The following is a 57,671-nucleotide window of genomic DNA, read 5'->3' as shown; positions in this document are numbered from 1 at the left end:
GGTACAAAAGCCGAAAAAACCTGTGGAAATAGGCTTTTTGCCGTTGACAAAGATTTCTGAAAGCCGCATCGTAAACGGCGGTAGGGTTCTTTGAACCCGCATGAACAAAGGGTTTCGCGCACATCGGGCCTCAGGCCAGAAGAGACGCAAAAAGCCTTCCATGCTGGTCGATAAGCCCGGAACGCCAGCGGTAAAGCTGCTCCAGAGGAACAGGGGAAAGCGCGATAGGCGCGACTCGGGGCGGCGAACATACGCATCACCAGGAGGATTTACATGGCATCAGGTATGACCAAGACAGCACTTGTCCGGCACATGGCCGAGAAGCTCGCACTCACCAACAAACAGTCTGCGGCTTTTCTTGATTTGCTCGCAGAAACCGCAGTGAAGGAAACGAAGAAGAACGGCGTATTCGTCATTCCCGGACTCGGCCGTTTGGTGAAGGCAGAGCGCAAGGCTCGCTTGGGCCGCAATCCGCAGACCGGCGAAACGATCAAGATCAAGGCGAAGACCGTCGTCAAGTTCCGCGTCGCCAAGGCAGCTAAGGACGTCATCGCGCCGCCGAAGAAGTAGTGATATCTGCAATACCCGCGTCCGCTGCATGGCGGACCGGGGGCTGGTAGCAGCATGCAAGGGAGAGGCGAAGGCAAGCGCCTCTCCCTCTCTTTTGCACTCTACCGCGGTTTCCGCATCGCTCGCACAATCAGCGAGAGTCCGAAACAGACAAGCACACAGCGGGTCAGCAACTGTGCGTTATAGCGCCACGCGAGAATCGCAAAGCACGCAGTAAAGCTCAACGCGAAGAACTCGGCAGGGAGCGCCTGCATCCATCGCGGTTGCGCGCCCATGGGAGACACGCCCCCAACCAGCGTGGGGAGAAGCCGGGGGACGCGCGTGCAGTAGGAGAGGTAGCTCTCTCCCAGCTTTTCGCCCAGGTGGAATTCCTCCCTGGCGATCAGACGCAGAAAGAAGATCGACAGCCCCACGAGCACAAAGATTGCTCCTGCAACCGGCATCAACAGAAGGATCGGGATCGACAGGAGCCACGATCCCAGATATAGCGGATTGCGAATATGACGATAAGGGCCTGACGCGACAATCCTGCGGGAGCGCATGTCGCCGTCCGTCATTGTGGTTGCGCCCAGATGCGCCGTGCCCCACACCCGCAGCGCGGTTCCAATGATTCCGCAACAAAGCGCCATCGCAGTTACAAAGATCGTTGCAGAACTGAGACCAAGAGCATGAGTGCTTGCCAGCAGCGACGAAAGAACGAGCCACGTTGTTTGACTGGTTGCCGAGCCAACGGGAACGTTCCAGAAGGCCCCAAAGCCGAGTGTGTACAGGATTGCGATGATCACCACACGATGGCGGAATTCGAACGGCGTTGCTCTGCTCCACCAGGCTTCCCGGTTGGCTCTTAAGTCGGCGCTCTGGCTGCTGCCCACAGGCGTAGTCTTCACTTCAGGCGCTCCTCGCTTCGATGTGTGGAGCAGTGAGTGGACGCGGTCTCCATGATAAGTAACAGTAGTTGTGACAAATAGGGAGCAGGATACCGGCGCATCTGCAAATCGAATCGACTCCTGTACAAGTGGGGAAAGTGTAGCAGAGGAGGGTGGGGGTGGGTGGCCACCTGCTGTCAGCCCGGCCAGCAGGTGGTCCCGGGCTCTACCGTCCGGTAATTGCTTCCATCAGGGCATCGAAGTCTTCCAGCCGCGCATACTCGATCACGACCCGGCCCCGGCCATTTTTATCTTCAATGCGGACCTTCAGCCCCAGCGAACGCTGCAGTTTGTCCTGCGCCTCTTTCACGTTAGGGTCCAGCGGCGGATCGTGCTTCCCCTCGCCATCCTTCTTCTTTTCCGGGTTCAGGAGTCCCTGCACATAGCTCTCTGTTTGCCGGACGGACATGGAGAGTGCCGTCACCTTCTTGGCCGCCTTCAGGATTGCTTCCGGCGACTCAAGCGCCAGCAGCGTGCGCGCATGCCCAAAGCTCAACTCGGCCTTCTCCACCTGCACCTGCACTTCGATGGGCAGCTTGAGCAGGCGCAGGAAGTTCGAGACCGATGCCCGGTCCTTGCCTGTGCGCTGGGCCATCTGCTCCTGCGTCATCTTGAAGTCGCGGCTTAGGCGGTCATAGGCACGAGCCTGCTCGATCGGGTTCAGATCCGCGCGTTGCAGGTTCTCGACAATGGTCATCTCCATCGCCTGCTCGTCGGAGACCTGCCGCAGTATGGCGGGAATCACACTCTTCCCTGCCTTCTGCGACGCCAGCCAGCGCCGTTCGCCGGCAATCAACTGGAATCGGCCGTTGGGCAGGGGGCGCACCACAACCGGCTGGACCACTCCTGTAGCGGCAATCGACGCAGCCAGTTCGGCAAGCTGCTGCTCGTCGAAGTGGCTGCGGGTCTGGAAGGGGTTCTTATCAATCAGCTCGACGGCAATTTCACGCGGCTTGCCGCTCTCCTGCGCGGGTGCTGGCGGGGGAGGCGCTACGGGCGCGGGAGTTGGGGGGGTTGCGCGGGGCAGGAGCGACTCCAGTCCTTTACCCAATGCGCGACGTTTCGAATGGTCAATGGTGGTACTCATTCCGGGTAGTTTCCTTCTCGTAGTTCTATCGTGTGTTTTCGTCCAGCGAAGCGATCCTGCCGAGTGCGTCTTAGGCGTAGGGCCAGAAACGAACCCTTACTTCCTGAGCCTTCCCATTCTCCTGCTTCGGGTTTTTCGGGCTCTTGATGCCATTGCGCGTCAGGATCTCTAGTGCCAGCGTGCGGTAACTCTCCGCTCCCCGGGAGCGGGGATCGTAGATTGCTACCGGCTTTCCGTGACTGGGGGCCTCTGCCAGGCGTACGTTTCGGGGAATCACGGTGTTGAACAGCTTCTCTCCAAAGAAGCCTCGAAGATTCTCCGTCACCTGTTGCGCCAGATTCGTCCTGTCGTCATACATCGTGAGGAGGACGCCCTCAATGCCGAGCGTAGGGTTGAAGGCCGAGCGAACCCGCTCCAGTGTACTAACCAGTTCGCTGATGCCCTCCAGCGCGAAATACTCTGCCTGCATGGGCACCAGCAGGCGATCCGCAGCCACTAAGGCGTTTAGAGTCAATAAGTCGAGGGCCGGAGGGCAATCCATGATGATGAAGTCATACTGATCCCGGATTGGAGCGAGGGCGTTTCGCAGGCGCTCTGACCGGTTCTCCGCCTGTACCAGTTCGACGTTTGCGCCAATCAGGTTCTTGCTGCCCGGGACGATCTTGAGCGTGTCGATCTCGGTGGGGAGGATGATGTCGGTCATTAACGAGTCGCCCACCAGCACGTCATACATTGAGGCCCGCTGCTCGTCGCGGCCAAAGCCAAGTCCTCCGGTTGTATTCGCCTGAGGATCGCAATCCAGCAGAAGACACTTCAATCCTTCAAGTGCAAGGGCAGCGGAGAGGTTGATCGCGGTCGTGGTTTTTCCCACGCCGCCTTTTTGATTTACGATTGCCAACACTTTTGCCATGAGCCAAAAGAGTAATCGGCGGCGGGCGGTTCCGCAATGGAAGCAGGCTGTGCAGAACGCGGCCCGATCTGTGGAGAACTTTTGGCGGGGGCAAAGGCGCGAACGGAACTGCCTGTCCCCACTACCTTTAGGACCCGGCCCGGAATTACTTCCGAAGGACCGGAATTGGGTTGTCGGTGGAAAACTTTCGAGATTTTGCTACTGAGATTGAATCGTTTGGCGGCGATTGTTCCACGTGGAACGAAGTGTAGTTGTTCCACGTGGAACAAGCAGAAGTCCTTTTCTTGTGTTCCACGTGGAACGATCGCGAGCGGGAAGCTACCGCCGCAACCGCGCCATCAACAAAACATTTTGCTCGGAATAGGGCAGCGGAATGGCTTCGCTCCAATCCAGCGCTGGATATTGGTCAGGGAAATGGCTGGATTCGCTAGCCATCAGAGCCAGCAGTCCCTTGGGGGAGAGCCGCTCAATCGCCAGGGGAATCGCCTCCTCCATCTTATCGACGGCACGCATGGCCACCGCCTGGAAGCGTAGGCGGAGAGTCTCTACCCGTCCGCTATAGATCTCGGTGCCCAGGCCGAGCACCCGAACCGCCTCCCGCAGGAAAGCCGACTTCTTTGTCTGGGACTCGGCCAGTGTGACGGAGATCTCCGGACGGCAAAGGGCTATCGGAAGTCCGGGAAAACCCGCACCCGAACCAAAATCCAGCAGGGAAGAGATCCCAGCGGGGAGATGGCGGGCGCAGAAGATGCACTCCACAAAATGGCGGCGAAGAATGCCTTCCTCCGAGCGGATAGCAGTGAGGTTCAGCCTGGAGTTCCACTTCATCAGCAAGCGCTGGTATGCGGCAAATTTCTCGCTCAGAGCCGGGGAGAGGGGCTCCATTCCGGCGGAAGAGAGCAGCTGGTTCAGGATTACTTCTGGCAAGAGGCCACCGGAACAACCGATTCCTGTATGGGTTGCAGCTTCCAATCGGAGGCTGCGTCCACAAAGGACTGGAAGATTGCCCGCGAAAGGGCGTTTGTGCCGAAGGTGCGCTCCGGATGCCATTGCACGCCGAGCACGAACTGGGAGCCGGGCGCCAATTCGAGCGCTTCAATCACCCCGTCTTCCGGAGAAAGAGCCACAACCTGCATCCCGTCTCCGGGAATGTCTACCGATTGATGATGGCTGGAGTTGACCCACGTCTTCTCGCCATTCTGGTGCGCGTCCCCTCCAATACTTGCGATATGCGATCCGGGAGTGAGCGCGATCGGGTGGGCGTTCTCTACCTTGGACTGTTTATGCAGTCCACTCTGGATATGCTGCCGCAAGGTTCCGTTGCGCCAGACGTTCAGCGCCTGCAGCCCATAGCAGATCCCGAGAATCGGCTTGCGGAGATTAAAGGCATCCTGCAACAGTAGTTCGTCGACCGCCTCCCGGTCTGGATCGGAGGGCGATGTCTCCGCCTCGGTGGGCTGGCTGTATTTCTGGGGGTTCACGTCTGCCGGGCTTCCGGGAAGCAGGATGCCGCTGCATCCGCTGATCAGTCTGGCCACGTTTGCCTGACTCTCTCCCAGAGGAATGGGGACGGCGATACCACCACAGGACTGGATTGCGTGCGCGTATTGCGGCCAGCTCCGCTGATTGTATTCAGCGGCCGACGAGGTGGGTTGAGGAAGCGCTATGCGGGGAGATTTCATCGAGTCGGCTCAAGTGGAGTTGGCTGCGTCGCTGCTGCGGGTAGCTCTGCCGGCGCGGCAACGGGTTTCGGCATGCCGCCATGCTTGTAGTACAGGCGGCAAACCTCCTCGCGGAGGCGCTTGTTCAGCGCGTCGAGTTCGCGAGTCGTGTGTCCCTCGGTGGCGATGGGTTCCCCCACAACCAGTTTCACCGGGCGGGGATGGAACTGCGTGGTGTGTATCGGCAGGAGCCCGTAGACATCGACGAGAGCCATCGGCACCAGAGGAACCTGCGCCCGCAGCGCCAGGTAAGCGGCGCCACTGAGAAAAGCCTGAGGATGGCCGGTCATCGTTCGTCCACCTTCTGGAAATACAACCAGGGGCATTCCGCTCTTCAATGCACGAACTCCTGCGCTCAAGCTGGTGATCGAGGAGCGCTGTGTCGTGCTATCCACCGGAATCTGACCAGACCGGTTCAGATGCCAGCCGATAAAGGGAACCTTCCAGAGCTGCTGCTTGGCGAGGATTCGAAACTGGAACGGAAGCGAGCTGAAGAGAACCGGGGTATCCATGTACGACGTGTGGTTGCAGGCATAGACCGCAACCGACGCGCGGCGAAGATTCTCCTCACCGATCACCGTCACCGGGGAAAGGCTGACGCCCATCGTCGTTTTTGCCCAGATGCGGGCAATTCGATGTTGCAGCCGCCCCTCGCGGTCCAGAAAGGAGGAGGCGATGGACAGGCTACCAAAGCCGATCGTCGCCAGGCCAAAAAGTGGAGCCTGCACGGCGTTCGAAAGGATTCGGTAACGGCGTGGGAGCGGCGAGGGGCGACGAATCATGCGCTTGTCCTTGCGGGAGAGGCTTCCGCGTCGAGTGAGGGAATCAGGTCGCGAATCTTGCCGACCAGGTAAATCGAGCCGCTGACCACGATATGGCCATTCGGTGATGTCTGCCGCAAAGCTGCATCCAGCGCCGCGTGGGCATCGGTCGCAGTTTCAAAAGGGACACCGGTGGCTGACGCGGCGAGCTCCATTTCGGCCAGCGTGGCCGCGCGGGGAGAGTCCACTTGCGTCAGGATCACGCGGTCAAAGAGGGGAAAGAGAATCTGCGCCATCTCCGCCACGGCCTTGTCTCGAAGACAGCCAAAGACGAGGGTTCGATCCATGTTGCCGGGTTCGTCCTCTTCCAGCGAGGAAAGCGCCGAGCGCAAGGCCCAGGTTCCGGCAGCATTGTGAGCCACATCGACAAGAATCTCCGCCCGCAGGCTATTACCGGCAAAGCGCTCGAGGCGTCCGGGCCAGCGCGTGGTGCGAATGCCAGCCTCAATTGCCGGTAAATCTATTTTGTAACCGTTACTGTTACGAATCTCTACCATCGTCGCAATCGCGAGCGCCAGGTTGCGCTGCTGGTGCACTCCCGCGAGCGGCGAATCGACTTCCAGCACGCCGTTCAGGGCCTCGCTGATCGGAACCTCGATAGGGTACCGGTTGCGCGCGGTGCTGATCTGCCGCGCCGGAATATACCGGGCCGCGTTTACCGCCCGCACATTCAACGCCGTCGCGTCTTCCCCGATTGCCTGGTTCGCCTCCGGATGCTGCGGCAGCGTCACCAGTACCCCGTTTCGCCGCATGATTCCAGCCTTCTCGTGCGCAATCGCCGTGATGGTCGATCCCAGCCATTCCGTATGATCGAGCGAGATATCGGTGATAACGCTGACAATTGGCTCGACGATATTGGTCGCGTCCAGGCGTCCGCCCATGCCCACTTCCAGCACCGCCAGGTCGACGTGCTCCTCGGCATAGGTCAAAAAGGCGATTGCTGTCATCCGCTCGAAGAAGCTGGGCAGATCCTTGAGCTTGCCCTGGCTGACCAGTGCCGTGGCCGCCTCGTCTACGCGGTAGTAGCGCTCCGCAAATTTTGCGTCCGGGATGGGCTCGCCGTCGATCTGGATGCGCTCATTGACGCGGGATAGATGTGGCGAGGTATACAGCCCGGTGCGGTATCCCGCAGCCTTCAGAATGCTGGCCATCGTGGCGCAGGTCGATCCTTTGCCGTTGGTGCCGGCCACCAAAATGGAAGGGAAGCGAAGCTGAGGCTCGCCGAGCGCACTCATCAGCACGTGCATGTCTTCAAGCCGAAACTTGTGGCGCGTCGCACCGGGAGCCGTGTGAAGCTCGCCACTCAGCGCAAATAGATGATCGACCGCCGCTGCGTATGACATAGCACTATTCTAGCCGTCCACGAATTTCTATGGGGAAAGGCTTCCCGCCCTTCAAATGGCGGATTTCTTATGTCTGAAACAACCCATAGACGCCGCAGGCGAAGATCCCCAGTCCGAATGCGATGTAGATCCAGGGCTTCTGCCGGGGTCTTTCGCGGGCGGCGTCTTCTGCCGGCTCGTCGCTCCACCATGCCCTTCTGCGCAGCCCGTTTACCACGATTGCCAAACCGCCAACGATCGAAGCTGCGTTCAGAAAGGTCATCGATATAAGGGGCTCAGTTTAGATCGTCGTAGAGGTCTCAATTGGCTGCGCAACCTTGTCCGGCTGCAGAAACTCCAATGCGCGGATGAGGTAGTTCCTCATATCCTTGCGCTTTACCACCGCATCCAGCATCCCGTGCTCCATCAGGAACTCTGACCGCTGGAAACCCTCGGGAAGCTTCTGGCGAATCGTCTGCTCAATCACGCGCGGGCCGGCAAAGCCAATCAGAGCACCGGGTTCCGCGATATTCAGGTCGCCCAGCATCGCGAAGCTTGCGGTGACACCACCTGTCGTGGGATCGGCCATCACCGAGATGTATGGAATACGGGCGTCGTCCATTTGCCCCAGTCCGGAGGAGATCTTGGCCAGTTGCATCAGGCTCGCCACTCCCTCCATCATGCGCGCCCCGCCCGACGAGGCAACGATGATCAGCGGATCGCGAGTGGCAAGCGAGCGGTCAATTGCGCGGGCAATCGTCTCGCCCACGACGGCGCCCATGCTGCCTCCAATAAAGGCATACTCCATCACGCTCAGCACCACCTTGTGCGGGCCCATGGTGCCGATGGCGTTCACGATGGCGTCGTTGAGCCCGGTGGCCTTGCGCGCCTTTTCCAGCCGCTCCGCATAGGGCTTCACGTCGACAAACTTCAGAGGATCTGTCGATCGCAGCTCCAGATCGACCAGTTCGTAGCCGGGATCGAGCAGGAGATCGATGCGCTGGCGGGCTCCGATGCGAAAGTGCTGCTCGCATTTGGGGCACACCATCTGGTTTGCCTCCAGGTCCGCCTTCCAGATGATCTGGCGGCATCGATCGCACTTGATCCAGAGGCCCTCGGTTTTGACCCGCTTCTCGCCCGAGGCATCCACGGAGTTGCCGAACGACGCCTCTCCCGAGCCTTCTACTTCTGCTTCCTGCCGCTTAAACCAGGACATTCTCTCCCTTTCGTAGCCTGTGCCAGCGCTCAGTATTCAATGCCGCGCTGAGCAAGAATCCCGCTCTCGTACGCGTGCTTTACCTGGCGCATCTCGGTTACCGTATCCGCAATCTCCACCAGGGAGGGATGCGCGTTCCGCCCCGTCAGGATAACGTGTACCATCTCCGGCCGTTGTTTTAAGGTCTCTACGACCTTGGCCGGATCCAGCATGCCGTAGCCGATGGCATAGTTGATCTCGTCCAGCACCACCATGTCCCACTCGCCGGAAAGAATCGCGCGCCGGGCCTCTTCCCAAGCCTGCTCCACCAGGCGAACATCCTCAGGATCGGTCTCTGCGCCGCCAATCTTCACGAAGCCGCGTCCCATCTGCTTCAGGACGAAGTTGTCGCCAAAGGCCTTCACTGCCTCCAACTCGCCGTAATGCCACGAGCCCTTGAGGAATTGCAGCATCAGGACACGCATTCCGTTTCCCACCGCGCGCAGGGCTGTCCCCATGGCGGCGGTTGTCTTGCCCTTGCCCGGCCCGGTGTTGATCAGGATCAGGCCCTTCCTTGACTCTGCCGGCGCTCCCGCCATCTCTTTAGCCCTTCCGCCGGGGATCGCCCGGCTAGTGCCCGCTGTGGTACGGATGCCCCGCGAGAATTGTAAATGCACGATAGAGTTGTTCGGCCAGTACGACGCGAACGAGTTCATGCGGAAGGGTCATCACCCCCAGAGAAAGCAGCGCATCCGCCTTCGCCCGCGCCTCCTGCGTCCAACCGTCCGCCGGTCCGATAGCAAGCACCAGCGTCTGGATCCCGGAATCCCGCTGCCGGCCAAGCCACTCGGCAAACTGCTCCGAGGAATTTTGCCGCCCTCGGCTGTCGAGCAACGCAAGAAAGGGAGGGGTTCTGGACCGCTGCCGCTCCACCCACTCGAAAAAAGCCTGCTCATTGCGGAACGCCGCCGCTTCAACCTTCGTATACGGAACCAACCGCTCTAGATAGATCCTGGTCAGCGCATCGAAGGCATCGCTCCGCGTGCGGTTGGCAATTGAGACGATATGGATTTTCACAGCTTGGAGTGTAGCGGACAAAGAATCAGGAGCGGAATAAGAAGCAGGAACATTATCAGCAACTCTAACGATTGCTGAGCCATACAGTATCATCATCACTGCATCAGCAAATTATCTGGTTTATTACCCCCAGAAGGATTACACGTGAATTCACGTCGCTGCATTGGAATCTTCGTCGCCACGTTGCTGCTCGCATCTGCGCTCTTCTTGAGTGGGAGGCAACTGAACGCTCAGGGGATCACGACCGGTACCGTGAACGGGACCGTGACAGACCAGCAAAATGCGGTCGTGTCAAACGCGGAGGTCGTTGCGATCGATCAAGCGACCGGCGGAAGATTTCAAACGAAATCGGCCGAACAAGGCGTATTTTCGCTGCGCAATCTACCCAGCGGCACCTATAGCATCACCATTACCGCGGCCTCCTTCAATCCGTTGCACATGGAGAATGTCACGGTTACCGCGGGCGGCCTGGTCTCTCTCGGCAACGAAGTTCTTTCTATAGGGAGCGCCGCTACCACGGTCCAGGTATCCGATGAAGCAGCAGCGATCCTGGAGACGCAGCAGGCTCAGGTGCAATCCTCCTTTGGCACCGTGGAACTGCCAACCCTGCCGCTCAACGGGCTGTTGGACAATGTTATGGAGTTCATCCCGGGCGTTGTGAAAGCCCATGACCTGTCTTTTTCGAACTCCAATGGCGACGACTATTCGGTCAATGGCCAGCGCTCCCGCTCAAACAATTTTGAGATTGATGGACAGTCCAATAACGACAATTCGGTCGGTGGCTCGCAGTTCTTCTTCGGCAACCAGGACGCTATCAAGGAAGTGCAGATCATCTCCAGTAATCTGAACGCGCAATATGGCCGCAACATGGGCGCGATCGTGAATTACGTAACGAAGAACGGAACCAACGCGTTCCACGGAAGCGGCTTCGAGTACTACACCGGTTCGTTTCTGAGCTCGCTCAGCAACGACCAGAAGAGCCCGCTCTTCGGCTATTGCCTGCCGGGCCAAAATGCATCTGCTGTCGGCTGTTCGGTTCCTGTCGTGCCCCGCACCGTGGACAATCGCTACGGCGGTACCTTCGGCGGCCCCATACTCAAGAACAAGTTGTGGTTTTTCGGCGGTACAAACTGGGAGAGGACCCGGAATGGCGCTTCGCCCTCGTCGTCGGGTTCGACCCTGACACCCACGCCTGCCGGCCTTGCGGAGCTACAGGCAAAGTTTCCCAATGCTCCGGCCGTGGCGGCGTTGAGCCTGGCTGGGCCCTATGCTGTAAAGGCCGGGAACCCGATACCGGTATCTGGCACCCAGGTGATCAAGACCGTTGTGGGGCCCGGTGGCGTCAGCGATACGAATGTCGAATTTGCCGCCGTCCAGCGCTTCGTTGTCTCCGAGTACAACGATGAGGAGGAACTGGGCCGCCTCGATTGGCAGCCGAGCGAGAGAGATCATCTCTTCGCGCGGTACATGTATCAGAATCAGATCAATACGAATAACGGTACTGCTGCCAGCATTGCGACCGGCGCCTTCTATGATGTTCCCGCGATCACGCATTCCATCGGAGCCGACTGGACTCACTCCTTCAATGCTTCCTGGTCGAATCAAATCCGCTATAGCTTCCAGCAGAGCAAGGTCCATTTTCAGGGTGGATCTCTGGCACATTGCGTCTCGACAAACCTGACGGCATGTACCGCCTCGGTGGCTATCTCGGGAGGGTATGCCCGCTTCGGCTACAGCGCCTCTTTCCCCCAAGGACGTACGGTCAAGGTGACCCAGGTGCAGGACAATGCCAGTTGGCTGCATGGAAAGCAGACCATCAGCTTCGGTGGCGACTTCACCTATCAGAACTCACCGAACGTCTTTCTCCCCAACTACAACGGCAGTTACAGCTTCGGCTCGTTTAGTAGCTTTCTGCAGGGAGTGGGGAGGCTCAGCATGGGCGATGGCAATCCTGTCATTCCATTCACGGAGCCGGATTACTCGTTATACCTTCAGGACGATTACCGCATCGCGTCCTATCTGACGCTGAATCTCGGAGTGCGCTGGGAATTCTTCAAGCAGGCTGTCAACTTGCTGCACGACGAAACGGTGAAGCGGGAGACCGGCTCCAATCCCTTCTGGGAGACGACGCTCCCGCTGGCGCAGCGCGTCTACCCGCTCACCAACCAGAACTATAAGAATTTCCAGCCGAGAATCGGCTTTGCCTTCAATCCTGGCAGCGTAAAGAATCTTGTGGTTCGCGGAGGGTTTGGCATCAACTTCGATCCCTCCTTCTACAACATGTTTCTGAATTCAGCCACCGCGGCTCCCGTCATTAACTCCGGCACCATCACATGCAATGGCGGATCGGTCCAGTGTCTCCCTGCCAGCGGAACATCGGGTGCGGCCGTGCGCGCCTTAAATTTGCCGCTCTTGCCGAGAGGCGTCAATCCAAACACGCGCAGCCTGACCAACAACACCACTACCTTTAAGAATCCTTATACCGAGAGCTATCTGCTGGGAGTGGAATATGGCATAAGGAATGCGGGTGTCCTCTCCGCCAGCTATGTAGGAAGCCATACGGTGGGGAACTTCCAATCGCTCAACGGCAATCCTTATCTATTGGATATCGCGACCGCTTTCCCGCAGCGCATCGCGGCAAGTTCGCTCTGCCAGTCGGGCGGATTCGATGATGGCCGCCTGCATTGCGGCCAGGGCAACGTGATTACTCGCGCCAATACTGCTTTCAATAACTACAACGCACTCCAGCTCCAGTTGAAGACGCGCTCGTTCCACGGCCTCACCACAACGACGAGTTATACCTACAGTCGCGCAATCAACAATGCCGATGAGGCCTATAGCAACGGCGGGGGGGCTGACGCGATTGCGTATGCCCAGAATCCCCTGGACACAAATACTGCGGAGCGCGGCGTCGCAGCCATTTCGTTCCCCCATGTAGCCTCTGTCGCCGCGGTGTACGAGCTGCCTTTCTATAAGAATCAGGGCGGATGGATCGGCAAACTCCTTGGCGGCTACACCGTCAGCACTGCGTATGACTACAACGGCGGTCAACCCTGGAGCCCATTCCAGTTCTATTCCGCGGCTATCGGGGACCGCAGTGCGCTGAACTCAACGAGCTATTGCGACCCCAAGTTCAATGGTGCACGCATCGGGAATGACGTTTGCCGCCCCGTGTCCGCGAATCCCAAGGCCCCCATTGGCACCGTCGGTATCTACGTGGTCGATCCCGGGAAGAACTTCACCACAGCCGGCACCGGGTACTACGCATACGGCGTGACGGATCAAAACGGCAATCTCAACCAGCCCACCTCACCCGGCAACGTTCGCTGGCTTTGGAACAACCAGGCTTACGCAAACCTGGTGGGGAACCCCTACCCTGGCGTGGGACGAAACACGGTTCGAGGGCAGGCGTATAACAATCTCGATGCTGCCATCGTGAAGACGACGAAGCTGCGGGAGGGGGTCGCGCTGCTTCTTTACCTGAATGGCTTCAACGTCATCAACCACGAATTCCTCGGAACTCCCGATTCCTATATTGAGGATGCAGGCAGCTCTTTCGGGTCGACTGCATACAACACCTCCAATAAGCGCACCTTCCAGCTGGGGGGCAAGGTCACGTTCTAGGCCGGTGCTGCTGACGACGCCTCCTCCCAATGCGACGGAGATACTGGATAGTTTCAAACGCCAAAGGGGCGGCCAACTGGCCGCCTCTTTTTGGCGTATCTAATTCATTTCTTATCCCCGTCCATCGTCCAACCAATTTTTTGGCTTGGCCACCTCTCGCTCAGGTGTGCAAAGCCCCGGTGAAGGCTAATCTCCAAATCCGGGAGATTCTGTGACGGCTGGCACTTTCCATATTCTCTTTTTGGAATGTTATGGATTTTCATATTATTGTCCCCATGTAAACAGCGAGTATTAATTGGGTTAATTCTCAGTTACCCCAATCTTATCAATAGGTTGCATTCCCATGCGTACTCCAGTCCTCTTTGGCGCGTGAATTGCAATTCAATCTGGGCATACTCCAGTGCTGGGGGCAGAGTGGTCTCTTTGCAGGGTGCTTCATTCGCTTCCTTTTTGCTTCTCGACCTGCCAGCCAAGAGGAAAGGTTGAAAATGGGTTTTGCCAAAAAAAAGCAGAGTGGTGTCTCGGGGCTAGTGGGACAAGCCGAGAGGAAAGGGTACAACATGGGGTTTACTGAGAATGTAGCAATGTACTTCCCAGATATTCGTCGTGGAATTCGCTCTTTGACGGGACTCGTTGTATTCGCTTTTGTGGCGCTTGGACTTTCCCTCGCGCAGCAGGAGACAGGACAGATTTCTGGAACAGTGTCGGACTCGTCCGGCGCGGTTATCCCCGGTGCCACCGTAAACATCACCAATTTGAGCACTGATGCGGTCCGCACCACAACCACCTCCAGCACCGGCGTCTATCTGGTCACCGGTCTGCAGCCATCCACCTACCAGGTCACAATCCAAACCTCCAACTTCCAGCCCTATACCGTCCGGGCGCAGGTCACGGTCGGAAGCAGAGTCACGGTCGACGCGAAGCTTTCGGTGAGCGGTACTACTACCCAAGTTGAGGTTGTTGCTGAGGGCGGCGCCCAGGTCAACACGCAGACTCAGGAGCTCTCCCAGGTCGTCGATCAAAAGCAGATTTCTCAACTGCCAAGCCTTACGCGCAACCCCTATGATTTCGTCGCCCTCTCAGGGAATATTTCTGCAGGCGATAGTTCCACGAGCGGTGACTCGCGTGCGAACGGCAATACGCAGAATGCAACCACGCGTGGCGCAGGCTTCAACATCAATGGAGCACGCTCTTCGGGGACGGAAATTCTTCTGGATGGCGTTGAGAACGTTAGCGTATTTGGAGATTCGATCGGAATCTTCGTTCCGATGGATGCGGTTCAAGAGTTCCGCCTTATCACCAGCAACTTCGAGCCCCAGTACGGTCGCGCTTCCGGCGGTATTGTGAACGTTTCTACCCGCAGCGGCAGCAATGCGTTCCATGGAGATGCGTGGGAGTTTAACCGGTTGTCCGCATATACGGCGAACACGGTGACCAACGCGCAGTCGGGTTTGAAGAAAGGTCAGTACACGCGCAACCAGTTTGGTTTTGCGGTGGGTGGCCCGGTCGTGCGGAACAAGCTCTTTTTCTTCGCCAGCACAGAGTGGACTCGCGTCCGCAGCGCGGCGGTTGGCGCCAGCGGAGTTCCGACGCCCCAGTTCCTCGCGTTGGCCGCCCCCAATGTTCAGGACTATTTCCAGAAGTATGCGGGATCAAAGAACTTCACCTTCTCCAGCACCTATAGCTCCTGTGCATCGGGTTGCCCAATCGGCCACATCGACGGCATTCCCGACGGAACGCCCGTTTTTGGCGCCGTACCCTTTACCTCGCCCCAGAATGCTGGCGGCAGTGTTCCGCAGAATACGTACAACGTTGTGGGCCGCGTAGACTACAGCCTCTCCGATAAGACGCAGGTATTCTTCCGTTATGTCGACTACCACGAAGTTGACCTGAGTGGCAGCCAGTTTGCGTCGCCCTATACCCAGTACAACGTTGGGCAGAATCTCAGCAATCAGGCCTACCTGCTCAACCTCTCGCACCTGTTCACGCCGTACTTTACAGCCAACACGAAAGCCAGCTTCAGCCGCTTTAACACGGCTCTTGGCTACGACAATAAGCTCCAGAATGTGCCGACACTATTTCTCTCGTCCAACGCACAGGTGCCTGGTACGTCGTATCCCATCCAGCTTCCCGGCTTCTACGACACGAATCCGGCAAACGGGGGGCTTCCATTCGGCGGTCCGCAGAACACGGTCCAGGTCAACGAGGACCTGAGCTTCATCAAGGGCAAACATGCTGTGCAGGTAGGGGCGCAAATTATCTATATTCAGGACAATAGCGCCTACGGTGCTTATGCGCAGGCAAACGAGCAGCTGGGGAACAATAGAGCCCAGGGCATTAAGAACCTGGCAAGCGGTGATCTCTTCCAGTTCCAGGCCGCGGTCAATCCTGCAGGCGCGTTGCCATGTGTGAGAAATCCATACACGAAGGCTCTCATTACCACGCCTGCCTGCGAGATCACGCTTCCGGCAACATCTCCCTCCTTCGCGCGCAGCGACCGCTTCCATGACTGGGCTGTCTATGCCCAGGATGCCTGGAAGGCTACGCCGCGTCTCACGGTCAACTACGGTGTCCGCTACGAATATTACGGTGTCCAGCACAACAACAAGAAAAATCTGGATTCCAACTTCTACTATGGCAATAACACCCTTACTGCACAGAACATCCGCAACGGGCATGTCTATACGACACCGAACAGCCCGATTAAATCGTTGTGGAATCCGCAGTATGGAACCGTCTCTCCGCGTATCGGCCTTGCCTATGATGTGTTCGGCAACGGGAGAACCTCTCTCCGAGCCGGCTATGGTATCAGCTATGAGCGCAACTTCGGAAACGTCACCTTTAATGTGATTCAGAATCCTCCGAACTATGCTGTCATCGTTCTGAACGACAAACAGAGGGTTACAAGTTCAAACGCAGGCCCTCTGGGTGGTGCCAATGGCAGTGTCCCGTTGCCGCCAACCAGTCTTCGTAACGTTGACCAGAACATCCGCACCGCCCAGACTCAGTTCTACAGCGCTGCGATCGACCACGAGTTGGGAACTGGAATGGTCCTCTCCGTTCAGTATGCCGCGTCGCGTGGAATTCACCTCTACGACATCAAGAACATCAATGGAGTGGGCAGTGGCAATGTTCTGCTGGGCGACCCCGTCTTAGACCCCGCTACCCAGAAGAAGGCCCTTACCCGCCTGGATCCCCAGTTTTCGAACATCAATAACCGTGGAGCAGGTGGAGACTCCTACTACCATGCCGCGAATGTGCAGTTCCAAAGCTCCAACATTCGCCACACAGGACTCGGGGTGACTGCCAACTATACATTTGCCCACCAGATTGACGATCTGAGTACCACCTTCTCCGAGACGAATAATGCTTTCAGCCTCGGATATACAGATCCATTCAATCCCGCTATGGACCGTGGCAACGGCGATCTCGATATCCGTCATCGCTTCGTTCTGGCCCCGATCTATCAGACCCCGGCCTATAAGAATCACGGTTTGGCGACCTACGTCGTTGGAGGATGGCAGGTAACTGGTATCTACCAGGTACACAGTGGTACGCCGTTTACCTACTACGACTCCACCAACAACGCCAGCGGTTACAATGTCGCACGCTATACTCCGGCGGCAGGTGTTGTGCCGCAGCATACGTTCAAGTCCATTCCGCACGGGCAAAACGGCGGTGGAACGAACACCTATGTCCTCGGTGTGCTGCCTCTTGCCAACTCGTGGGGAAATGATGCCCTGCTGGGAATCTCCGATTGGGGACCGTGGCCTGCCACTATGACGTCACGTAATGCTTTCCGCGGACCCGGAGGCTGGAATTTTGATATGTCTCTCAGCAAGACATTTCCCATTCATGAGAGCGTCAATCTTGAGTTCCGTGCGGAGGGATTCAATCTCCTCAATCATCACAACCTCTACCTGCAAGAGGCCCTGAACGATGCAAGCAGCACCGTCGATCCAGTCACTGGACAACCCCAGATCATCGGCTCCAAGGGTGGTATCGGGAACAACAGTGGTGCGAACGACGAGCGCCGCTTTGGTCAATTCGCTTTGAAGTTGAACTTCTAACTTCGGAGCCGCGAAGCCAGCACAACGCAGAAAGGGCGCTCGTGAGAGCGCCCTTTCTGTTGTTTGCTGGGAGAGTTGTGGAGAGATCTGCGATGCGCAGAGCGATCCTCACGCCTCCAGTCTAGGCCTTCTTTTTTGAGGCGACTTTCTTCTTCGCAGGTGATTTTGTTACAGCCACGGTTGCTTTCTTTGTGGCTGTCTTTCGCGCTGCGCTCTTTGCAGGAGCTGCTTTTCCAGCCTTTTTCGCGGGGGTCTTTTCTTTTGTAACCGCTGCAGTTGCTTTCTTTGCTGCCACTTTCTTTACTGCTGTCTTCTTCGCGGCTGCTTTCTTTGCAGCGGCTTGGGCAGCCTTCTTCGCTGGGCGCTTCTCCCGCACAGCTTTTACCTTTTCGTTGAGCGTTGCCTTCAGCTGTTCCAGATCCACGAGCTTTGCCGACTTTCGCAGGCGCTCAATATCGTAGAAGGCGCGTTTCTCCGTTAAGAAGACGTGGACCACAAAATCCACGTAATCCAGCAACACCCACTCGCCCACCCGGCGCCCTTCGACGGAGTTCGCGTAGACGCCGAACTCCCGCTTCAGGCGGAATTCAATCTCATCGGCGATGGCGACGACCTGCCGCGTATTGGTTCCGCTGGTGATGAGAAAGAAGTCGGTCAACCCGGAGTCTATCGGGTCCAGCTCAAGGATGCGCGTATCTACGGCCTTTTTGTCTTCACAGGCTGCGGCGGCAGCTAGCACCATGCGGCGTGTCTCAAGGGATGCCATTCGGTTCGGTTGTTCTCCTGACTACCTCTCATCGTAGCCTGTGAAGCTTGCAGGACGCCAGACATTCCGCCGCGATTTCTTTTCATTCGTGGCGATAAAGCCCATGCGCCCGGATGTAGGCAATCACCGTAGCGGGCAGAATTCCGTTCCCATTCCCTTGCGGATCGACAGTCGCCGCGCGCAGAGCATTGCGAATCTCGGTGGCGGAGATGTCTATCTTCAGATGCGGCAGTACGTATAGATGCGAGCGCCGCTGGGAGGGGCTTTCGAGCAGGATCGACAGGCAGTCCGGCTCCAGGAGCTTTGGCGTGCCGAGGACGCGGACTCCCTCCGGCAGAGCGGCTCCCAGGTTATCCAGCAGAAACCCTGGTCTGCCAGCGACTATGAAGTCGCAGGCAAAGAGCAGATCCTCGGCTCCGTGCCACTCCTTGAGCGTCAGGAAGGAGTCAGCCCCGATGAGGCAGAACAACTCATCTTCGGGGGAGAGCGTCTGCCTTAGTTCGTGCAGGGTGCGCAGCGTGTAGTTCGGCTGCCCGTCGGCGCGCGGTGCGTCCAGAAGCGAGACGCCCAGCCTGGGGTCGTCTCCAATAGCCAGTCGAACCATTGCGAGGCGATCGTCAAATCCGGCTGGCGGCAACTCCTGCTTCAACGGCTGCGTGCCTACCGGCGCAAACAGGACGCGGTCGAGTTGCAGGTGATCGATCGCGGCCCGCGCAATCGCCAGATGGCCGCAGTGGGGCGGATCGAAACTCCCGCCGAAAAAGGCAATACGCATAGGAAGCATCCTATCGTGGAATGCCTCCGTAGTGCGCTGCGGAAGGCGTTCAAGACGAATGTTGCGTTCGCGCTTTCCCGCCACTCGTAGGAAAATGGGTACAGTGTGACGCACTCTGCCTACATTGCGCTCGGTTCAAATGTCGCTTCGCGCTGGGGCACTCCCGTGAAAACTGTGCGCCGCGCGGCAGAGGATCTCAAAAAGCTCGGCGATGTCGAGCGGATCTCATCGCTCTACATTACGGAGCCTGTAGGCAACACGGAGCAACCAGTCTTTGTCAATGCTGTGCTCCTGCTGGAGACCTCGTTGACGGCGGAGGAGCTGTTGACGAGACTGCTGGCTCTTGAGCTCGACTTTGGCCGGGATCGCCTGACGGCCACTCCGAAGGGGCCACGCACCCTGGACCTGGACCTGCTCTTCTATGACGATGTTGTGCTGGCCTCGCCTCAACTGAACCTTCCGCATCCCGAGCTTGCGCGGCGCAGGTTTGTGCTGCAGCCCCTGGCGGAGATAGCGCCGACCCTGGTGCATCCAATCCTCGGGGTAACCATTAAAAAGCTGCTGGAGGATCTGCCGGATGCAGGTCCCAATCGTATCGATGCAGTCCGCAGAGTCGCGTAACGTCAGAGTCGCGTAACGTCGCGTTCCGGAGTCCGATGCCGCAACGATTGAAATTGCTGCTCCTTGTCGTCTGGCTGCTGTGCGCCATCCTGCTGTGGTGCGCTCTTCCCGCAGTCGCGCAGCAACGGGTCAGCGGCGTTGTTGTCGATCGACAGGGAAGGCCCGTGGCAGGCGTCTCCATCTTCACTCCCTCTGGCCTTGTGGCGACCACCGATGCCGGTGGCAACTTCTCCGGGCCGTCCGGTGTTCCGCTACGCTTTGCGGCACCGGCATTTGCAACGGCTACTGCTACGTTTCTGCCGGGAGATGCTCCTCGCGTTGTTCTGAACGCAGCAGGCCCGCAACAAAGCATCACGGTTACCGCGTATCGCACTCCGCTTCCTGTGGCGGAGAGCCCGGCCAGCGTTCGGATTCTTACCTCGGGCGCGCTCCGGCAGGCTGCCGCATTCAGCCTCGATGACAAGTTACGGCAGGTCGCGGGAGTCGAGTTGTTTCGTCGCTCCAGCTCCCGCGTTGCCAACCCAACTTCGCAGGGAATCTCGCTGCGCGGCCTGGGCTCTACCGCTGCCAGCAGGACCCTGGTGGTTGCAGACGATGTGCCGCAGAACGATCCCTTTGGAGGATGGATTCATTGGCAGGATCTGCCGACGCTGTCTATACAGTCCGTGGAGGTTGTGCGTGGCGGCGCATCGGGTTTGTATGGCTCCGGCGCCATTGGCGGCGTGGTGAACCTGATCCCGGTGCGCCCCGGTCGCGATGCTCTCTCATTCCTCGCCAGCTATGGTGGGCAGAACACCCGCGAAGCAGCCGCGCTGGGCCAGGGCACGTACAAGAAGTGGGCGGCTCTTGCGAGCGGCGGGCTCTTTCGTACCGACGGCTTTATTCTGGTGGCCCCTGCTGTGCGCGGCCCTGTCGATACAGCCTCCAACCTGAATGCGGAGAATGGCCTGGTCGATATCGAGCATCAGTCGGCAACGATGAGGATCTTTGTCCGCGGCAATGGATTGAACGAGGCGCGCAATAACGGCACACCGCTGCAGAAGAACGGCACGCGGCTCTGGCGCTATGCCGGCGGGCTGGATTGGAGCGACTCGAGCGGCGGCACGCTGGGACTTCGCCTCTACGGCAGCACCGAGCACTTTCGGCAGACATTCTCGGCCATCTCGCCGAGCCGCATGCAGGAGAGGCTCACGCGCCTGGCTCAAACGCCGGCCAGCGAACTGGGAGCCGTGGCTCACTGGCAGCAAACGCTGGGCGACAGGCTCGTGCTGGTGGTGGGTGGCGAGGTGCGGGACGTTCGCGCCGAAGATACCGAAACGCCTTTCCCCAGTCGGCTTCGAACCAGCGTCAGCGCACGACAGCGCCAGAGCAGCTCCTACATCGAGGCGCTGTGGACGCCGAAACAATGGACGCTGACGGCTGGCGCTCGCGTGGATCTTTTCCGCAACTTCGATGCCCGTCAGAGTCCTGCCAGCAATGTCCCGCTCCCTCGGCTGGACGAGGATGTCTTCGATCCGCGCGTGGGGCTCTTGCGGCGCATCGGTCCGCGATTCGCGCTGACTGCCTCTGGCTTTCGCGCCTTTCGGGCACCAACGCCGAACGAGCTCTACCGCAATGGGCAGGTGGGGCAGGAGCTGACCATCGCCAATCCGATGCTGCGCACCGAGCGCGCGACTGGCTGGGAAGCAGGCTCGCAGATCTCTTTCCCGGCAGCCACTGTCCGCGCCAGCTACTTCTGGACGCAGGTGAATCGCCCCATCACGGCTCTGACGCTCTCCGCGACTCCGACGGCCATCGTGAAGCAGCGCGAAAACCTCGGTCAGATCGAAAGCCGCGGCGTGGCGGTAGATTTTGAGACGGCTCCGCGAAGCTGGCTCTCCGTTGGCGGCGGATATCAGTTTGCCGATGCCACGGTGACGCAGTCGCGGCAACAGCCTCAGATTGAGGGCAAGTGGATCCCACAGGTTCCACGGAACATGGCCACGCTCCAGGCCACTCTGCACTCCTCCAGATTTGGGACTCTTGCTGCGCAGGCTCGCGCCTCCGGGCGGCAATATGACGATGATGCCAATCATTTTCTACTTCACGGGTTCTTCCGCGTGGATGCAAGCCTCTCCCGCAGCTTTGGCGGCGCGGATAGCCACCGGTTCGAAGTCTTCGCCGGGGTGGAGAACATGCTGGATCGAGCAATTGAGGTGGGCCGCACGCCGGTGCTGACGCTGGGCACGCCGGTTACCGGAAGGATCGGTCTGAGGGTGGAGCTTCCTGGTCGGTGATACAGTTCTACGCGACCTCTGTTGTAGGGGAGTTTGCAGCGTGAACGATGAAGCGAACAGAGCGGAAGCACAAGGGAACAGAACGCTGATGGAGCCGGATCGCTCCACACGCGCGGATGCTACAACGACCTGGAAGAATACCTCTCTGTTTCTGCTCACCTTCGGAATCCTGTTGGTCTGCGCACTCATCGTTTATCCCTTTCTGGCGGGAATTACGGGAGCGGTCGTTCTGGCAACCGTCACCGCTAAGCCCTACGACTGGCTCAAGAGCCGGCTGCACAGTCCCACGCTGTCGGCCACGATCGCCCTGGTCGCCGTGGTGCTGATCATCGTTCTGCCGGTTTCGACGGTATTGGCCGGCCTTGGCCAGAATGCCCTTGCCTTAGCAAATGCCGTTCGCGATGGATCGGTACAACGCTCCGTCGATACCGTTCTCGCCCACCATCCGACGGTGACGGCTCTTCTCCGCGACACTTCAGCAAAGCTGGATCTGGAGCAGGCCACGCAGTCTGCGACGGCAATGCTGGCATCGTGGCTGGGGAGGGTGTTGTCCAACTCGCTTGCAGCCTTGATCCAGCTTGTGATCATGCTCTTCCTGCTCTTTTTCCTGTATCGCGACAGGCAACAGGCCATCTCCGCGGTTCGCCTGCTGCTGCCGCTTCAGGATCGCGAGACGGATTACCTGCTGGGGCGCGTGGCCGATACGATCTATGCCACGGTGCTGGGCAGGCTGGTTGTCGCCTCGGTGCAGGCTACTCTGGCGGGCCTGGCCTACTGGGCCCTTGGCGTCCCCGCGCCCTTTCTCTGGGCTATGGTCACGCTGGCGCTGAGCTTCATTCCAGGGTTGGGAGCCTTTCTCGTCTGGGTTCCCGTTGCTGTTTATCTGGGGCTGGCCGACCACTGGGTCAAAGCGGTCATTCTGGCTGGTTGGGGAAGCCTAGTCGTCAGCACCATTGACAATGTGCTCTATCCCATCCTGGTCGGCTCCCGGCTGCGCCTCCACACGATACCGATATTCCTGTCGGTGCTTGGCGGCATCGCTCTGCTCGGCGTTCCCGGTCTGGTGCTTGGACCGGTGGTTTTGACGATCGCCCTGGCACTGCTGCTGATCTGGCGCGAGCGAAGCGGTCAACTGGAGCGGTGAGCAGCCGTATTCCATAAGCCCCGTACTATAAGCACCGTACAATGAGAAGGAATGGCGCTTAAATTTCAGATTCATGCGATGGGTGGTCCAGCCCGCCGCGCCACGATGTCCCTGCCGCATCAGGAGGTAGAGACGCCCGTCTTTATGCCCGTGGGTACGGTGGCAACGGTCAAAGCCGTTCCTCAACATTTGTTGGAAGAGCTTGGGGCGGAGATCATCCTCGGCAACACCTACCATCTCTACCTGCGGCCGGGCCACGAACTCATCCGGCGGATGGGCGGGCTGCACAAATTCATGAGCTGGCCGCACGCCCTGCTCACCGACTCCGGGGGCTTTCAGGTCTTTAGCCTCAATGAGTTACGGAAGGTTACCGAAGAAGGCGTCCGTTTTCGGTCGCACCTCGACGGCTCCTCCCACTTCTTTTCGCCGGAGCATTCGATGGATGTGCAGATTGCCCTCGGCGCGGATATTGTGATGGCCTTTGATGAGTGCACCGAGTACCCGGCTGAGCGCTCGCGGGCGCAGGCATCGCTGGAGCTGACGCTGCGCTGGGCCCGCCGCAGCAAGGACCATTTTGATGCGCACTGCCAGGAAGCACCCTGGGCCGCCGACTTTCCCGGGCAGACGCAGAGCCTCTTCGGCATTGTCCAGGGCGGCATGTACCCCGATCTGCGCCGCGAGTGCGCCGAACGCCTGGTGGAGATGGACTTTCCCGGCTACGCCATTGGCGGCCTGAGTGTAGGAGAACCGCGAGCTCTTACCCGGGAGATCATCGAACAGACCCTGCCCCTGCTACCGGAGAACAAGCCCTGTTACGTGATGGGAGTGGGCTATCCCGAGGAGATTGTGGAGTATGCGGCTATGGGCGTCGACATGATGGATTGCGTTCTGCCCACGCGCGCTGCCCGTCATGGACTGCTTTTCACCTCTCAGGGGCGCCTGAATATCAAGAATCGGGCCTTCGCCGAAGATCAGGGGCCAGCCGATCCCAACTGCTCCTGCATGGTCTGCCGGCGCTATACCCGAGCCTACCTGCGCCACTTGATGGCCGCCCAGGAACCTCTGTCGGCAGTGCTGAATACGTTGCACAATCTGGCCTTCTACCTTGACACGATGCGGCGCGTGCGTGATGCTATTGCGATAGGTACCCTTCCTGCATTGCTGGCCGATGTACGCGCGCGTGAAGATTCGCGTCCCGGTGAGTAAGGCTTGAACGGTACTCTGTCGAAAGGAAGCAAGCAGGCAGTTGGGCCCGTCCAGTTAGTGGAAAACGATATCGAGGCCTCGGCCACGGTACCAGCCATATTTAGGATACCGGTTCATCGCCGGTGCCTAGAGCTCTCCCCTCCGGGGATTTCCCCAACACTGAGCAGCCCTCCTCCCCGCCCTCCTGGAATACCAATCGCTGCTGCAGTAATCTGACAAGCGCGTTTGCTGATTCCCGGGAGTGGCCTTCCCAGAAGACAAAACATTCAGGTGGTTTGAGTCGTTCGGCATCTCAGAGCACTCAAGAGAAGGATTGTGCGTTGACGTTTCTTGCTCTATTTCTCGCTGCCGGCGCTGCGCAGGGGTACATGACCTTCCTGCCCTTCGTCCTTATTATTGTTGTGTTCTATTTCATGCTGATTCGGCCCAACCAGCAGCGCCAGAAGAAGTGGCAGGAGATGCTGGGAAGCCTCAAGGCCGGGGATAAAGTCACGACCACGGGCGGCTTGCGGGGAACCATCATTTCCCTCAAGGATGATGCCGTCCAGCTTCGCATCCCTCCCGACAATGTCAAGATCGAGGTCGTGAAGACCGCCATCGCATCCGTCACCACACAAGAGGAAGTAAAGTAACCGTGCCCTGCCGTCCGAGTAGCGAAGACCGCTCGACGCCGGCGGGTCACCCTGGTTGTGATTCCCATGAGTAAGAACCTAGGCACCAAAGCACTTCTGATTCTCGCAGTCCTGCTTGTGTTCATCTTCGGCATCTTTGGTATTCCCAAGGGCGTAGATGGCAAGGCATGGAAGACCGCGCTCACCGACCGTATCCATCTGGGGCTCGACCTTCGCGGCGGCACTCACCTCATTCTTCAGGTGATGGTGGACGATGCCGTGAACGCCGAAACCGATAACACGATGAAGCGCATCGAGCAGGACCTGCAGCAGTCGGGCCTGACCTTCAGCTCCGTTATCAAGCCCGATCCGAAGCATCCGGAGACGGTGCAGGTTCTCGGGACTCCCGCCGACCGCGCCGGGGACGTTCGCAGCGCTCTGAACGCAAAGTACTCCAATCAGTACGACATCTCGTCGAGCGCGGATAACGCCTGGACGCTCACGATGAAGCTCTCCCAGTTGCAGACGATCCAGAAGCACGCTCTACAGCAGGCGATTGAGACCATCCGTGAGCGCATCGACAAGCTGGGAGTCAGCGAGCCGGTCATTCAGGAATACGGTTTGGGGTCGAATCAGATCCTTGTCGAACTGCCCGGCGTCGACGATCCCGGCCGCGTCAAGGAGATTATTCAATCGACGGCACGGCTGGAGATTCACCATGTGCTGGGCGGCCCATTCCCCGATGAGGCAGCGGCGCTGCAATCTGTCGGCGGAGTCGTCCCGCCGGATCAGGTCATTATGCACGGCTCCGGCATGGTCTCCAGTGGAGATACGGCGGACCAGGTGTGGATCCTCAAGCGCATCTCCGAAGTAGCTGGAAGCGACTTCCGCGATGCGCAGCCCTCGGTCGACGAGAACCAGCGCCCGGATGTCACCTTCATCCTGACGCGGGAAGCCGGTGAGCGCTTCTATCAGTTCACCAGCGCCAATATCGGCAATCGTCTTGGAGTTGTACTCGACAATCGCGTGCGCGAAGTGGCGAACATTCAACAGCCCATCCGCGACCAGGGACGCATTACCGGCGGTTTCACCAAGGAGCAATCGGCCGATCTCTCGCTGATGCTGCGTACCGGCGCTCTGCCCGCTTCGATTCGCTACCTGGAAGAGCGCACCGTTGGCCCGTCGCTGGGTGCGGATTCGATTCACCAGGGCGTGCTGGCTTCGATTATCGGCATGCTTGCCGTCATGATCTTCATGCTCGTCTATTACCGGGGCGCGGGGATCAATGCGGATCTGGCTCTGTTTCTGAACCTTGTAATCCTGCTTGGATTTATGGGTTTCAGCGGGTCTACCCTGACCCTGCCGGGAATTGCCGGAGTCATCCTGACGATTGGTATGGGCGTCGATTCCAACGTGCTGATCTTTGAGCGCATTCGCGAGGAACTGCGTGCGGGCAAGGCGCCCTCCGCGGCAGTGGATCAGGGGTTTGCGCATGCCTGGGTCACAATCATCGATACGCACGTGACCACCATCGTCTCGGCGGCTATCTTGTTCCTCTTCGGCAGTGGCCCGGTCAAGGGCTTCGCTGTCACACTCACTTTCGGTCTGCTGGCCAACCTCTTTACGGCGGTCTTTGTCTCGCGCGTAATCTTTGACTGGCACGTGAATCATCACACGCGGGGAGAAGCGCTCTCGATCTGATGCCTGGTATCAGGCATCCGGCGAGGCGTCCTCGCGGCGGAGTAGGATTATCGGCGGCATCCTGTTTTCAGGAATTGGCGCGGCTGGCAAAGGCAGCGCCAAGAAGTGCCGAAGCCGTCAAGAAAGAAATCTAGAGCACGAGGCCGGGTTGGCCCGGCTCGAGGAGTAGGCGGAATTCAGTGGAATTGTTTCGTGATGTAAATATTGATTGGCTCGGGAAGAAGTGGTATTTCCTCGGCTTCTCGCTCGTTTTCAGCATCGCCGGCGTGCTGTCGATGCTCTTCTGGCATCACATTCCTCTCGGCGTGGACTTCCACGGCGGAACACTGGTCTACGTCAAATTTGACCAGCAGCCTGATCTGGCCCGCATCCGCGCGACTGCGGATCGCGCAGGCATCCACGATGCCCGTATCCAGGCATATGGCCAGGCCGCCAACCATGAAGTCATCATTGCGCTTGCCCAGAAAGAGACCAGCGAGGCCCGGTTGGACAGTGGCCGCCAAACGATCGTCCAGGCGCTGGAGACGAACTACTCCCCGACGGGAGCGGCAAATCAGGGCAAGCTCGACCTCGACAACGCGAGCCGTGGAGCGGTTGCTGACCTGTTGCAGCAGAAAGATCCGCTGCATCTCGGTACTTCGCCAGACTCGGAAAAGCGCTATGTCCAGGCAGCGAACGCTGTGCTCGACTATCGCGATAAGGCTCACAGCGGGCTCCTTGGATCGATTGACCAGTTGAGTTCGGTGACGGACCCCGCGATTGTTGCCCAGCTCAAGCAGGACAGCTATCTCTCCGGGTTTACCGTTCGGAATGTGGAGATTGTAGGCCCCCAGGTAGGTGCGCAGCTGCGTCGTCAGGCGATGCTTGCGGCCCTATATTCGCTGGCTGGCATGCTGGTGTACCTCTGGTTTCGGTTTGAGTTCATCTATGGTGCGGCAGCCGTCGTCGCCGTCTTCCACGACACGCTGATCACTGTGGGCTTCTTCAGCTTGTTCAACAAGGAAATTACCCTGACGGTGATCGCGGCCATTCTGACCCTGATTGGTTACTCGATGAACGACACGATCGTCGTCTTCGACCGTATCCGCGAAAATCTCCGCATCTCCCGTCGCGAGAACCTGGCAGACGTCGTCAACCGCAGCATTAATCAGACGCTTAGCCGGACGGTCTTGACCTCTGGGCTCACGTTCCTTACAGTTATCTCGCTCTACCTGTTCGGGGGAGAGGTGCTGCACGGTTTCTCCTTCGCCTTGGTGGTAGGCATCCTTATCGGAACCTATTCCTCGATTGCGGTCGCTGCTCCCATGCTCGTGGCGTACCAGAATTGGCGAGCTTCGCGCGGGAAAGCGGCAGTGTTGCCGGCTGCCCGTCGCGCAAAGGCCTGAAGCAAAAAAAATCGGACGGATTTTGAAAGAAAGTAGTTCGAATCCGTCATGGGCCGGGATCAAAAGTTGTAGGCACGGTGTCTATATAGAAATACAAAGCTAGCTCCACCGAGGTAGGCCATGTTTGAAGACAGCCTGATAGAATCGACCGGCAGAATCAAGACGAAAAGCAAGTACTACACAATCGTTGGCCTGGTCCTGAATGGTTCCGTACTTGCGACCATGATCTTGATTCCCCTGATCTATCCAGAAGCACTGCCGAAGCAGGCGATGGCGACCCTGCTGGTGGCACCGCCTCCACCCCCACCGCCTCCACCCCCGCCGCCCCCGCAAGTCCAGGTGCACCAGGTGCGGGCAGTCTCGGAGATGGTTAACAACGCTCTGACTGCGCCAACAAAGATTCCTAAAACCATCAAGATGATCAGCTCTGAAGCGCCGCCGGCGGTTGGTGGCGGTGTTGCAGGCATGGGCGAAGGTATGGGCGCAAGTGGCGGCGCGATGGGCAGCATTCTGAGCGGTATTGAGACCAAGCCCACGGTCGTTAAGGCCGCGCCTCCCAAGAAGATGGCAGTCTCCTCCGGTGTTATGCAGGGCAACCTGCTTAGCAAGACCACACCAGTGTATCCGGCGATTGCAAAGGCAGCGCGCATCTCTGGAACGGTTGTGCTCCAGGCGACGATCTCAAAGACTGGAAGCATCGAAAATTTGCACGTTGTAAGTGGGCCGCCCATGTTGCAGCAGGCGGCAATGGACGCTGTTCGAACCTGGAAGTATAAGCCCTACCTGCTCAATGGTGAGCCGGTCGAGGTTGAGACCCAGGTGAACGTTGTATTCAATCTTGGTGGTTGATTGTTTCTACCTGACCTCTCCGTGGTATATACGCGGTGCGGTCTTCCATCTACTCTTGCGTAACCTGAATAACGTAGTTACTCCTTAGGAGGAAAGAATCAGTGATTCTCGCTCAGCTCACTCACCTCGTTGCAAACCCCGCGGCTCTCGGCATGTTTTTCCAGGAGCAGCAGACGGTAGGCTTCAGCCCTCTCGATCTCTGGCACAACATGGGCACCCTGGCCAAGGGCGTCGTCATCATCCTCTTCGTCATGTCGATCTGGTCGTTGGCCGTGATCATCGACCGCTGGCTCTATTTCAGCGCCGCCCGTAAGCAGTCGCGTGAATTCGCTCCCCGCGTTGCCGGTGCTCTTAAGGAAGGCAAGCTGGACGAGGCCATCAAGGTTGCTGACCGGAACAAGAAGTCGCACCTTGCCGAAGTTGTTACCGCTGGTCTGCAGGAGTTCCGCAACTACGGTAGCGGCGGAGCGGTGACCGAGGATCAGATCGAGTCCAGCAAGCGCGCACTCGAGCGTTCTGAAGCCATCGTTCACGCGAAGCTGAAGAGGGGCCTCAGCGGTCTGGCCACGATCGGTTCCACCTCACCGTTTATCGGTCTGTTCGGAACAGTCGTCGGTATCTTGAACGCCTTCCAGGCGATTGCCACCCAGAAGACTTCCGGTATCGGCGCGGTTGCCGGCGGTATTTCGGAAGCTCTGGTCACCACCGCCTTCGGCCTGCTGGTCGCCATCCCCGCCGTTATGACGTTCAACTACTTCACCAGCAAGGTGGAAGCGTTTGACGTCGAAATGGATAACTCCTCCAGCGAATTGATCGACTACTTCATCAAGCAGAGCCACCGCCGCTAAGCGGCATTCAAACTCTGTCACTCAACAGCGGGAATCCTGCGCCTCGGCTGGATGGTTTTAGAGGGCCATCCAGCCAGGAGGCGAGCCAGGAGATCCGAAGTTGAATTCGTAGGGCTACTTACAGCTCGATCTACGGAGCGCGGCATGGCAATAGTTAAGAGAAACGAAGGAAAGAAGATCAACTCGGATATCAACGTGACTCCGATGGTGGACGTCATGCTGGTGTTGCTGATCATTTTCATGGTCATCACGCCCATGCTCCAGAATAAGGTCAGCGTCGATCTCGCTAAGACCAACAATCCGACGGCAATGCCGGATGCCGACAAGGAAGATGCAATCGTCGTCGCTGTTACGCGCGATGGCCGTTTTTACCTTGGCCAGGATCAGGTATCGCCTGTCGATCTAACCGGCAAAGTACGTGACAAGCTGGAAAATAAGACGAACAAAGAGATTTTCATTCGCGCGGACGCACGCGCACACTATGGTGCGGTGACGACAGCAATCGATAACGTTCGTTCTGCGGGAGTCGATCAGGTTGGTCTGCTCACGGAAAAACGTCAGATTCCTGGATCACCGACAACCAAATAGCGCGACGCGATTGTGGCGGATCTAAGCCGCCGCGGGAAACGAGGATACACCTATGGCAATGGGAAGTGGAACTGGACCGGGTGGACTGAACTCCAATATCAATGTCACCCCGATGATCGACGTTCTACTGGTGCTGCTGATCATTTTCATGGTCATCACGCCGGTTACGCCGAAAGGGCTGGATGCGCTGGTTCCCCAGCCGCCCAAGAACCCCCAGAACGAGCAGGTCAACGACAGAACCATTGTCGTTCAGATCGCTCATCGTCCTGGTGGTGGCGCTCCGAGCTATAAGATCAATCAGGACGACGTAGCCAAGCAAGAGTTGGAGTCAAAGTTGACGGCCATCTTTGCAACCCGTGCGGAACGCGTCATGTTCGTCAAGGGCGATGACGACCTGAACTTTGCTGACGTTGCCGAAGTGATCGACATGGGCCATGGTGCCGGTGTGGACCACATTGGACTGATTACACCAAAGATTGAAGCTGGACAGTAAAGACCCTGCCGTGTTTTCTGCGGCAGGGAGTTGTAAATTGGCCGCTGATTCTGTTGGGTTCTTCTTATGGTATTGCCAGAGGGCAGAAACCAATTACAATCGCAGCGCGGAAAGTTTATAGTTTATCTGCCCGTAAGCGTCAAGGATGCTAGGCGCAGCCTGGCGATCGAAGGAGATGAGAAGCAGAATGAAACGAATCGCACGTTTTCCGGTGCTAGCGGTGGCTGTCCTGTCACTGCTGACCTTTATGACCGGGTGCAATCGCCTTCAGGCCCGCGACCAACTCAACAAAGGGGTCTCAGCGTACAAGAACGCGAAGTATGAAGAGGCGATTGGCCATTTCCAGAAGGCTGTACAGCTAGATCCGACCCTGCCTATGGCGAAGCTCTATCTGGCTACGGCGTATGCTCAACAAGTTGTCCCGGATCTCGAAACCCCTGAAAATCTGCAAAGTGCCCAGTTGGCCATTGACGGATTCAAAGAGGTTCTCACCAAGGATCCGAAAGACCTGACCGCGTTGAAGGGTATCGCATCCCTTTACTTCAATATCAAGAAGTATGACGATGCGCGTGACTGGCAGAAGAAAGTCATCGAAGTTGACCCCAACGATCCTGAGGCCCACTACTCGGTGGGTGTCATCGATTGGCGCCTGGCATACCGGAATGCGGTGAAGTTGCTTTCCAGCGTTGGCATGCAGGATGACGGCAACGGCAATCCCAAACTGCCGAAGGCCGCCTGCGCTGACTTGCAAAAGCAGAACAATGCGCTGGTCACCGAGGGAATTGAGTATCTACAGAAGGCGATCGACCTCCGCCCCTCCTATGACGACGCAATGTCCTATATCAACCTCGCCTATCGCCGCAAGGCTGATCTTGAGTGTGGCAACGATGCCGCTCGCAAGGCCGACCTGGACCAGGCAGTAGTCTGGCGCGACAAGTCGATGGGAACCCGCAAGGCGAATGAAGAAAAGAAGAATGAACAGACGCCGGGCGGAATCGTTATGGACAACAACAAGTAATTCGATGCAATCCATCTCCTAGAGTCTGCAGAAGCCTCCGGTCTCCGGAGGCTTCTGCATTTCGGTGCAAACTCCTGTAGAATTCTTCCTCACCGTGCCGACGATCCACAAAATCCTGATTGCAAATCGTGGTGAGATTGCCCTTCGCATTCAGCGGGCTGCCCGGGAACTCGGCATTCCCTCTGTAGCCGTCTACTCGGATGCGGATCGTGCCGCGCTGCACGTCCTTCAGGCGGAGGAAGCCTACAGGCTGGGACCCGCGCCAGCCCTCGAATCCTATCTGTGCGGCGACCTGCTTCTCGCAATCGCGCGTCAATGCGGTGCGGATGCCATTCATCCCGGCTACGGATTCCTCTCGGAAAATGCGGACTTTGCAGGGGCGTGCCATGCCGCTGGCATCAAGTTCATCGGGCCTGCCGCCGAGGCGATGCGGGAGCTGGGCTCCAAGACGAGGGCGCGGCAGGCGGCGGATGCCGCAGGTCTGCCTCGTGTCCCAGGTACGGTTACCGCGCTCGCCTCGGTTGAAGAGGCATACGGCGTTGCGGAGAGCATCGGGTATCCGGTCATGCTCAAAGCAGTTGCAGGTGGAGGCGGCAAGGGTATGCGCGCCGTCGCTACGCCGCTGGAGTTGCCGGAGGCCTACCGCGGCGCGAGGAGTGAAGCGGAACGGGCCTTTGCCTGCGGAGATCTCTACCTGGAAAAGCTGGTGGAGAGCCCGCGGCATATTGAGATCCAGCTACTCGCTGACGAGCACGGCAACTGCATCTATCTCGGGGAGCGAGAGTGCTCTCTGCAGCGCCGCCATCAGAAGGTCCTCGAAGAAGCACCCTCGGCGGTTGTCGATCCGGATCTGCGGCGGCGAATGGGAGAAGCTGCAGTGCGGCTGGCTCTCTCTGCTGGGTATACCAATGCCGGCACGGTCGAGTTTCTCCTTGATGCGGGCGGCAACTTCTACTTTCTGGAGATGAACACTCGCCTTCAGGTGGAGCATCCCGTCACGGAGCTGGTGACCGGGCTTGACCTGGTTCAACTCCAGATCCGGATCGCCCAGGGAGAGCCGCTGCCGATTGCCCAGTCGAATGTGAGCCTGCGCGGCCATGCAATCGAATGCCGGCTGTACGCGGAGGACCCGGAGAATGGCTTCTTCCCATCGCCAGGCAGAATCACGCGACTGCTCCAGCCATCGGGGCCTGGTATTCGAGAGGATTGCGGCATCTACGAGGGCTGGGTTGTGCCCATGGACTACGATCCGATGCTCTCGAAATTGATTGCTTATGCTCCGACCCGCGAGCTCGCCATCCAGCGCATGCTGCGGGCACTTGGGGAGTATACGATCTGCGGAATACGAACCAATCTCAGCCTCTTCCGCGCCGTGCTGGACGATCCGGAGTTCCGCGCTGGCCGCTTCGATACCGGAACCCTTGACCGGCTTCTGTCTCGCCCCTTGACGGACACGCTCCAGCAGCCAGCCCGCGAGGACGACGAATTGGCCGCGACCCTTGCCGCAGCCATCTTCCAGAGCTTGGCCGCGGAGCCGGAGCCAACCACGGCCTCGACACTATCGGCATGGAAATCCATCGCCCGACAGGAGGGCCTGCGACCATGATGGTCAACATCGAGCTTGCGGGCAGACTGAGAACCGTGCAAATGGAAAAGGGGCCCAACGATGGCATCTATCGCGTCCTGCTCGACGGCAAAGAGATTGAGGTGCAGGCGAGTCTGTTACGCCCGGGCGTGCTGTCGCTCCTTCTCGACGGAAAGGCCTATCGCTGCGTGTTAGAAGAGGACGCCACGGGGTCGGCGATCCACCTGGGTGGCCATCGGTACCCGTATCGGCTGGAGGACCCCCGCTCCCTGAAATCTCGCCTTGGCAAGGGTGTTTCAGCCGCGGGCCCTGTCTCCATCAAGGCGCCGATGCCGGGCCGCGTTGTGCGCCTTATGGCTGCGGAGGGAGACGAGGTCGCGGGTCAGCAGGGAATCGTCGTGATTGAAGCGATGAAGATGCAGAATGAACTCAAGGCGCCGAAGGCTGGACGCGTAGTGCGCGTTCTCGTCCAGGCGGGAGCAACGGTCGCCTCCGGACAGCCTCTGGCTATCGTTGAGTGAGGGGCGCCGTGGGGGCTCGCTCAGCGAGCGAGCGACTGCCGCGCACCGGTTCGCCACGCAGCATACGCTGCATCCAGCAACCGCTGATTGATGAGACCGTCTTCACCTGGAGCGAGATATGCGCCCTCCCGCGCGACAGCCTTCGCAAAGGAATCCAGCATCTGGCTGTAGGCGTCGGTGTTGGAGAGGGGCTCCGTTGCAACGACACGCCCGCTTTGTATCTGTACCAGGTTGACTGGCTGATCCACCGTCAATCCGTTCTCGCAGAGAATCGTTCCACTCTCGCCTGTGACGGCAAAGAGAGACCGATAGGCGGCCCTTGTGGTGACGCTTACCATGCCCATCGCTCCGCCTGCCAGTTCCATGGACACGATGGCAGACGATTCGACATCTCCCGAGAGCCCGTCTTTGCGGGCGATCGTCGATACTGCAATCGGCTCGTCCTGGAGCAGGAAGCGGAGAGCATCGATGCAGTGAACGCCGACGTCGCCAATGGGTCCGCCGCAAGCCAATGCCGGATCGTAGATCCACTCTCTGGGGCTACGCTCGGCGTCGTAGCAGAATTGGAGGTGTGCGAGTCGCGGCTTGCCGATGCGCCCTTCGGCGATCCACTGCCGGGCCAGTTGGACGCTGGAGTTATATCGGAAATTCTGTGCGACTCCGAAGACCACGCCAGCCTGCTGTGCGGCGCTGACCATCGCCTCCGCCTGGGCCGTATTCATGCCGAGAGGCTTCTCGCAGAGCACTGCCTTGCCATGCTGGATGGCAAGCAGGACATGCTCCAGATGGAGCGCATCCGGCGATGTCACAAAGACTGCGTCAATCTCCGCAGAGGCGCATAAGTCAGTGGGTGTGGCAAAAACGCGAGGAATCCCGAAGGCTCGGGCGTTCTCCTGTGCCTTTTCAGAATTGCGGCGCCACAGCCCCCGCAATTCGCAGGCATGGGAGCCGGCAAAGGCAGGAATCAGCCTTAGCACCGCATGATGCCCAAAGCCAAGGATGCCGAAGCGCAGCATGGAATCGCTTCCTTTCCTCATTGTGCCGGCAGCCCGGGTCAGTGGAACAGCCGGACTACTGCGACCTCTTGAAGATCTCTTCCGCGAAGTAGTTCTGCACGTGTGCCTGATCGTGCAGCATCTCGTAGTAGGCATTCTTCAACAACTGGGCGCGGCCATCCCGCAACTGCTGGCGTATTGCCTGTTGCACGCGCGGATCGTTCAGTTCGCGCTGGCCGGCTGGATCCTTTGAGATGAGCTTGTAGATGGCATAACCGAAGATCCGCTTGGAGCCGTCGCCCTCATAAATTGGCATGATCTCGGTAATCTGGCCGGGCTTAAGCTTGCTGATGCTGTTGTAGACGTTCGCATCCGCATGCAGTTGCGATTCGGGTACAAAGCCCATGTCGCCGCCGTTGCTGGCGGTATTCGGCTGCTCGGAGAAGTTCGCGGCAAGCGCACCGAAATCCTCGCCGCTCTCCAGCCGGTTATGCAGCGATTCGATCTTCTTGCGTGCCTCGGCTTCGTTGGTAGCCTTTGAGTTCTGCAGATTGACCGCCTGCTGGCTCGGTATGGAGGTGACGACAATCTGCGACAGCCGGTATTTCGGCTCGAGGTCGTTGAACTCCACCTTGTGTGCTTTGTAGTAATTGCTGATATCGGCGTCGGTGATGTTGATCTTGGAGTTGATCTCCTTGTTCAGCAGCTTGTCGGTCGTCAGCGAGCGGCGCAGGTCATGCCGCAGGTCGTCGATGGTAATGTTCTTCGCCTTCAATCGCTGATTGAATTCTTCCTGTGTGTACGGAGATTTAACCTCAGCGAGTTTGGCGTCCACCTCTTCGTCGGTTGCCACCAGGTTGAGCTTGGCCGCACGCTGCTGCACAATCTCATCGTCCATCAACTGCCGCAGAATGCTCAGCCGGGCATTATCCGCCTGCTCCGCCGGAGGCTCCTGCTGCGACTCCCCAAGGCCGTTGCGGTAATACTTCTCCACCTCCGACCTTAGAATCGCGTGACCATTCACGGTCGCCATCACGTCGGGCGAGTGCGCGCGGTTGCAACCAATTCCGGCTGCTCCGCAAAGAGCGAAGAGGCCGACGAGAGAAGCGAGTCCCTGAAGTTTGCGAGGAAGTATAGAGGCTGGCGGAACAAAACTATGCGTGCGATCGAATTGGGGTTGCAACAGTTTTCTCCTTCAGAGATCCGTTGGCAGCTTTTGCTGCGCGGGATTCGCGATGCTCAATCCTTGGCTATATTCTGCGTCCGGCTCTGAAAATCTTGCAGTCTGTATTCTACGGGAGAGCAGCTATTTGTTGACTGGTGCTGCTTCCTTCGTCTGTACTGCTGCCGGTGCTGGTGGCTGGATGCCCGCTCCCGCCAGCGCCCGGTCTACGGCAGCCCATACTACATCTGGCGGGACCGCTCCGCCAATCCGCTCTCCGTTAATAAAGAGTGTTGGTGTGCCATCCACGCTGAGAGCCTCGCCTTCCTTCATCGAAGCGCGTACCGGCGTCTCGTCCTGTTTGGTTATGCAGGCATTCAGTTTGGTGGCATCCAGCTTGCTTCGCTGGCCTTCTTCCCGCGCCAGCCGATCCAGCGTTGCTTTTGCCGCCTCCGGGTCACGCTGCGCGCCGTTCACCTCGGCTCCGTTCGCGTGCAGGTAATCGACGTAGTTCCAATACGCTGTGCCGCTCTGCTCCGCCAGGCAATTGCTGTTTACCGCGGCATGCATCGCCCAGGGGTGGATCTCGGTCAACGGAAAATCCTTGTAGACCACGCGGACCAGGCCCTTGTAGCGGTCCAGCAGGCTGGGGAAGAGCTCCTCATGCATCTTGGCGCAGTAGGGGCACTCCAGATCGTCGAAGTTCACGATCACCACCTTGGCCGCGGGGTTCCCGCGCACCGGCCGGTTCGCATAGGAGACTGCATCTGCCGGGTCCTTGCTGATGTCGAACTTCTCCAGCCGCGCCAGGGTCTTGTTGTCCGTCGAGAGCAGGAAGTTCACCGTGCTCTTATGGTCGCCGCGCTGGAAGGTGACAGGTACAGTGTCGTAGCCGGCAAAGTCGCTCTTGCTGCGTGCGCCAACCGAGATGGTGTAGCCCGCAGGCACGGGAAACTGGCTGCGCACCAGGATTTCAATGCGCCGATTCAATTGCGCGTCGATCGCATTCGTCGTCTGCGCTCTGCAGCCGCCTGCGAGCATCGCAAGCATCGCAATCAGAGAGCAAAAAAGGATTCGGGTACGAAACAAGCAAGCCGCCTTTCGTGGATGTACACGATTATCGCATTCCGCGCCACTTCCGGGGTCTCTGCACGGCAGGATTCATGCTATTTCGAGGATGCCAGTCCCTGCAGAGTCACTGCGATATACTTGACGCGCTTTCACTTTAAGCCCTTGTGACAACGGCTGGCGATCTGCGGCTGGCGATGTGCGGTGCTGTCGCTGCACCCTGGCAGGAAAGATCTGCCCATGTTCGCTCCTCGTCACTGCTTTCCCGCAAGAGATGCCGGTAAATCCGCTGCGCGGGCCTGATGGTATGTGAGCGTGAAGAGGGGTAATTTCTTGATGCACCTGAACAAGCCGGGCCTGACGAGACAAGACCCAACCAGACACATTATGACCAGACACATTCGTCGCGCATTGCCGCTGCTGTTCGCCGCTCTCTGCGGAGTGACTGCTCTTTCGCAGAATTTTTCCGACATCAAACCGACGCCGCAGCAAGTGGCCTGGCAGGATCTGGAAATCGGAGTCCTGTTTCACTTCGGCACGAATACCTTTCTTGATCGCGAATGGGGCGACGGAACCGCCGATCCAAAGGTCTTCCAGCCCTCCAACGTTGACACCGCGCAATGGATGGAGGCTGCGCGGGCAGGTGGCGCGAAATACGCGATTCTGGTGGCGAAGCACCACGATGGCTTCTGCCTCTGGCCATCTTCCGAAACCGAATATAGCGTGAAGAGCAGCCCCTGGAAGAACGGAAAGGGCGACCTGGTCCGCGAAGCCTCGGATGCTGCACGGCAAAGCGGCTTGAAGTTTGGCGTGTATCTCTCGCCATGGGATCGCCACGATCCTCGCTATCCCGACGCGAAGGCCTATGACCAGTACTACCTCAAGCAGTTGGAGGAGCTGGCGGCAAACTATGGCGACCTGGTTGAGTTCTGGCTGGATGGCGCGGGCAGCGGCGGCCGTACGTATGATTTCGCGCGCATCATTGAAAAGCTGCGCACCTATCAGCCCAATACGCTGGTCTTTGCGGATGTATCCCTCTTCCGTTTCGCCGATCTGCGCTGGGTGGGCAATGAGAGCGGCACCGTTCGCGGCGAGAACTGGAACGTCGTGGATCGTGCCGGCTATCTGCGCTGGCGTCCAGTCGAGGCCGATACTCCGCTGCATAAGCTGCACTGGTTCTGGCATGCGAACGATGAAGCCAGCCTGAAGAGTGTTCCCGAACTGGTGGACACCTACAACAAGACCGTAGGCCGCGGAGGCCAGCTCCTGTTAGGCCTCGCACCGGATAACACGGGACGCCTTCCCCAGGCGGACGTGGCACGCCTGCGTGAATTTGGCGAGGCGATTCATCGGCTGTACTCGCACAATCTTGCCCTCGAACGCCAATCTCGCGGAGAGACCGATGAGGCGCTGGACAATGATCCCGATACCTTCTGGACAGCTCCCGCCGGCTCGCACCACGCCACACTGGAAGTTCAATTTGCTCATCCGGTGAAGTTTGATCGAGCGCTGACGATGGAGTGGCTGAACGACGGGCAAAGAGTGCAGAAGTATGCGATCGAGATCTACGATCACGGCACGTGGAAGCGCATTGTAGAAGCGCAGACCATCGGCCATAAGAAGATCGACATCTTTCCGCCAGTCACGGTCCAACGAGTTCGACTCAATCTGCTCTCCACGACTGCGGAAGCATCGATCCGCGAGTTTCAGCTATTCGACGGATCGAGTGCAGAGAAGTAGACGAGGCTGCCCACCCAACAGCGGCAGCCTCTAACGCTGCCGTAACAGCCTCTGAACATCGCCTTCTAAAGACGGCATTGCTGCACTGCCTGCCAGCTTCTTTTGGATGCGTCCCTGGCGGTCGATGAGGAAGGCCACGGGCAAACCGAGGACTCCGCCATAGGCTTCCGCTACCTTCGCCGAGCCCATCGCGATGGGGTAGTTGATTGCCTGCTGCTTTGCGAAGGTCCGCACAGGCTCCGGCCCGTCGTCCATGGAGATGCCGATAATCTGCAGCCCATCCGCGCCATATTTTTTCTGCAACTCGATCAGGTGGGGAGTCTCGACCTTGCATGGAGCGCACCATGTGGCCCAGTAATCCAGTATGACGACCTTGCCGCGAAAGCTGCTCAGCCGGATAGGACGACCCTTTAGATCCGGGAGCGAAAAATCGGGAGCTATCGGATGCTCTGCCTTCGCGCTGGCGTTGCTTGGCAGCGGCTGGCGTGGATGCTCCCCGGCATGCCCGATTGCATGGACACCGAATCCCAGGCCAATGGAGAAGAGGCTGATCGTTATCCAGCTCCAGGTGCGATACGGCCGGAGCATCTTACTCGCCCTTCGCTATCGGGTAGCCCTTGTCTACCCAGTTTGCGCCAAAGTTATCGGCAATGTAGAGCATATTCACCTTGGTAAAACCCGCCGAGCGCAAGGCTTCGTAGGCAGGATGAATATTTGGACAGCGGCTCCACGGGCAGCAGCCGCAATAGAGAACGACGGACCTTCCGTGGGGCAGACTCTGCACGCGCTTCGTCAGCATTTCCTTTGCTGCCGGGCTGGATCCCGCGGCGATGTACTCCGCACCGGGAATATGTGCCTGGGCATAGAGCAGATGCGGTCCTACATTGAGGATGAGAGGCTGCTGATCTTTGGGAAGGCGGAGGAGCTTGACCAACTCCTCGGGGGAAATTACAGCATCGCGCTCTGTCGCAGGCAGGCTGGTCGACTCCTGATACATTGCATGGTTGTGTGTGGCGGCTTGCGCCTGCGCCGAATTGGCTGCGGCAAGGGGGAGCACGGCGAGCACGAAGAGAAGGAATCGCAATGGGAGCGAAGAACGATGGCTCATGACTACCTCAAGGAATGCGTGCTGTGCTGATTATCTACCCCAGGCACCCTTGCAGGATGCTGCGAACTTTGAAGGCGCCACGCTAGAAGAGCCGTTCCGCACGCCGCAGATTTCCTGCCGTGCCCACGCCGGCTAGCGAGAAGTTGAAGCGATACTGGTTTTCCGTGCGTACCGAACCAAGCGCAAAGCGGTTGTACTCGAAGCTGAGACCGCAGCAATCCCAGTTGTAGGTAGTCTGCGCGCCTACATACTCCAGTGCATTCTGGGCGAAGTCATAGCCCATGTTTCCTGCCAGGTTCAGTCCCTTGCGGGCAAGGCTTCCATAGCCTGCAAAGACTCGAAGCTGGTTGAAGTTGGATACCGTCGCCACCGATCCTGAGGCCGCATTTCCTGAGGTTGCATAGCCTGAGGTCGTGTTTCGCGGAGTTGCCTTTCCGGGGATCACGTTTGCCTGTTCCGGCGCGTTGAGCCGTGCATGCCCGACGCCGGCGACAAGATTCCCCGAGCGGTAGTCGGCAAAGATGTTGCTCGATTCGACGCGTCCGGCGCGCGTGTCGTAGTCGAGATCCCATTCCAGATCTGTGTGCTCGGTAGTGCGCGCTCTCAGCCGCGAGATGACCGGCGAGATATCGCGCGGATACACAAGGAAGGCGACTCCTGTCAGATCGAGCGTCGTCGCCAGCAGGTTTCTCTGGCCCGGCGTAAGCGCGCCGCCGAAGTTGGGATCGATGAAGTATTTCTGCCCCACCTTCCACGTGATCCATTCGCGCGAGCTTTGGCCGCAGTTCTCTGGATTTGTCCCGGGATCCTTCCCGGTGGCAGGGGCGCATGGTGTGCTGGTCGTGGTGCGGGTAAAGAATCGCTGCGTCAGCGAATAGGCTACTTCGTTGGTGTCGCTGGCTATGTCGGTGTCGTCAAAGCGCAGGGTGGAGTGGAAATTGTCGATGCCGCCGACAAAGTTGTACTGCACGACGGGCTCAATCGTGTGCCGAATCTCGCGGTGGAGCGCGCTCACCAGCCATCCCGAGGTAAAATCCCGCTCCAATACCGGCGGACGAATTTCCATTCCGGCTTCCAGGTCCAGGCGATTCAGGGTTGCGCCGCGCTCCGTTGGAACTGTGCCCGGCCGTTGGCTCTTGGAGTAAAAGGTGTTTCGTATCCCCACCTGGGGTCTGAGGGTCCATCCATCAAAATGCATGGGGAGCGAGACGTGCGGATAAATATCCAGCCGGCCTACCTCGTGCGAGGTCTGGAAGCTGGGCTCTGCGCGCGACAGCCCGGCCAGCGAGGTCGTCAGTCCCCAGTAGAAGGGCGTGCGTCCAAGCGGCTCGTCTACGGCTTCATACCGGAGGCTGGGGAGATGCAGGATTCGGATCTCGTCTCCCGGTGCCGTACTCTGGAAGCTTTGATAGCGGTCGAAATTTACGCTCGCGCTGCGGCCGTTGCTGGAGTGCACCAGGAAGGAGTTCGACTTCACTTCCGAGTTCACCGCGTTGGCGAAGGTCTCCGTAAATGCCTGGCGGTAAATGTAGGAGCTGAGGTATTCGATGTTGGTGACGGCACGGCTGTGCTCGCTGAAATCGCGCCGGCCGCTCACCATCATGTCGAGTCCGCCTTGATTCTTGATCTCTGGCGATCGATCCAGCATGGAGTGAAAGCGCAGCGTGAAGAAGTTCCGATCAAATCCCCGGTAGCGGAATTGCCCGTTCGGCGCCCATCCGCGCTTGCTGTAGTACTCCGACCCCAGCGTCAGATCCGTGTTGCGGTTGATGGCCCAGAAGATGGATTCGCCGAGGATGGTGCCCTTCGTCGTGGAGGTTCCAAACGTAGGAATCAGAAATCCGCTCTGCCGCCCGGTGGTGCTCACCGGATGCGTAACGTATGGCAGGAAAAAAACGGGGATGCCGAGCAGACGAAATGTGGTGTTGACGGCTCGCGCCTGGTCCTCTTCCACGGAGATCTCTTTTGCCAGCAGGCGCCAATCCGGCTTGGGCAGACGGCAAGAGGTCATGGAGCCGTCGATAACCCTATAGCCGCGCGGCCCTGTCTTGATGACCTCTTTACCGGTAAAAAGAAAGGGATTGGCGCTGGTATAGACCGATTTGTGTCCCGAGTGGCGGACCCCTATGGTTCCAATCACGTCATAGAAATGCCCGGTCTGCTGATCGAAATTGACGGTACCGTGGCTGGCGTTGATCAGCTCGTCGTCCGGTCCGCCTTCCACCTGCACATGCCCTTCCGCCTCTGCCTGTTCGGTTTCGGCGTTGTAGTGGATGCGGTCGGCACGCAGGATGTAGTCGCGATACTCGATGACCACCTCGCCGGTGAGCGACCAGTTGTCTCCCTGCTTCTTTTGCTCGTTGGCGCGGATGCGCACCGGCACTCCTGTGGGGCCGACGGCTTCAGGTTCGGCAACAGGGATGTGGCTGGCGCTGGGGGCGTCAGGGAGAGGGGTCGCGTCTGCGTTTTCCTGCGGCTGGCCGGGGGCGTCTGCGGAGGTTGTTGTCCCAGCGGTGCTCTGGGGAAACTCCTTCGTTAACTGCTGCGACCAAAGCAGCGGATGACACAGGAACAACAGCGTGATACACAAAAAGGTGTGGATGTTCATCACCTGGGGCGAGGCTAGGATATCAAAGAGCCGAGGTCCAGCGGAGGAACGCTCATCGCTCTGGCTTCAAATCAAGTACGTACTCTCGCCCTTATTGGAGCAGTGCCAATGAGTGGGAGCCCGTCCGTCCGCTACCTCCTATCCTCGCCACTGACGACAACCATCAAGAGACGCACGGAGTTTCGTCGCGGGCCGAATGGCGCGTGCAGGGATCTCCAGGAAAATGAGGATTTCAGTTGAGTACTACTTCAAGTTTGCGGTCGGATTCCCCAGAGGCGGTCCCGTCGTGGAAGCAAGAGGTGAACGAGCGGCTGGCCGCACATCGCACACGGCGTACTTACAAGGCTGAGGAGCAAGCCAGCCTCCCACTGGAGGCGGAAGGAGGCGCGTCTCGCTCTGCCCAGGTGGCTGCTCGCGTTGCGGCCCGCTATGCCAAGGCTCCCTCCTACAGCGAACTGCTGGCGCAGGAGGCTCATACCGCTGCTCGTGTTGCGGAAGCTGCTGCGCGCGAAGCGAGGGCCGCTGCACAGGCTGTCCTGGACGGCATGGAGAAGGAACTGATTCCAGAGCCGCCTGCAGCGGTTGCAGCAAAACCCAGTGCCCCTGCGGCGACCACTGCTGCAGTGCGCGAGACTGCGGTGCGCGAAACTGGAGTGCGTGAAGCTCGGGCACGCGAAACTGGTGTACGTGAAGCTGGGGCACGTGAGACTGGGGCGCTTCAATCTGGTGTCTCTGCGGCCGCGCACAAAAACGAAACCATGGATCGCGGCATCGACCTCTTTGCAGAGGCGACCATCGAGCCGGTCGAGCCTATTGCCGGAAATCTGATCGAGTTTCCCCGCGAACTGGTCGCTCCGCGCAAGGCACGGCCCCGGCTTGCGGAAGGCCCTCTCCGCGAGGAGACTCAGGCGGAAGCGCCGCAGCTAAGAATTTTCGAGGTCGACTCCGAGGCTATTTCGACAACTCCAGAGGTCGAGCACGTGATGCCGGAGTGGTCCTCTATCCGCCTGGACGCGGCAGAGGATCGCGAGCCCGATCCTCAACTCGCAAATTACCGGGACCTGCCTTTGAACGCGGCTCCCCTCGAAGACCGCCTCATGGCGGGGTTGGTGGATGTATCCCTTGCCAGCCTGGCCTTCCTGGCATTCGTGGCTGTCTTTGTGGCCTGCACGGCTCATCCTCCTACCGGCAAGCCCGCTCTCATCGCTGCCGCTGGCGCTCTGGTCTTTTTCTTCCTGCTGTATCAATTCCTGTTCTTCACCTTCTCGGAGAGCACTCCGGGGATGCGGTATGCCCGCATTGCACTCTGCACATTTGAAGATGAGAATCCCGGGCGGCGCCAGATGCAGCATCGCATCGCGGCCCTTTTCCTCTCAGCCTGCACGCTGGGCATGGGGTTTGCCTGGGCAATGTTTGATGAAGACGGCCTCGGCTGGCACGACCGCCTGTCGCATACCTACCAGCGCAGCTATCGATAGAAAAGACGCGGAGGAGCCGGGTTTTGTGCCCGCCTCCTCCGCGTCTTTCAGTTTCGTGGCGCGGCGCTCCCGTTCTTCGATACGGGGCAGGGAAACAGGTCCTTCGCCTCGCTCAGGATGACAAGCAATGGGCGGGTCGCTCTGGATGACAAAGGCTCTCCTCCGTTTTGAACCTGCCGTTTTGAACCTGTCTTGCTGTTTCTTCCGCCGTACACTCGTTCCATGAGGCTTTACGCCATCACGGACACCATGAGTCTCTCCCCGGACGCCAACACCGCTGGCGATGCGCTCGTAGCTCTCGCCTCACAGTGGGCTGCCGGTGGAGTGGAGGTGATCCAGATCCGCGAACCGCAGTTATCCTCCGGCGCGCTGGAGATCCTTGCCCGCCGAATCATCGCTGCCGTGCGCGAGGCGCAGGCCGGAGTGAATCCCGATTCACCCACAAAAATTCTGATCAATCGTCGCACGGATGTAGCGCTTGCCGCTGGTGCGGACGGCGTTCATCTTCCGGGCACGGGCGCCTTGACCCCGGCCGAATTGCGGCGTCTCTATGACGGGTGCACCCGTAAGCCGCCTATCGTCAGCGTTGCCTGCCATTCCGTCGGGGATGTAGAGCGGGCGCGTGATGCTGGCGCAACGATGGCCCTTTTCGCCCCGGTCTTCGGTAAGGTGCTGCGCCCCGATCCGGGCCATTCAGCTTCCAGTACCGGATTTCTCCCCGGCGTCGGCCTGGCGGCACTGCAGGCAGCCTGCCGGGCCGCCGGAACGATGCCGGTTTTTGCGCTGGGCGGTGTCACGCGCCAGAACGCCGCTGCCTGCATCGAGGCGGGAGCGGCGGGCGTCGCCGGGATACGCATCTTTCAATCCGGGGAGTGGCAATCGGGGGAGTAGAAAGACCCGCGGTAGAGGGCGAAATGGAGGCCGGATCGCCGCCCGCCTGTTTGACGCGCGGCGGCGTGCTCCTTAATCTGCAAGAAGGACCGATCGGGGGATCTTCCACCGGAGGCCCGTTTGCCCTGGGAGAGGCTTTGCCATGTTGATTACAGTGGTCGATCTGGAACGGGAGCCGCTTGAGTTTGACGAGATCCTGCAACCAGGCGCGATTGAATACGGTTCGGATGTAAAGCAGCTTGGCCCTTTTCAGGTTTCCGGCCGGGCAGATCTGCTGCAGGAGCATCGTGGGCCCCGGGACGTCGTGTCGGACATCCGCCTTCGCGCCAACTACGAGGGCCACTTTGAGGTGCCCTGCGCCCGCTGCGTGGAGCCGGTGAACTATGACCTCAAAGAGGATTTTGACCTCATCTTCCGCCCTACAGGTGCCGATGGTGAGGCTGCCGAGCGTTCCATTACCACATCCGAGACGGAAATCGGTTATTATCAGGGGAGTGGTCTGGAGCTTGAAGATGTTCTCCGGGAACAGGTGCTTTTATCCCTGCCCGCGAAGACGCTTTGCCGCCCGGACTGCAAGGGACTTTGCCCGCGCTGCGGTATCAATCTGAATACTGAGACGTGCACCTGCGACGAGAACAAGTCCGATCCGCGGTGGACGGCGCTCTCAGACCTTCGCAGCCGGATAAAACTTTAGAGAATCAGGCGTACCGCCTCGATCCTGGACTTGGCATAACGTGTCAGGGCAAACCTCTGCGAAGGAATCGGGATCCGCTGCGGGCGTATGAAAGGAATCTGCAATGCCTAATCCAAAACGGCGCCACTCCAAGGCCCGCACCTCCAAGCGTCGTGCACACGATGCCCTTACTGCCATTGGCCTGGCTGAATGCCCGAATTGCCATGAGCGCAAGCTGCCCCACCGTGCCTGCCCCAAGTGCGGCACCTACAAGGGACGCGAAGTCCTCGAAGTCAAGGAAGCGAAGTAACTGCACCAGACCCCGATGCTGACGGATATTGCTCTAGACGCAATGGGTTCGGACAAGGCCCCGGACCCCGAAATCCGCGGCGCTATCATGGCCTGCCGCCAATTGCCGGTGCGTGTGCACCTGGTAGGGCGTGAGGAGGAGCTGCGCCCTGCTCTCTCTGCCTATCTCCAGGGCGAAGAACTGCCGATCGTCATCCATCACGCCAGCGAAATCATTGGCATGGGTGAGAAGGCAGCGCTTGCCGTTCGCCAAAAGCGCGACAGCTCCATGCGCGTGGGGCTGCGGCTGGTCCGGGAGAAGACGGCGGGTGGATTTCTGACCGCCGGCAATACCGGGGCGGCGATGGCCTGCGCCAAGATGGTTCTCGGTGCGATCCAGGGAGTCGATCGTCCGGCCCTGGCTACCGTTATGCCAACCACAACCGGCTCTCCCTGCGTTCTGCTGGACGTCGGTGCGAACGTGGACTGTAAGCCCCAGAATCTGGAGCAGTTCGCTGTGATGGGCGAGATGTATGCCCGTCGCGTCCTCAAGATTCGTCGTCCCCGGGTTGGACTCCTCTCCATCGGAGAGGAGGAGGGCAAAGGCAATGACCTGACCCGCGAGGCCTTCCCGCTGCTCAAATCGCTCCCTATCCAATTTGTGGGCAATGTCGAAGGGCGGGATATCTTCAATGGCAATTGCGACGTCATCGTATGTGATGGATTTGTGGGCAATGTTGCCTTGAAGGTCTCGGAAGGGATCGGCAAGCTGGTTCGTGAGCTGTTGCGGGAGTCCCTCAACTCCACTGTCAAGGCGCAGGTGGGAGCGATGCTGTCTCGCCGGGCATTCAACGACTTCAAGAAGCGGCTGGATTACACGGAGTATGGCGGAGCGCCACTGCTGGGGGTTCGCGGTGTCTGCGTGGTCGGACACGGCTCCTCGAATGACCGCGCGATCTACAACGGTATTCGCGTCGCTGCAGAGTTTGCCCAGTCCGGCATCAGCGAGGACATCGAGCGCGAGTTTGGCAGCCGCCCGCGTGTCCTGGCCGCGAACGATGGTCTGTCCCAGGACCTCTAACGCAAGCACCCGCTTGCATCCTTTGGGATTCTCCCATTGAATAGCACCAGCATGACAACACAAAAGCTAGCATTTCTTTTTCCCGGACAGGGCTCGCAGTCCGTTGGCATGGGCCGCGATCTCTATGAAAAATTCCCCATCGCCCGCCAGGTCTTCGAGGAGGCGGATGAGGCTCTTGGATTCAGCCTGTCAAAGCTCTGCTTTGAGGGGCCGGAGGAGCAGTTGCGGCTCACCGAGTTTACCCAGCCTGCGATCTTTACCGTTTCGATTGCCGCGCTGAAGGTGCTCGCCAGCCATGGAGTGACGCCAGGCTATGTGGCGGGACACTCGCTGGGCGAATACTCCGCCAACGTGGCGGCACAGACGACGAGCTTTGCCGATGCTGTCCGCACCGTTCGTAACCGTGGCCGTTACATGCAGGAAGCCGTGCCTGCGGGGCAGGGAGCCATGGCCGCGATTCTTGGCATGCCCGAGGCAGACGTGGTGAAGGCATGTGAAGATGCTGCCGCGGAAACAAAATCCGTGGTCTCCGCCGCGAACAGGAACTCGTTGGAGCAGACCGTGATCTCCGGCGCGGTAGCGGGAGTCGAACGCGCCGCTGCTCTGGCGAAGGAGCGCGGCGCCAAGCGGGCCGTCATGCTGCCGGTGAGCGCGCCCTTCCACTGCGCGCTGATGCAGCCGGCACAGGACCGGCTGGCGGTGCTGCTGCGCGCCTTCGACTTTGCCGATCCCGGGACACCGATTGTCGGAAACGTGGATGCGAGGCTGATTCGGGATGCCGAGGCGGCACGCGATGCGCTGATTCGCCAGGTGACGGGTGCTGTGCTGTGGGTGGAGTCGGTCCAGTTGCTCATTCGTGAGCAGCCGGACTTCTTCGTGGAGGTGGGTCCAGGCAAGGTGCTAAGCGGACTGATGCGCCAGATTGACCGCAGCCAGAAGTGCCTGCATGTAGAGGACTCCGCGAGCCTGGAGAAGACCCTGGCAGCTCTTCAACAGGTCAGCGAGCCAGCAAGTTAAGTTAGAGAATCAGCGAGTCGGGAAGTCAACGAATCAGGGGGGCTAGCGAGTCAGCCGACTCACTAGCCCCCTGGTTGGTTGCGCTCAGTATTCCAGCTCGACCGGTGAGAAGCCGATCTGCTTTGTCTTGCCCTCGACCCATAGGAACGTCAGCGTCTTCCTCTTGTTCAGTTCCACGCCGATGACTGTGCCGGAGCCGGTGTGCTTCGACATAACAATGCGGTGGCTCGTGATCTGGCCCCAGTCGCTCGACGTTCCCCAATCCACCAGAAACGTTCCGTACTTGTAATTCGAGTACTGCTGCGGATGCTGCTGCCAGTTCGCGTCGTTGTTCCAGATGCCGTAGGCCTTTACCATGTCCTTTGCCTCAACGGCCTCAAAGAATCGATTGACGCGGTGCTCCGCGGGCCAGTTCCAGAACCAGAAGGTGAGGAAGGCGAGCACAACCACCGTCACGGCGGCACCGATCCAGAGATTGCGGCGGCGATGTGCGCGGGCCAGGTCGTACTGCGGTGCATCGAGCAATGTCACGGTAATTCCTCCATCCCTCACGGCGTATTGTGTCCATCCTACTGCAAAGCCTAAACGCTGTAGGAGTTCTGCTCCCTTTCCCGGTGGCGCTCCATTGCAAGCTCGATCAATCGGGTAATCAGCGTCTTATAGTCGATGCCGGAGGCCGCCCACAGCTTGGGGTACATGCTGATCGGGGTAAAGCCCGGCAGCGTGTTGAGCTCGTTTACATAGATGCGCTGACCTGCGCCGGGGTCCATCAGGAAGTCGACGCGCGCCAGGCCCGCACAGTCGCAGGCTTGAAAGGCGGCAACCGCCATTTGCTGGATCTGCCTGGTCTGCTGGCGCGTCAGCTTCGCCGGAATAATCGGAACCGAGCCTTCGCTCAGATACTTCGCCTCGTAATCGTAGAACTCTTTGCCGGGCACAATTTCACCAACGACGGATGCCTGCGGCTTATCGTTGCCCAGCACAGCGACTTCGATTTCGCGGGCCCGCCGCCGTGCGCCGCCAACGCCTTGCTCCACAACAATCTTGCGGTCGAACCTGGCGGCAAGATCCAGCGCCGGACCAAGCTCCTTACGGTTGTGCGCCTTGCTGATGCCGACCGACGATCCAAGGTTTGCAGGCTTCACGAACAGCGGATACTTCAACGCCGCCTCAATGCGCGCCACGGTCTTGCGCGGGCTCGCCTGCCACTCCGCGCGCAGCAGCGAGACATGCTTCACCATGGGCAAGCCGGAGAAGGCGAAGAGCTTCTTCATTACGTCCTTGTCCATGCCGGTGGAGGAGCCGAGGACCCCCGAGCCAACGTAGGCGATGCCGGCAAGTTCAAAGAGACCTTGAATGGTGCCGTCTTCGCCAAACGTCCCGTGCAGCACAGGGAAGATGACGTCGAGGCGCAGCGCCTCCCTGGGAAGGGGCTGCGCGGCGGTCTCAAAGGGTACCAGCGAGTTTGGGGAGGGCACCGGAGGCACGATCACCGCCTCTCCGCGCGCCAGCATTGCTGTGGGCGCCGGGGTGGGATCCTCTGCCGGCAGGGCCTTTGCTGTAGCAGCTTCCGGCTGCGCGGTCAGTTGTTCGGGAGCGGCAGTCAGCGTGCCGCTGCTCAGCAGGCGCTCTGCGTCCGAACCGGTAACCCAGTTGCCTTGTTTTGTAATGCCAATGGGAACGACGTCGAACTTTCTCTTGTCGATTGCCTTCAAAACCGAGGCGGCCGAGAGCAGGGAAACCTCATGCTCGCCGCTGCGCCCGCCAAACAACACACCCACACGTAGCTTTTTCATGGTCGTGTTCCATTGTAAGTGCAGGGGCTGGGAGGACGAACCTATCCCATGTGCGAATTGCGGAACAGGCGCATGGGCTTACATCTTTACCAGCCGACCTGCGTTACCAGCCGACTTGGCGCATCCGTCGAAGGATGACTGCGCTGTAGCTATTCATGCGTTCGGGCCGTCGCTTCAGGGGAGCCGGCAGAATTGCGGCGAGCCGTGCCGACTGTTGCCGGCCGATATTCCGGGCCGCGGTTCCGTCGTAGTAACGGCACGCCGACTCTGCGCCGTAAACGCCAGGGCCCCATTCGACCACGTTGAGGTACAGCTCCAGAATGCGCTGCTTGCCGAGGACGAATTCAGCTATCGGCACCAGGGTGAACTCCGCACCCTTGCGGAGAAAAGAGCGGCTGGTCCCGAAGAACAGGTTTTTGACAAGCTGCTGCGTGAGGGTGGAACCTCCGCGAATGCGGCCGCCTTCCATATCTTCCTGCGCCGCGAGTTGGATCGCGTGCCAATCGAACCCATGATGCTGGTAGAAGCGCCCATCCTCCGCGGCGATCACCGCGTGCTGAAGGTCGGGCGAGATCTGGCTGAGCGGAATGAATCGGTAGCGTTCGCGATATGGCGTGTCGTGCATCCATGCCTGCACGCGGCGCTGAATGTGTACCGCGGTTGTCGGCGGGTCAATCCAGCGGGCGGCCAGAAGCGTCAGTGCGGCGAGCGACCAGAGAAGGACGACACCGATGACAAGCCATCGGAGAAGAGACCGCGGGCGGATCGAAGGACGGAGAAAAGATCGGAGGAAACTCTTCCGCGGAGGGGTCTTCGAGAGTGCGTCTGGAAGTGTGTCTGGGATTGCGTCTGGCCTTTCAATCACCTTTCAGGATACCCGCCTGCGCCAGGGCCTGTTAACCCTAACGGAGCGGCGGCCAAGTTTTGTCATCCTGAGCCTCATTTATTTTGTCAACCTGAGCCCCATTCAGTGTTGTCGTTCTGAGCCTCATTTAGCTTTGTCATCCTGAGCGAAGCGAAGGATCTGCTTCATAACGCGAATCGCGCCATACCTTCGTTGTCGTCCCAGGGGGTTAACTCGCCCTTATTTAAAGAATTTTCTTGCCGAAGGCGGAGGAGGCGAGTTCTACCGCAAGATCGGCGGTGCGGTTGTGTTCGTCGATCACGGGGTTGACTTCGACGACTTCGAAGCTGAGCATGCCGCCGTCATCGGCGAGGATCTCCATCGCCAGGTGCGCTTCGCGATAGGTTGAACCACCGCGCACGGGAGTACCTACTCCGGGAGCGTCTTCCGGATCCACCCAGTCCATGTCGAGCGAGACATGGTATCCCGCGGTGCCGTTCTTGGCTGTGCGAATGGCATCCTCCATCACGGTGCGCATGCCTCGCTCGTCGATGTCGCGCATGGTGTAAACCGCCGTGATTCCGGCACGCTGAATATTTGCTTTCTCGGTTGCGTCCACGTCGCGGATGCCAACCAGCACGGTATTCTTTGGATCCACCTTGGGCGAAAATCCGAAGATGTTCTTCAGCGGGGCTGGCCCCAGTCCCATTAACGCGGCGAGCGGCATGCCATGCACATTGCCGCTGGGAGAGGTGTCTGGCGTGTTGATGTCGGTGTGGGCGTCGATCCAGATGAGTCCGATCTTCTGCTGCCTGCGGCGATAGAACTCCGCCACGCCCGAGACTGTGCCAACCGCGATTGAATGATCTCCTCCGAGCGCAAGCGGTGTGATGCCTTCTTCCAATGTCTTCAGCACGCGCTCGGCGGCGTTGGTGCAGGTCTCGGTGATCTCCTTCAGGTAGCGGGCGCTCCTGTCTCCGGCATGCTTGGTTTCCGCGAGGGCAACGGAGATGTTGCCGCCGTCCTCGACGACGTGCCCCAGTTCTTCCAGATGGGTCTGCATTCCGGCGACGCGCATTGCGGAGGGGCCCATATCCACGCCCCGCCGCGATTGTCCAAGATCGAGCGGTACGCCCAGAATGCGAATCTTTCTGGAGCCTGCTCCGCTGAGAACGGGATGTTCCACGTTGTGCTGCCTGACTTCCGCATCCGGCTTCTTTGTCTTGTCGGGCATGAGTCTTTTCCTTGCTTTTGGCTAGATGGGGCCTATGGGTAAATGCGGTTGAGCGTGCGGGCGAAGGGGATGGTTTCGCGAACATGATCCAGCGCGCACACCCATGCCACGACGCGTTCGATGCCCATGCCAAAACCGGAGTGAGGCACGGAGCCGTAGCGGCGCAGGTCAAGGTACCACTGGAAGGCGTCGAGTGGCAGCTTGTTCTCCTCGATGCGCTGCTTCAGCAGTTCATAGGAGCTGATGCGCTGCGATCCGCCGATGACCTCGCCATAGCCCTCAGGCGCGAGCACATCCACGCAGAGCGCGTATTTGGGATTGGCAGGGTCCGGCTCCATGTAGAAGGCCTTGACCGCTGCGGGGTAGCGATGCACCATGACTGGCCGGTCAAACTGCGATGAGATATAGGTTTCGTCCGGCGAGCCAAAATCGTTGCCGTACTCAAATTTTTGTTCGATCAGGCCCTTGGCGTACGCATCGTCGAGCATCTTCGCCGCTTCGTCGTAGCTGAGCCGGGGGAAGGGGGCCTTGATCGCCTCCAGCTTCGAGATGTCGCGGCCGATCACCTTCAGTTCCGAGGCGCGGCGCGTGAGGACGCGCTCGACGATGAAGCTGATGAAGTTCTCCGCCAGCTCCATCAGGCCGTCGAGTCCGCAGAAGGCGATCTCCGGCTCGACCATCCAGAACTCGGTCAGGTGGCGCCGCGTCTTCGATTTTTCTGCGCGAAAGGTTGGCCCAAAGGAGTAGACCTTGCCCAGCGCCAATGCTGTGCTCTCGATGTAGAGCTGGCCGCTCTGCGTCAGGTATGCCTCATCGCCAAAATACTTTACCGGGAAGAGCGTGCTGGTGCCTTCACAGGCGGCGGGGGTCAGGATCGGCGGGTCGGTAAGGATGAATCCGTGGTCGTCGAGATAATCGCGTGCCGCCTTGATGATCTCGGCGCGGATGCGCAGGATGGCGGACTGCCGCGGTGTGCGGATCCATAGGTGGCGATGCTCCATCAGGAAATCGACGCCATGTTCTTTGAGCGTGATGGGGAAGGGGTCCTCTTCGGATACGCGCTGGATCACTTGAATATCTTCGACATCCAGCTCAAAGCCGCCGGGGGCGCGGTCGTCGGCGCGGACCTTGCCGGTGACAATGACGCTTGACTCCTGCGTGAGGTGCCGGATGGTTTCGAAGATCTCCTCCGATACGGCAGCCTTGGGCACGATGCCCTGAATGGTGCCTGTTCCGTCGCGGAAGATGGGAAACAGCAGCTTGCCGCTGGCGCGCAGGTTATACAGCCAGCCGTGCAGGGTGACGCTCGCGCCTACATGCTTGCCCACCTCGGCGATGGTGGTAACGGGCGCGGTAGATGCTTCAATAGTCTGATCTGACATGAGATTCCTTCAACGGTGGCGGGAGTTGAACCCCTCAGTGCGCCACCAGCCATTCTAGCCTCTGCGTGCTCTGCCGCGAATCCCGAGGTTGAAAGGGCGGGGTTGACATGGCGGGCGTTGACAGGGGAGTGGCAGGCGAGCGGAATGGGGCGGAGAAAGATCGATTGGTGCTGGTCAAGTTGTGCTGAGGATTGGCATACTTTCCGCAATGCTGAATGATCGTGCCATCGCACCGCTCCAGGCCGGGCTTTGCGCGGTTCTGGCTGCATGCGTCTCCTTCTTCGTTGTGCGCAGCCTCCATTGGCCGCTGGTCAACGATGCTTCGCTGATGCACTACATGAGCTTCCTGATCGATAAGGGGCTGGTGCCATACCGCGATTTTGGCGATATGAACATGCCCGGAAGCCTTCTGGCGGACTGGCTTGCCGTGCACATCTTTGGCGGGGAAGCGCTGGCGTGGCGGCTCTTTGACCTGGCACTGATGGGCGTTGCCAGTCTTGCGATCCTTGCGGTTGCCCGTCCTTACGGCTGGTTTCCCGCGGCCTTTGCTGCCGGTTTGCTGGTGCTCTTTCACGGCCGCGACGGGATGGGCCAGCTTGGCCAGCGGGATCTACAGATGGCGGTGCTGATGCTGGTCGCATACGCCTTTCTCTTTCACGCTCTCCGCGAGAATCGCCCGTGGTCCATGGGCTTCTTCGGCGTTGCCGCAGGCATGGCGGTGACGATGAAGCCTACGGTCCTTCCGCTGGCGATCGCCTTGCTGGTGCTGTCCGCGGTCACGCTCTACCGGCGCAGGCTACCCATGAGGGGAATGCTCCTTCTGGGCATCGGTGGTCTTCTGTTGCCGGGGATCGCCGTGTGCGCGTGGCTCTTGCGGGAGCATGCGCTGGCTGCGTTCTGGCATTCGCTTCGCTTTACGACGCCCTACTACGCGAGCCTCGCCAGCAAGAGCCTTGGCTTCATGCTGTGGAGCAGTCTGCTACCGCCGATGCGGGTGCTTGCCTTTCTCGCCGCGGTGATTGCGTGGAAGTGTCGCGACTGGCAGACGTGGGAGGGCAGCGCCCTCATCCTGGGAGTGGCTGCCGGCATGGCCCACTACATTCTGCAGGATAAGGGCTACTCCTATCATCGCTATCTGCTGGTTGCCTTCCTCGTGCTGTGGGCAGGGATTGAATATGCGCATGCTCTCCGTGGGCGCGGAGCGCTGCAGGCCCTCGCGCTCGCAGGAGTTGCTTACGGCTGTCTGGTTCTGCCGGTGCAGTTTCTGTTGCGAGCCAGCCACGCGCAATGGAGCGAGGCTCTCGTTACCGCGCTTCAGAGCGATCTCACCGCGTTCGGCGGACCGCAATTGTCGGGCCAGGTGCAGTGCCTCGATTCCATCTCCGGCTGCGGCACGGCTCTGTATCGCATGCGGCTGCTGCCATCTACCGGGCTGCTATCGGACTTCCTCATCTTTGGCCCGGAGACACAGCCGATCGTCCGTGAGACGCGGACCCGTTTCTGGCAGGCGCTCCAGAGCAAGCCGCCGCGCGTGATTGTCGTGACGAGCTGGCTGCACCTGATCAACACCGGCGACTACAGAAAACTTGCCATGTGGCCCGATCTGGCCAGCTACCTAAGCGCCCACTATGATTTGCGAATCGAGCGCAGCTTTCCTGCAAACCTGACCGGCCAGCAGGGCTATCGAATCTATGTCCTCAAGCCTTAGGGTGTATCGACGTATAAGAACGGCCAGCCATTCCTACATGTCGATACACCCTGGCTGGCTGTTGGAGTCGAACGTCGGGCGCTACAGCTCTAGCAGCCGAAAGGCCTCCGCAGCACGCGTGGATACCGCTTCCGGCGGGTCGCCAAGGGTGTAGTTGATCTCCAGCACCGTCGCCTCAAGCCTGGGGATGGTTCTCAATTCCCGCATCGCTTCGGTCCAGTCGATGTTGCCTTCACCGGGCCACAGGTGCGAATCCTTGTCGCCCAGATTGTCGTGGATGTGTGCGGAGCGAATGCGCTCCTTGAGCGTGCCGATGACCGCCGGAATTCCTTCGCCCAGGTGCGCATGACCCAGGTCCAGGCAGACGCCTATATCGTCGAAATGTCCGGTTGCGAGAATCTCCAGGTTATTTGCCGGCGCGGTCACCTCGTTCTGAAGGTTCTCCACCAGCAGCCCCACTCCCAGCGGACGCGCGAAGGCCTGAAGGTGTTCGAGTGCAGTGAGCGAATGCTCCAGAGTTCGCGGATTCCAGGCGTCTTCGCGGTCGCCGAGGTGCAGGATCATATAGTCCAGCGGCAACTGCTCCGCCGTCTCAAGCGCACGCTTGATCTCATCCATGGCGTCGATGCGGCGAGACTTGTCGGGGTGAACCACGTTGACGGAGGGCACGCCGTCCCGGCCCATTTCCAGGTCGGGGAATACGGGCGCGTGCAATGAAAAAGCGTGCACCGGATTGGATCGGAACCACTCCGAGATCTCGCGTACCTGGGCGCGATCGGTGTAATTAAAGTGCTGCCGTGCGGCGAAAATCTCAATTGCCTGGGCCCCTCCGCGAGTCAGTTGGTCCAGCAATCCTGGATGCAGCCGCTGGCGAAGAAAAACATGCGTGGAAATCACTCTCAACATCGTTTGTATCCTGGTTCCTCAGGGCAGGGGGAGTTTGCCCCTGAAGTTATCTTCTCATCTGCGGGTATGCCGGACGGCTGTTCTGCCGCGAAGGAATCCGGAGGGTATCTGGCAGGTGACTCGCCCCGGAGACAAGGGGGCTTGCTCTAACCTCGTAGCCAGGGGCGGATATCGATCGCATGCATTCCGGCCGCGCGGGCTGACTCCAGCCCGGCATTTCCATCTTCCAAGGCAACGCAATCCGCAGGGGGTATGCCGATTCGATCGGCCGCCAGCAGGAAGACATCCGGCGCCGGCTTGGGGCGGCCAGCCTCATGGGAACTCACCACAGCGTCAAACCAATCGAGCACTCCGATGGCGCGCAGGGATGCCTCCGCCGAAGCCTGCGTGCTGCCCGTAGCTACCGCCATGGGAAGCTGTCCGCGATACCGCCGGGCGATTGCGACCACCGGCTCAACCGGGCGAAGCTCACTTGCAGGCCGATTGTGGAACTCGGCATCCCGCTCCTTCGCAATGGCCGGAATATCGACTTTCAGGCCCTTTTCGTCGGCGAGGAGCTGGATGATCTGGTCCACTGGCAGCCCCGCCCACTGGTAAAAGCGATCCTCTATTAAATCCAGATTGTGGCGGTGGAGCACCGAGTTCCAAACCTCGAAGTGCAGCGGCATCGAATCGACAAGGGTTCCGTCACAATCGAAGATCAACCCTCGGCATCCGGTAGGTATGCTCCAGCTCAACAGATTCACTCCTGCTTCGATTTGAGTTCCCTCACCATTGTTACATCTGTCACATTTGGCCGCAGGAGCAATGCTGGCGGGCGCCTGAGCTTCCAGAAGGCAAAGGGGTAGCTGCTCTACAATATCCGAACACATGTCCACATTGGTTCGTTCGCACGCGAAGATCAATCTCGGTCTTGCCATAGGCCCCACCCGTCCGGATGGCTTTCACGGACTGGTGACGATCTACCAGACGCTCGCCGTGCATGACGAGCTGACCGTCGAGGCGCACGCCGCATCGAAGACGGCTATCCGCCTGACAACAAACGATCCTCGCGTCCCGACGGACAACCGCAACACAGCCTGGCGCATGGTGGAAGCTGGCCTGGCGGCGATGAAGCAGGCTGCCGAGGTGCACATCCACATCGAGAAGAACCTGCCGGTGCAGGGCGGACTCGGCGCCGGGTCGGCAAATGCCGCCGCCGCGCTGGTGGGGCTGGAGCGTGAGCTGGATACCCGGCTTCCTGGAGAGCTTCGGCTGGAACTGGCGGCCGCGGTGGGCTCGGATGTCCCGCTCTTCCTTATTGGCGGAACGGTCCTCGGATTGAGCCGTGGCGAGGAGGTGTACCCCCTGCCCGACCTGCCGGCGACGTGGTGCGTTGTGGCTTCGCCAGCCGTGGGGGTTTCGACTCCCCAGGCATTTCGCGACTGGGATGCGCGCCACGGTGGACTGCCGGTCTCCAAGGCCGTTTCAGAATTGACCACCCCTGCGAACTCCGATAGACTCAGAAAGTTGGGTCGCACGCTGGCATCCGGGTTTGTCCCGGCCGGCTTGCACTCCTCCGGTGTCTTCTCTTCGGGAGAAGACCGGCCCGAGAATCCGCTTCTCGCGCTTGTCCGAACCGGGATTGAAAACGACTTTGAAGAGGTCGTCTTCTCGCAGCATCCCTCCCTCGGTCTAATCAAGCGCACACTTGCGGTTTCCGGCGAATCGGCTTCATCCGAGGACGCGCTGTATGCTGCCCTCTCTGGCTCCGGTTCGGCGCTCTTCGGGCTGTACGAGACACAGGTTGCAGCCCAGGCGGCTCTGGAACGGCTTCAGGCGCAGGGCGTTGCAGGCTTTCTTACCCGGACGATTCCCCGCGAGCAGTATTGGCGCGAAATGGTGTCGAACGGGTAGCGTTGCGGGCATTGTCTGCAGGGTCGAAAATGGTCGAGGGCTGGATTAGCCTCGGCGGTACTGGGCGATCGTCTAATGGTAGGACA

General features: G+C 59.4%; 52 protein-coding genes and 1 tRNA gene (1 of these 53 cut by a window edge). 27 read left to right on the top strand and 26 right to left on the bottom strand.

Annotation, left to right across the window (positions count from 1 at the left end):
• Positions 1 to 273: 273 nt before the first annotated feature.
• On the top strand, positions 274 to 570 hold the full coding sequence (locus VM554_09975; GenBank protein HVJ08701.1) for an HU family DNA-binding protein: 297 nt from the start codon (positions 274 to 276) through the stop codon (positions 568 to 570).
• Between the two features lie 101 nt (positions 571 to 671).
• Here the strand turns inward: VM554_09975 and VM554_09970 are convergent, their stop codons facing one another.
• The 11 genes from VM554_09970 to VM554_09920 form a co-directional block, all read right to left on the bottom strand.
• On the bottom strand, positions 672 to 1,457 hold the full coding sequence (locus tag VM554_09970) for an isoprenylcysteine carboxylmethyltransferase family protein (GenBank protein ID HVJ08700.1): 786 nt from the start codon (positions 1,455 to 1,457) through the stop codon (positions 672 to 674).
• A gap of 205 nt (positions 1,458 to 1,662) precedes the next feature.
• Entirely contained in the window at positions 1,663 to 2,583 is a 921-nt protein-coding gene (locus VM554_09965) for a ParB/RepB/Spo0J family partition protein (protein ID HVJ08699.1), read from the bottom strand.
• Positions 2,584 to 2,653: 70 nt separating this feature from the next.
• Positions 2,654 to 3,481: a ParA family protein gene (locus tag VM554_09960; protein ID HVJ08698.1), complete on the bottom strand. Its 828-nt coding sequence runs from the start codon at positions 3,479 to 3,481 to the stop codon at positions 2,654 to 2,656.
• A gap of 330 nt (positions 3,482 to 3,811) precedes the next feature.
• Complete coding sequence (gene rsmG / locus VM554_09955) at positions 3,812 to 4,420, bottom strand: 16S rRNA (guanine(527)-N(7))-methyltransferase RsmG (protein HVJ08697.1); 609 nt, start codon at positions 4,418 to 4,420, stop codon at positions 3,812 to 3,814.
• A complete protein-coding gene (locus tag VM554_09950; protein ID HVJ08696.1) occupies positions 4,408 to 5,175 on the bottom strand; it encodes a gamma-glutamyl-gamma-aminobutyrate hydrolase family protein in 768 nt (255 codons plus the stop codon). Before VM554_09950 ends, rsmG begins: the two co-directional genes overlap by 13 nt.
• Complete coding sequence (locus VM554_09945) at positions 5,172 to 5,996, bottom strand: lysophospholipid acyltransferase family protein (protein HVJ08695.1); 825 nt, start codon at positions 5,994 to 5,996, stop codon at positions 5,172 to 5,174. Before VM554_09945 ends, VM554_09950 begins: the two co-directional genes overlap by 4 nt.
• Complete coding sequence (locus tag VM554_09940) at positions 5,993 to 7,378, bottom strand: folylpolyglutamate synthase/dihydrofolate synthase family protein (protein ID HVJ08694.1); 1,386 nt, start codon at positions 7,376 to 7,378, stop codon at positions 5,993 to 5,995. Before VM554_09940 ends, VM554_09945 begins: the two co-directional genes overlap by 4 nt.
• A gap of 67 nt (positions 7,379 to 7,445) precedes the next feature.
• Positions 7,446 to 7,640 (bottom strand): hypothetical protein, encoded by a 195-nt coding sequence (locus VM554_09935; protein HVJ08693.1) that lies wholly within the window; start codon positions 7,638 to 7,640, stop codon positions 7,446 to 7,448.
• A gap of 18 nt (positions 7,641 to 7,658) precedes the next feature.
• The gene (gene accD, locus VM554_09930; protein ID HVJ08692.1) at positions 7,659 to 8,573 is read right to left on the bottom strand and encodes an acetyl-CoA carboxylase, carboxyltransferase subunit beta; all 915 of its coding nucleotides are present in this window, start codon (positions 8,571 to 8,573) and stop codon (positions 7,659 to 7,661) included.
• 29 nt (positions 8,574 to 8,602) lie between these two features.
• Positions 8,603 to 9,151: a cob(I)yrinic acid a,c-diamide adenosyltransferase gene (gene cobO, locus VM554_09925; protein ID HVJ08691.1), complete on the bottom strand. Its 549-nt coding sequence runs from the start codon at positions 9,149 to 9,151 to the stop codon at positions 8,603 to 8,605.
• A 31-nt stretch (positions 9,152 to 9,182) separates the two neighbouring features.
• The gene (locus VM554_09920; protein ID HVJ08690.1) at positions 9,183 to 9,629 is read right to left on the bottom strand and encodes a 23S rRNA (pseudouridine(1915)-N(3))-methyltransferase RlmH; all 447 of its coding nucleotides are present in this window, start codon (positions 9,627 to 9,629) and stop codon (positions 9,183 to 9,185) included.
• Between the two features lie 144 nt (positions 9,630 to 9,773).
• Here VM554_09920 and VM554_09915 point away from each other — a divergent pair, with 144 nt between their 5' ends.
• The gene (locus tag VM554_09915) at positions 9,774 to 13,253 is read left to right on the top strand and encodes a TonB-dependent receptor (GenBank protein ID HVJ08689.1); all 3,480 of its coding nucleotides are present in this window, start codon (positions 9,774 to 9,776) and stop codon (positions 13,251 to 13,253) included.
• A 560-nt stretch (positions 13,254 to 13,813) separates the two neighbouring features.
• Entirely contained in the window at positions 13,814 to 17,323 is a 3,510-nt protein-coding gene (locus VM554_09910) for a TonB-dependent receptor (GenBank protein ID HVJ08688.1), read from the top strand.
• Positions 17,324 to 17,444: 121 nt separating this feature from the next.
• On the opposite strand, the gene rsfS is transcribed toward VM554_09910, so the two are convergent.
• Both rsfS and nadD read right to left on the bottom strand, forming a co-directional pair.
• Positions 17,445 to 18,089: a ribosome silencing factor gene (gene rsfS, locus VM554_09905; protein ID HVJ08687.1), complete on the bottom strand. Its 645-nt coding sequence runs from the start codon at positions 18,087 to 18,089 to the stop codon at positions 17,445 to 17,447.
• An 82-nt stretch (positions 18,090 to 18,171) separates the two neighbouring features.
• Positions 18,172 to 18,864: a nicotinate (nicotinamide) nucleotide adenylyltransferase gene (gene nadD, locus VM554_09900; protein HVJ08686.1), complete on the bottom strand. Its 693-nt coding sequence runs from the start codon at positions 18,862 to 18,864 to the stop codon at positions 18,172 to 18,174.
• A 105-nt stretch (positions 18,865 to 18,969) separates the two neighbouring features.
• Between nadD and folK the strand changes: the two genes are divergently transcribed.
• From folK to VM554_09830, 14 genes are all read left to right on the top strand, one after another.
• Positions 18,970 to 19,485 carry a 2-amino-4-hydroxy-6-hydroxymethyldihydropteridine diphosphokinase gene (gene folK, locus VM554_09895; GenBank protein ID HVJ08685.1) on the top strand — a complete coding sequence of 172 codons (516 nt, stop codon included), beginning with the start codon at positions 18,970 to 18,972 and terminating at the stop codon, positions 19,483 to 19,485.
• Between the two features lie 35 nt (positions 19,486 to 19,520).
• A complete protein-coding gene (locus tag VM554_09890; GenBank protein HVJ08684.1) occupies positions 19,521 to 21,761 on the top strand; it encodes a TonB-dependent receptor in 2,241 nt (746 codons plus the stop codon).
• Between the two features lie 40 nt (positions 21,762 to 21,801).
• Positions 21,802 to 22,905, top strand: a complete 1,104-nt coding sequence (locus VM554_09885; GenBank protein ID HVJ08683.1) for an AI-2E family transporter — start codon at positions 21,802 to 21,804, stop codon at positions 22,903 to 22,905.
• A 51-nt stretch (positions 22,906 to 22,956) separates the two neighbouring features.
• Positions 22,957 to 24,111: a tRNA guanosine(34) transglycosylase Tgt gene (gene tgt / locus VM554_09880; protein ID HVJ08682.1), complete on the top strand. Its 1,155-nt coding sequence runs from the start codon at positions 22,957 to 22,959 to the stop codon at positions 24,109 to 24,111.
• Positions 24,112 to 24,431: 320 nt separating this feature from the next.
• On the top strand, positions 24,432 to 24,743 hold the full coding sequence (yajC, locus tag VM554_09875; protein ID HVJ08681.1) for a preprotein translocase subunit YajC: 312 nt from the start codon (positions 24,432 to 24,434) through the stop codon (positions 24,741 to 24,743).
• A 66-nt stretch (positions 24,744 to 24,809) separates the two neighbouring features.
• Entirely contained in the window at positions 24,810 to 26,423 is a 1,614-nt protein-coding gene (secD, locus tag VM554_09870) for a protein translocase subunit SecD (GenBank protein HVJ08680.1), read from the top strand.
• Between the two features lie 179 nt (positions 26,424 to 26,602).
• Positions 26,603 to 27,808, top strand: a complete 1,206-nt coding sequence (gene secF, locus VM554_09865; GenBank protein HVJ08679.1) for a protein translocase subunit SecF — start codon at positions 26,603 to 26,605, stop codon at positions 27,806 to 27,808.
• 120 nt (positions 27,809 to 27,928) lie between these two features.
• Positions 27,929 to 28,657 carry an energy transducer TonB gene (locus tag VM554_09860; GenBank protein ID HVJ08678.1) on the top strand — a complete coding sequence of 243 codons (729 nt, stop codon included), beginning with the start codon at positions 27,929 to 27,931 and terminating at the stop codon, positions 28,655 to 28,657.
• Positions 28,658 to 28,758: 101 nt separating this feature from the next.
• Entirely contained in the window at positions 28,759 to 29,505 is a 747-nt protein-coding gene (locus tag VM554_09855; protein HVJ08677.1) for a MotA/TolQ/ExbB proton channel family protein, read from the top strand.
• A 144-nt stretch (positions 29,506 to 29,649) separates the two neighbouring features.
• Positions 29,650 to 30,093: an ExbD/TolR family protein gene (locus VM554_09850; GenBank protein ID HVJ08676.1), complete on the top strand. Its 444-nt coding sequence runs from the start codon at positions 29,650 to 29,652 to the stop codon at positions 30,091 to 30,093.
• A gap of 52 nt (positions 30,094 to 30,145) precedes the next feature.
• On the top strand, positions 30,146 to 30,586 hold the full coding sequence (locus VM554_09845; GenBank protein HVJ08675.1) for a biopolymer transporter ExbD: 441 nt from the start codon (positions 30,146 to 30,148) through the stop codon (positions 30,584 to 30,586).
• A 187-nt stretch (positions 30,587 to 30,773) separates the two neighbouring features.
• Complete coding sequence (locus tag VM554_09840; protein ID HVJ08674.1) at positions 30,774 to 31,604, top strand: tetratricopeptide repeat protein; 831 nt, start codon at positions 30,774 to 30,776, stop codon at positions 31,602 to 31,604.
• Positions 31,605 to 31,668: 64 nt separating this feature from the next.
• Entirely contained in the window at positions 31,669 to 33,210 is a 1,542-nt protein-coding gene (locus tag VM554_09835) for an acetyl-CoA carboxylase biotin carboxylase subunit (GenBank protein ID HVJ08673.1), read from the top strand.
• On the top strand, positions 33,207 to 33,710 hold the full coding sequence (locus VM554_09830; protein ID HVJ08672.1) for a biotin/lipoyl-containing protein: 504 nt from the start codon (positions 33,207 to 33,209) through the stop codon (positions 33,708 to 33,710). Before VM554_09835 ends, VM554_09830 begins: the two co-directional genes overlap by 4 nt.
• 20 nt (positions 33,711 to 33,730) lie before the next feature.
• Here VM554_09830 and VM554_09825 read toward each other — a convergent pair whose 3' ends face one another.
• The 3 genes from VM554_09825 to VM554_09815 all read right to left on the bottom strand — a co-directional run bounded on the left by VM554_09825 (position 33,731) and on the right by VM554_09815 (position 36,956).
• The gene (locus VM554_09825; GenBank protein HVJ08671.1) at positions 33,731 to 34,726 is read right to left on the bottom strand and encodes a Gfo/Idh/MocA family oxidoreductase; all 996 of its coding nucleotides are present in this window, start codon (positions 34,724 to 34,726) and stop codon (positions 33,731 to 33,733) included.
• Positions 34,727 to 34,781: 55 nt separating this feature from the next.
• Positions 34,782 to 35,888 carry a SurA N-terminal domain-containing protein gene (locus VM554_09820; GenBank protein HVJ08670.1) on the bottom strand — a complete coding sequence of 369 codons (1,107 nt, stop codon included), beginning with the start codon at positions 35,886 to 35,888 and terminating at the stop codon, positions 34,782 to 34,784.
• 123 nt (positions 35,889 to 36,011) lie between these two features.
• Entirely contained in the window at positions 36,012 to 36,956 is a 945-nt protein-coding gene (locus tag VM554_09815; GenBank protein ID HVJ08669.1) for a thioredoxin domain-containing protein, read from the bottom strand.
• A 366-nt stretch (positions 36,957 to 37,322) separates the two neighbouring features.
• Here VM554_09815 and VM554_09810 point away from each other — a divergent pair, with 366 nt between their 5' ends.
• Complete coding sequence (locus tag VM554_09810; protein ID HVJ08668.1) at positions 37,323 to 38,675, top strand: alpha-L-fucosidase; 1,353 nt, start codon at positions 37,323 to 37,325, stop codon at positions 38,673 to 38,675.
• 30 nt (positions 38,676 to 38,705) lie between these two features.
• Here the strand turns inward: VM554_09810 and VM554_09805 are convergent, their stop codons facing one another.
• The 3 genes from VM554_09805 to lptD all read right to left on the bottom strand — a co-directional run bounded on the left by VM554_09805 (position 38,706) and on the right by lptD (position 42,373).
• The gene (locus VM554_09805) at positions 38,706 to 39,263 is read right to left on the bottom strand and encodes a TlpA disulfide reductase family protein (protein HVJ08667.1); all 558 of its coding nucleotides are present in this window, start codon (positions 39,261 to 39,263) and stop codon (positions 38,706 to 38,708) included.
• A 1-nt stretch (position 39,264) separates the two neighbouring features.
• Positions 39,265 to 39,783 (bottom strand): rhodanese-like domain-containing protein, encoded by a 519-nt coding sequence (locus VM554_09800; GenBank protein HVJ08666.1) that lies wholly within the window; start codon positions 39,781 to 39,783, stop codon positions 39,265 to 39,267.
• A gap of 82 nt (positions 39,784 to 39,865) precedes the next feature.
• Entirely contained in the window at positions 39,866 to 42,373 is a 2,508-nt protein-coding gene (gene lptD / locus VM554_09795; protein HVJ08665.1) for an LPS assembly protein LptD, read from the bottom strand.
• 254 nt (positions 42,374 to 42,627) lie between these two features.
• On the opposite strand from lptD, the gene VM554_09790 reads away from it, so the two are divergent.
• The 6 genes from VM554_09790 to fabD all read left to right on the top strand — a co-directional run bounded on the left by VM554_09790 (position 42,628) and on the right by fabD (position 47,819).
• On the top strand, positions 42,628 to 43,869 hold the full coding sequence (locus VM554_09790) for an RDD family protein (GenBank protein ID HVJ08664.1): 1,242 nt from the start codon (positions 42,628 to 42,630) through the stop codon (positions 43,867 to 43,869).
• A gap of 222 nt (positions 43,870 to 44,091) precedes the next feature.
• Positions 44,092 to 44,760, top strand: a complete 669-nt coding sequence (locus tag VM554_09785) for a thiamine phosphate synthase (protein ID HVJ08663.1) — start codon at positions 44,092 to 44,094, stop codon at positions 44,758 to 44,760.
• 142 nt (positions 44,761 to 44,902) lie between these two features.
• Positions 44,903 to 45,454, top strand: coding sequence for a DUF177 domain-containing protein (locus VM554_09780; GenBank protein ID HVJ08662.1), 552 nt, complete (start codon positions 44,903 to 44,905; stop codon positions 45,452 to 45,454).
• Positions 45,455 to 45,557: 103 nt separating this feature from the next.
• The gene (gene rpmF, locus VM554_09775) at positions 45,558 to 45,743 is read left to right on the top strand and encodes a 50S ribosomal protein L32 (protein HVJ08661.1); all 186 of its coding nucleotides are present in this window, start codon (positions 45,558 to 45,560) and stop codon (positions 45,741 to 45,743) included.
• Between the two features lie 15 nt (positions 45,744 to 45,758).
• Positions 45,759 to 46,802: a phosphate acyltransferase PlsX gene (gene plsX, locus VM554_09770; protein HVJ08660.1), complete on the top strand. Its 1,044-nt coding sequence runs from the start codon at positions 45,759 to 45,761 to the stop codon at positions 46,800 to 46,802.
• A 51-nt stretch (positions 46,803 to 46,853) separates the two neighbouring features.
• Positions 46,854 to 47,819, top strand: coding sequence for an ACP S-malonyltransferase (fabD, locus tag VM554_09765; GenBank protein HVJ08659.1), 966 nt, complete (start codon positions 46,854 to 46,856; stop codon positions 47,817 to 47,819).
• Between the two features lie 84 nt (positions 47,820 to 47,903).
• Here the strand turns inward: fabD and VM554_09760 are convergent, their stop codons facing one another.
• The 5 genes from VM554_09760 to asnS form a co-directional block, all read right to left on the bottom strand.
• The gene (locus tag VM554_09760; protein ID HVJ08658.1) at positions 47,904 to 48,350 is read right to left on the bottom strand and encodes a hypothetical protein; all 447 of its coding nucleotides are present in this window, start codon (positions 48,348 to 48,350) and stop codon (positions 47,904 to 47,906) included.
• Between the two features lie 50 nt (positions 48,351 to 48,400).
• Positions 48,401 to 49,615, bottom strand: a complete 1,215-nt coding sequence (locus VM554_09755; GenBank protein ID HVJ08657.1) for a D-alanine--D-alanine ligase family protein — start codon at positions 49,613 to 49,615, stop codon at positions 48,401 to 48,403.
• 103 nt (positions 49,616 to 49,718) lie between these two features.
• Positions 49,719 to 50,480: a monofunctional biosynthetic peptidoglycan transglycosylase gene (mtgA, locus tag VM554_09750; GenBank protein ID HVJ08656.1), complete on the bottom strand. Its 762-nt coding sequence runs from the start codon at positions 50,478 to 50,480 to the stop codon at positions 49,719 to 49,721.
• A gap of 223 nt (positions 50,481 to 50,703) precedes the next feature.
• Positions 50,704 to 51,693, bottom strand: a complete 990-nt coding sequence (rocF, locus tag VM554_09745) for an arginase (GenBank protein HVJ08655.1) — start codon at positions 51,691 to 51,693, stop codon at positions 50,704 to 50,706.
• 32 nt (positions 51,694 to 51,725) lie between these two features.
• Complete coding sequence (asnS, locus tag VM554_09740) at positions 51,726 to 53,075, bottom strand: asparagine--tRNA ligase (protein HVJ08654.1); 1,350 nt, start codon at positions 53,073 to 53,075, stop codon at positions 51,726 to 51,728.
• 208 nt (positions 53,076 to 53,283) lie between these two features.
• Between asnS and VM554_09735 the strand changes: the two genes are divergently transcribed.
• On the top strand, positions 53,284 to 54,783 hold the full coding sequence (locus tag VM554_09735) for a glycosyltransferase family 39 protein (GenBank protein ID HVJ08653.1): 1,500 nt from the start codon (positions 53,284 to 53,286) through the stop codon (positions 54,781 to 54,783).
• 81 nt (positions 54,784 to 54,864) lie between these two features.
• On the opposite strand, the gene VM554_09730 is transcribed toward VM554_09735, so the two are convergent.
• Complete coding sequence (locus tag VM554_09730; GenBank protein HVJ08652.1) at positions 54,865 to 55,689, bottom strand: sugar phosphate isomerase/epimerase family protein; 825 nt, start codon at positions 55,687 to 55,689, stop codon at positions 54,865 to 54,867.
• Positions 55,690 to 55,835: 146 nt separating this feature from the next.
• A complete protein-coding gene (locus tag VM554_09725; GenBank protein ID HVJ08651.1) occupies positions 55,836 to 56,426 on the bottom strand; it encodes an HAD-IA family hydrolase in 591 nt (196 codons plus the stop codon).
• A 133-nt stretch (positions 56,427 to 56,559) separates the two neighbouring features.
• Here VM554_09725 and ispE point away from each other — a divergent pair, with 133 nt between their 5' ends.
• Positions 56,560 to 57,585, top strand: coding sequence for a 4-(cytidine 5'-diphospho)-2-C-methyl-D-erythritol kinase (gene ispE / locus VM554_09720; GenBank protein ID HVJ08650.1), 1,026 nt, complete (start codon positions 56,560 to 56,562; stop codon positions 57,583 to 57,585).
• 61 nt (positions 57,586 to 57,646) lie between these two features.
• A tRNA-Gln gene (locus VM554_09715) sits at positions 57,647 to 57,671 on the top strand (it continues 49 nt past the right edge of the window).

It is taken from the genome of Acidisarcina sp. (genome assembly GCA_035539175.1).
Taxonomy (GTDB): Bacteria; Acidobacteriota; Terriglobia; order Terriglobales; family Acidobacteriaceae; genus JANXZS01.
The sequence above is the reverse complement of the archived record's forward strand: the minus strand, read 5'-3'. Positions and strand labels throughout refer to the sequence as shown.

Coding starts and splice junctions, on each gene's coding strand:
- VM554_09845 (HVJ08675.1), top strand. CDS start 30,146: ATGGCAATGGGAAGTGGAACTGGACCGGGTGGACTGAACTCCAATATC.
- plsX (HVJ08660.1), top strand. CDS start 45,759: ATGCTGACGGATATTGCTCTAGACGCAATGGGTTCGGACAAGGCCCCG.
- VM554_09940 (HVJ08694.1), bottom strand. CDS start 7,378: ATGTCATACGCAGCGGCGGTCGATCATCTATTTGCGCTGAGTGGCGAG.
- VM554_09910 (HVJ08688.1), top strand. CDS start 13,814: ATGGGGTTTACTGAGAATGTAGCAATGTACTTCCCAGATATTCGTCGT.
- VM554_09785 (HVJ08663.1), top strand. CDS start 44,092: ATGAGGCTTTACGCCATCACGGACACCATGAGTCTCTCCCCGGACGCC.
- asnS (HVJ08654.1), bottom strand. CDS start 53,075: ATGTCAGATCAGACTATTGAAGCATCTACCGCGCCCGTTACCACCATC.
- tgt (HVJ08682.1), top strand. CDS start 22,957: ATGGCGCTTAAATTTCAGATTCATGCGATGGGTGGTCCAGCCCGCCGC.
- VM554_09825 (HVJ08671.1), bottom strand. CDS start 34,726: ATGCTGCGCTTCGGCATCCTTGGCTTTGGGCATCATGCGGTGCTAAGG.
- VM554_09975 (HVJ08701.1), top strand. CDS start 274: ATGGCATCAGGTATGACCAAGACAGCACTTGTCCGGCACATGGCCGAG.
- accD (HVJ08692.1), bottom strand. CDS start 8,573: ATGTCCTGGTTTAAGCGGCAGGAAGCAGAAGTAGAAGGCTCGGGAGAG.
- VM554_09780 (HVJ08662.1), top strand. CDS start 44,903: ATGTTGATTACAGTGGTCGATCTGGAACGGGAGCCGCTTGAGTTTGAC.
- rpmF (HVJ08661.1), top strand. CDS start 45,558: ATGCCTAATCCAAAACGGCGCCACTCCAAGGCCCGCACCTCCAAGCGT.
- VM554_09755 (HVJ08657.1), bottom strand. CDS start 49,615: ATGAAAAAGCTACGTGTGGGTGTGTTGTTTGGCGGGCGCAGCGGCGAG.
- fabD (HVJ08659.1), top strand. CDS start 46,854: ATGACAACACAAAAGCTAGCATTTCTTTTTCCCGGACAGGGCTCGCAG.
- nadD (HVJ08686.1), bottom strand. CDS start 18,864: ATGCGTATTGCCTTTTTCGGCGGGAGTTTCGATCCGCCCCACTGCGGC.
- rsfS (HVJ08687.1), bottom strand. CDS start 18,089: ATGGCATCCCTTGAGACACGCCGCATGGTGCTAGCTGCCGCCGCAGCC.
- VM554_09950 (HVJ08696.1), bottom strand. CDS start 5,175: ATGAAATCTCCCCGCATAGCGCTTCCTCAACCCACCTCGTCGGCCGCT.
- VM554_09860 (HVJ08678.1), top strand. CDS start 27,929: ATGTTTGAAGACAGCCTGATAGAATCGACCGGCAGAATCAAGACGAAA.
- VM554_09735 (HVJ08653.1), top strand. CDS start 53,284: ATGCTGAATGATCGTGCCATCGCACCGCTCCAGGCCGGGCTTTGCGCG.
- VM554_09830 (HVJ08672.1), top strand. CDS start 33,207: ATGATGGTCAACATCGAGCTTGCGGGCAGACTGAGAACCGTGCAAATG.
- VM554_09800 (HVJ08666.1), bottom strand. CDS start 39,783: ATGAGCCATCGTTCTTCGCTCCCATTGCGATTCCTTCTCTTCGTGCTC.
- VM554_09840 (HVJ08674.1), top strand. CDS start 30,774: ATGAAACGAATCGCACGTTTTCCGGTGCTAGCGGTGGCTGTCCTGTCA.
- VM554_09850 (HVJ08676.1), top strand. CDS start 29,650: ATGGCAATAGTTAAGAGAAACGAAGGAAAGAAGATCAACTCGGATATC.
- VM554_09945 (HVJ08695.1), bottom strand. CDS start 5,996: ATGATTCGTCGCCCCTCGCCGCTCCCACGCCGTTACCGAATCCTTTCG.
- VM554_09805 (HVJ08667.1), bottom strand. CDS start 39,263: ATGCTCCGGCCGTATCGCACCTGGAGCTGGATAACGATCAGCCTCTTC.
- ispE (HVJ08650.1), top strand. CDS start 56,560: ATGTCCACATTGGTTCGTTCGCACGCGAAGATCAATCTCGGTCTTGCC.
- cobO (HVJ08691.1), bottom strand. CDS start 9,151: ATGGCGGGAGCGCCGGCAGAGTCAAGGAAGGGCCTGATCCTGATCAAC.
- secD (HVJ08680.1), top strand. CDS start 24,810: ATGAGTAAGAACCTAGGCACCAAAGCACTTCTGATTCTCGCAGTCCTG.
- rocF (HVJ08655.1), bottom strand. CDS start 51,693: ATGCCCGACAAGACAAAGAAGCCGGATGCGGAAGTCAGGCAGCACAAC.
- VM554_09965 (HVJ08699.1), bottom strand. CDS start 2,583: ATGAGTACCACCATTGACCATTCGAAACGTCGCGCATTGGGTAAAGGA.
- VM554_09890 (HVJ08684.1), top strand. CDS start 19,521: ATGCCGCAACGATTGAAATTGCTGCTCCTTGTCGTCTGGCTGCTGTGC.
- VM554_09935 (HVJ08693.1), bottom strand. CDS start 7,640: ATGACCTTTCTGAACGCAGCTTCGATCGTTGGCGGTTTGGCAATCGTG.
- VM554_09810 (HVJ08668.1), top strand. CDS start 37,323: ATGACCAGACACATTCGTCGCGCATTGCCGCTGCTGTTCGCCGCTCTC.
- VM554_09730 (HVJ08652.1), bottom strand. CDS start 55,689: ATGTTGAGAGTGATTTCCACGCATGTTTTTCTTCGCCAGCGGCTGCAT.